Consider the following 56,189-nt stretch of genomic DNA (forward strand, 5'->3'; position numbering starts at 1 on the left):
CAGATGTCCTTCAACACCAAGGCCGTCGAAATCGACAAGAGCTGCAAGACGTTCACCGTAGAGTTGACCCACTCCGGCAGCTTGCCGAAAAACGTCATGGGCCATAACTGGGTGCTGAGTTCCACCGCCGACATGCCTGGCATCGCCAGCGACGGCATGGCTGCCGGCATCGACAAGAACTACCTGAAAGACGGCGACGCCCGCATCATCGCCCACACCAAGATCATCGGTGCCGGCGAGAAAGACTCCGTGACCTTCGACGTGTCGAAGCTGGCGGCAGGTACTGACTACTCGTTCTTCTGCTCCTTCCCAGGCCACATCTCGATGATGAAAGGCACTGTGACCCTGAAGTAATCATTCTTCAGGCAAAAAAAAGCGCCCTTCGGGGCGCTTTTTTTTGAGCTGCTTTTGCCACAATGAACTGGCGCGTCGGCTTATGGCGCAAACGGCATCACCCGCTTGTGCTCGGTCTTGCGATAGGTATCGCAGATGATCCGGAACGCTTCCTCGCGCACCGGCTCGCCGTGCAGGAACGCGTCGATCTCGGCGTAGGTCACGCCGTGGGACGCTTCATCCGGCTTGCCCGGGGACAGGTCTTCGAGGTCGGCCGTCGGGATTTTCTCCACCAGCGATTCCGGGGCACCAAAGTGCCGGGCAATCGCGCGCACCTGGTTTTTCACCAGACCGCTCAACGGGGCCAGGTCGCAGGCGCCATCCCCGAATTTGGTGAAAAAGCCCATCACGGCTTCCGCCGCGTGGTCGGTGCCGATCACCAGGCCACCGGCCGCGCCGGCGATGGTGTACTGCGCCACCATGCGCATGCGCGCCTTGGTGTTGCCCAGCACGAAGTCCCGGGAGACCGCTGCCTTGCCTTCAAACGCGGCCACTTCATTGGCCAGGGACTTGACCGCCGGGCCGATGTTCACCGTGTGACGCTCGTCGGGCTCGATAAAGTCCACGGACGCCTGGGCGTCGTGTTCGTCGAACTGGGTTTCGTAGGGCAGGCGCACCGCGATAAAGCGGTAGGCGTCGTCACCCTTGGCGGCCCGCAACTCTTCCATCGCGCGTTGGGCCAGCAGGCCGGCGGTCAGGGAGTCGACGCCGCCGCTGATGCCCAGCACCAACGTCTTGAGGCCTGAATTGAGCAGGCAGTCCTGGATAAAGGTAACGCGCCGGGCGACCTCCGCCTCAAGGGCGGCCTGGTCCTTAAAGGGCGGTTGGACCTTGAGCTGTTCAGCAATCTCGCGCTGTACGGCTTGCATGATTCACTCCTTGCTGGGTAGGGCAGGTACTTTGAAAACGTGGCGCAAATAGGCGACGAAATTCGGATCGGTGCAGTGGGTCTTGCCCGCTTCATCGGAAATCTTCGCGACGGGCTGGCCATTACAGGCGGTCATTTTAAGCACGATGCTCATCGGTTCCACACCTGGAATATCACAGGTCAGGTTGGTGCCGATGCCAAAGCTCACATTGATCCGACCCCGCAGCGCGCGGAAAATCTCCAACGCCTTGGGCAGCGACAGGCTGTCGGAGAACACCAGGGTCTTGCTCATCGGCTCGATGCCCAGCTTGTGGTAGTGGGCGATGGCCTTTTCGGCCCACTGCACCGGGTCGCCGGAGTCGTGGCGCAGGCCGTCGAACAGCTTGGCGAAGTACAGGTCGAAATCGCCGAGGAACGCATCGGTGGTGATGCAATCGGTCAGGGCGATGCCCAGCAGGCCACGGTACTCGCGCACCCAGCAGTCGAGGGCGGCGATCTGGCTGTCGATCAGCCGCGGGCCGAGTTGCTGGTGGGCCATGATCCATTCGTGGGCCATGGTGCCCAGGGGCTTCATGTCCAGCTCGCGGGCCAGGTGCACGTTGCTGGTGCCGACAAACCGCCCGGGGAAGTCGTGCTTGAGCACCGTCACCACTTCCTCCTGCACACGGTAGGAGAAGCGCCGGCGCGTGCCGAAATCCGCCACCTGCAATTCGGACAGTTCTTCGACGCTGGCGTTGGCCGTCAGCCAGTCGAACTTGCGATACAACTGCTCGCGGGCCTGTTCGAGGATGACGGTCTGGTAGCGATAGCGGTTACGCACCTCGCTGACGATCGCCAGCATCGGCACTTCAAACAGGATCACATGCAGCCACGGCCCGCGCAGGCGGATAAACAACTCGCCGTTCTCGATGCCGGTGTGCACGTAGCGCAGGTTGAAGCGGAACAGCCCGAGGAACCGCAGGAAATCCGGCTTCATGAAGCTGATGCGTTCCAGGAAGCCCAGTTGGTCGGGGCTCAGGCTCAGCTCGGCCAGGCGCTCGATCTGGTAGCGGATCTCCGCCAGGTACGGGCGCAGGTCTTCACTGTTACGGCAACGAAACTCCCATTCAACTTCCACGTTCGGGTAGTTGTGCAGCACCGCCTGCATCATGGTCAGCTTGTAGAAGTCGGTGTCGAGCAGGTTCTGCACGATGCGATCGGCAAACACACTCTCGCTCATAACGGGAATCTCCAGACGGGTCGGCGATGGGCGCCGACCTTTACGCACAATTAAGGAATGGCGCTAGTGGCGCATAGACCTGTGCTGTTTTGCCAGCAGTTTTTTCGGTGAGACCACTGACGCCATCGCAGGCAAGCCAGCTCCCACAGGTGAATGCATTCCAAAAGGTGGGAGCTGGCTTGCCTGCGATAGCGGTATTGCAGGCCAAAAAAATCAAACTGACTCGACTTGCTCCATCATCCACTTCACAAAATCCCGCACCTTGGGCACTTCCGCCGAGTGCTCGGGATACGCCAGGTAATACGCATCCTGGCTCGGCATCGCGTGCTGCCAGGGGATCACCAGTTTGCCTTCGGCCAATTCTTCTTCCACCAGGAACCGTGGCAGCAGCGCCACACCACAGCCCACTTGCGCGGCGCGGATGCACATATAAAAGGTCTCGAAGCGCGGCCCGTGGTAGCTGTGCTCGGTGTGATAGCCCTGGGCCGCGAACCAGTCGTGCCAGCCCTGGGGGCGCGAGGCGTTTTGCAGCAGCACCAGTTCACTGAGCTGCGTGGGGTCGGTAAACGGTTGTGCGGGCAGGCTGTCGGGCGAGCACACGGGCACCAGCTCTTCACTGAACAGCTTGAGGCTCTCGGTGCCGGGCCGTGAGCCCTGGCCGAAATAGAAGGCCAGGTCGGCCTTGCCTTGCAGCAGCTCGTCCGGTTCCTGTTCGTTGCACAGGTCCAGGTGAATCTGCGGATGGCGCAGCCGCCAGCCCTTGAGGCGCGGCACCAGCCAGCGAGCGCCGAAGGTGTAGGGCGTGGACACCCGCAGCACTTCAGTCTCGCCGCCGTAGGAACGCAGGTAATGGGTGGACATCTCCACCTGGGTGAGGATCTTGCGCACCTCCACCAGGTACAGATCGCCCGCCGGGGTCATCTGCAAGCGGCGGCGTACCCGGCGAAACAGCAGGTGCTGCAGCAGTTCTTCCAACTGCGCGACCTGTTTGCTGACGGCGCTCTGGGTGAGGTTCAGCTCCTCGGCGGCGCGGGTAAAACTCAGGTGGCGGGTGACCGCTTCGAAACACTGCAAGGCGGTGATCGAGGGCAAATGTCTTTTATTCAGCACGGCACGCCTCTTTTTGTTCTTAGCATGAATAAACGGAATGATATCTCGCCTAATCGTCGTTTGTTGGCAAGTCTTGGGCCAGCTACAAATAAGGTCTGGATCGCCGCGACAGCTGGCGGCGCAAATTTCTGTTTGTAGATTGAAGGAGTGACCCATGGTTGCCGCATTGCTTGATCGTCTCGGGGTAAACCCGGCGCTGTACCAGTCGGGCAAACAGCCCGTGCATTCGCCCATCGATGGCAGCCGGATTGCCAGTGTGCACTGGGAAGGTGCCGCCGAGGTGGAGCAGCAGGTCAGTCGCGCCGAGCATGCATTCGACGCCTGGCGCAAGGTGCCGGCACCCCGCCGTGGTGAGCTGGTGCGCCAGTTCGGCGACGTGTTGCGCGAGTACAAAGCCGACCTCGGTGAGCTGGTGTCGTGGGAAGCCGGCAAGATCACCCAGGAAGGCCTGGGTGAAGTGCAGGAAATGATCGACATCTGCGACTTCGCCGTCGGCCTGTCGCGCCAACTGTATGGCTTGACCATCGCCTCCGAGCGCCCGGGCCACCACATGCGTGAAACCTGGCACCCGCTGGGCGTGGTCGGCGTGATCAGTGCGTTCAACTTCCCGGTGGCGGTGTGGGCGTGGAACACCGCGCTGGCGCTGGTGTGCGGCAACGCGGTGATCTGGAAACCCTCGGAAAAAACCCCGCTCACCGCCCTGGCCTGCCAGGCGTTGTTCGAGCGAGTGCTGAAGAAATTCGACGGCGCCCCCGAGTACCTGAGCCAAGTGATCATCGGTGGTCGTGACGCCGGTGCCGCACTGGTGGATGACCCGCGTGTGGCGCTGATCAGCGCCACTGGCAGCACCCGCATGGGTCGCGAAGTGGCGCCGAAAGTCGCCGCGCGTTTTGCCCGCAGCATTCTCGAACTGGGCGGCAACAACGCCATGATCCTCGGCCCAAGCGCCGACCTGGACATGGCCGTGCGCGCCATCCTGTTCAGCGCCGTCGGCACCGCCGGCCAGCGCTGCACCAGCCTGCGCCGGTTGATCGCCCATGAGTCGGTGAAAGAGGAAATCGTCACCCGCCTCAAGGCCGCGTATGCCAAGGTGCGCATCGGCCATCCACTGGAAGGCAACCTGATCGGCCCGCTGATCGACAAACACAGTTTCGAAAACATGCAGGACGCCCTGGAACAGGCCTTGAGCGAAGGCGGCCGGGTGTTTGGCGGCAAGCGTCAGCTGGAAGACAAATTCCCCAACGCTTACTACGTGTCGCCGGCGATCGTGGAAATGCCGGAGCAGAGTGACGTGGTGTGCACCGAGACTTTCGCGCCGATTCTGTACGTGGTGGGCTACACCGATTTCGCTGAAGCGCTGCGCCTCAACAACGCCGTGCCTCAAGGCCTGTCGTCGTGCATCTTTACCACCGACGTGCGTGAAGCCGAGCAGTTCATGTCGGCCGTGGGCAGCGACTGCGGGATTGCCAACGTCAACATCGGCCCGAGTGGCGCGGAGATTGGTGGCGCGTTTGGCGGTGAGAAAGAGACCGGTGGCGGGCGTGAGTCGGGTTCGGATGCATGGCGCGGCTACATGCGCCGCCAGACCAACACCGTGAACTACTCGCTGGAATTGCCGCTGGCCCAGGGCATCACCTTCGACTGAGTCTCTGCTCGAAGTGAGGTCAAAGTGGGAGTTGGCAAGCCAGCTCCCACAGTTGATCGGGTTCGCACATCAAAATAGTGGTTTGTTAGGTCTCATCGGAGTCTGGCAATGGCATTACGCGAAGCATGTTTGTGGGAACAGCTCACCCCTGGCCGGCCGGATCGGGCTGCGCTCAAGGGCGAGGTCAACGTGGATGTCTGCGTGATCGGTGCCGGTATCACCGGTTTGTCGGCAGCCATTCACTTGCTGGAACAAGGTAAAAGCGTCGCCGTCCTCGAAGCCCATCGCACCGGCCACGGTGGTTCGGGGCGCAACGTAGGCCTGGTGAATGCCGGGATGTGGATTCCGCCGGACGAGATCGAAGCCGGTTTTGGCACGGCGGTGGGCAGCCAGCTCAACCGCATGCTCGGCGCGGCACCGTCCCTGGTGTTCAGCCTGATCGACAAATACAACATCGACTGCCAACTGCGCCGCGAGGGCACCTTGCACATGGCGCACAACGCCCGTGGCGAGGCGGATTTACGCAGTCGTGAAGAACAGTGGAAGCGTCGCGGCGCCCCGGTGGAGCTGTTGACCGGTGCGGCATGCGAGCAAGCCACCGGTACCAAAAAGATCGCCGCCGCCTTGCTGGACCGGCGTGCCGGCACCTTGAACCCGATGGCCTACACCAGCGGTTTGGCCAATGCCGCCGTCGGGCTGGGCGGGCAGTTGTTCGACCACTCCCCGGTCACTCAACTGGAACGCCAGGGCCAGCACTGGTCTGTGCAAACTGCCCAGGGCTCGGTGCAGGCCGAGCAAGTGGTGATCGCCTCCAACGCCTACACCGAAGGCGAATGGACCGAGCTGCGCCGCAATTTTTTCCCCGGTTATTACTACCAGGTGGCGTCGGCCCCGCTGACCGACGACGCCGCGCAACAAATCCTCCCAGGCGGGCAGGGCTCCTGGGACACCCGCCAGGTACTCAGCAGCATTCGCCGCGACGCCGAAGGCCGCCTGTTGCTCGGCAGCCTGGGCAATGGCAACCAGAAACCCGCGTGGTTCCTCAAGGCCTGGGCCGATCGGGTGCAACAGCACTACTTCCCGTACCTCAAACCGGTGCAGTGGGAATGCACCTGGACCGGCTGTATCGCTTTCACCCCGGACCACTTGATGCGTTTGTTCGAGCCGGCGCCCGGGCTGGTGGCGGTCACCGGTTACAACGGGCGTGGGGTGACCACCGGCAGTGTGGTGGGCAAGGCGTTTGCCGATTACCTGTGTCACCAGGATCCACAGGCGCTGCCGATCCCGTTCGCACCGATGCAGCCCCTGGCCGGCGTGGGCCTGCGCAGCTGTTTGTATGAGGCGGGCTTCTCGCTGTATCACGCGGGCCAATGCCTGAGGATCGTGATCTGATCAACGAAATACCGCTCAGAAGCCTGCATTTTCTTAGCCGGCTACTAATCTGTATTGGTGCGAGTCGTAGCAGTAACGCACTGTAAATGTGCACTTCCGTTACGCACGCTGTTACAGGTTCAAGGGTGGCCCTTTAATGGCCGGGTTGCAGTGTTGGATCCATCAGGTTGCACTTTATGGATCCAATGGTTGCACCCGATTGAGATAGACGGTTGCACGTCCAATCAAAAGGCGCCCAAAAACCTGCAATAACAATGACACCGTGTCTTTTTGAATAATAAAAACGTAATGGCACGCCGCTTGCTCTGGGCTTTCCTCGAAAGTTTTTGAAGTGAAGCTGCAGTGCCAATTCAACAAAAACCTCGGAGCACCACTCATGTCCCAGACGTTTTACAAGAAAGGTTTTCTAGCCCTCGCAGTTGCTGCTGCGCTGGGTGTTTCTGCGTTTGCTCAAGCTGATGTGAAGATTGGCGTAGCGGGGCCGATGACCGGCGCCAACGCGGCATTTGGTGAGCAGTACATGAAAGGTGCCCAGGCGGCAGCCGATGTCATCAACAAGGCCGGCGGCATCAACGGCGAGCAGATCAAACTGGTGGCCGGCGACGACGCCTGCGAACCCAAGCAAGCGGTGGCCGTGGCCAACCGTCTGGCAGACCAGGACAAAGTGATCGGCGTGGTCGGGCACTTCTGCTCGTCCAACACTATCCCGGCGTCCGAGGTGTACGACGAAGCGGGCATCATCATGATCACCCCGGGCTCCACCAACCCGCAGGTCACCGAGCGCGGCCTGTCGGCGGTGTTCCGTATGTGTGGTCGTGACGACCAGCAAGGCATCGTGGCCGGCGACTACATCGTCGACGTGCTCAAGGGCAAGAAAGTTGCCGTTATCAACGACAAGGACACCTACGGCAAAGGCCTGGCGGACGCCACTGCACAGCAGTTGACCAAGCGCGGCGTGAAGCCGGTGCTGGAAGAAGGCCTGACCCGTGGCGAGAAAGATTTCAGCGCCCTGGTCACCAAGATCCGCTCCACCGGTGCTGACGTCGTGTACTTCGGGGGCCTGCACCCGGAAGCCGGTCCACTGGTTCGCCAGATTCGTGAAGCCGGCCTGAAAGACGTGAAGTTCATGTCCGATGACGGTGTGGTCACCGATGAACTGGTGGCGACCGCCGGTGGTGCGCAGTACGTAGATGGCGTGTACATGACCTTCGGCGCCGACCCGCGCCTGCTGCCAGACAGCAAGACGGTCGTGGAACAGTTCCGCAAGGCCGGTACCGAGCCTGAAGGCTACACCCTGTACGCCTACGCTTCGATCCAGGCCCTGGCCGCCGGCTTCAATGGCGCCAAGTCCAACAAAGGCGAAGACGCGGCCAAGTGGCTCAAAGCCCACCCGGTCAAAACCGTCATGGGCGAGAAGAATTGGGACGCCAAGGGCGACCTGAAAGTCTCCGACTATGTGGTTTACCAGTGGGACAAGGACGGCAAGTATCACCAGCTGGAAAAGCAGAAGTAATAGTTAGCGCGATTGGTTAGACGCCACTTGACCCTGTAGGAGCCGGGCTTTTGTGGGAGCTGGCTTGCCTGCGATAGCGTCACCTCGGTTTGACTGACATTGCGAGGTGTCTGCATCGCGGGCAAGCCCGGCTCCCACACAAGCCAGCTCCCGCACGGGAACTTGGTTGCCAGCCCCTTTTGTGTCTGTCTTTTCCTCCTAGAAGAACCGCACACCCACAGGTGTGCAGGCTCTCACTGCGTGAGATTGCGTTATGGATGGTATATTCCTGCAGCAACTGGTCAATGGGCTGACCCTCGGGTCGGTCTATGGCTTGATCGCCATCGGCTACACAATGGTCTATGGCATCATTGGCATGATCAACTTCGCCCATGGCGAGGTTTATATGATTTCCGCTTACCTCGCGGCGATCAGTCTGGCACTGCTGGCTTACTTCGGCATCGAATCCTTCCCGCTGCTCATTCTTGGCACCCTGATCTTCACCGTCGTCGTCACTGGCGTTTACGGTTGGGTCATTGAGCGTGTCGCGTACAAACCGCTGCGCAACTCCACCCGACTGGCACCGCTGATCAGCGCCATCGGTATCTCGCTGATCCTGCAGAACTACGCGCAGATCGCCCAGGGCGCCAAGCAACAAGGCATCCCGACGCTGCTGGCCGGCGCCTGGAGAGTCGACATCGGCACCGGGTTCGTGCAGTTGACCTACACCAAGGTGTTCATCCTGGTGGCCGCGTTCGTCGGCATGGGCCTGCTGACCTACATCATCAAATACACCAAGCTCGGCCGCATGTGTCGCGCTACCCAGCAAGACCGCAAGATGGCGTCGATCCTCGGCATCAACACCGACCGGGTCATCTCCTACGTATTCGTGATTGGTGCCGCCATGGCCGCGTTGGCCGGTGTGCTGATCACCCTGAACTACGGCACGTTCGACTTCTATGCCGGCTTCATCATCGGCATCAAGGCATTTACCGCAGCGGTACTCGGCGGCATCGGTTCCCTGCCTGGGGCCATGCTCGGCGGGATCATCCTGGGTATTTCCGAGTCGCTGTTCTCGGGGTTGATCAACTCTGACTACAAAGACGTGTTCAGTTTCTCCCTGCTGGTGGTGATCCTGATTTTCCGTCCCCAGGGCCTGCTCGGTCGCCCACTCGTGGCGAAGGTATAACTATGTCTGCTGCCTACTCTATCGATATCAAGAAAAGTGTCGTCGATGCGGTACTCGCCGGGCTGATTTCGCTGATCGTGTTCGGTCCGATCGTCGGCGTGGTCCTCGACGGCTACAGCTTCAACCTGGAACCGGCGCGTGTCGGCATCCTGGTGGCCATTGTGATGGTCGGCCGATTCGCCATGAGCCTGTTCCTGCAAACCCCCAAGGGCCTGCGGATTCTGCAGGGGTTTGAGAGCACCGGTTCCGGTGTGCACGTGCTCAAGCCGGACTACAAATCGCGCCTGCGCTGGATCATCCCGGCGTTGATCGTGATTGCCATCGTCTTCCCGTTCTTCGCCAACAAATACCTGCTGACCGTGGTGATCCTCGGGCTGATCTACGTGTTGCTGGGCCTGGGCCTGAACATCGTGGTGGGCCTGGCCGGGCTGCTCGACCTGGGCTACGTGGCGTTCTATGCCATTGGTGCCTATGGGCTGGCGCTGGGTTATCAATACCTCGGTCTGGGCTTCTGGTCGGTGCTGCCGTTGGCGGCCATCTGTGCCGCGTTGGCGGGGTGCATACTCGGGTTCCCGGTGCTGCGAATGCACGGCGATTACCTGGCGATCGTGACCCTGGGCTTCGGTGAAATCATCCGCCTGGTGCTGAACAACTGGCTGTCGTTTACCGGTGGCCCGAACGGCATGCCGGTGCCGTCGCCGACGTTTTTCGGCCTGGAGTTTGTGCGCAAGGCGAAGGATGGCGGGGTGCCGTTCCACGAGTTCTTCGGCATCGACTACAACGCCAACTTCAAATTCCTGTTCATCTACATCGTGCTGTTCCTGGTGGTGCTGCTGGTGCTGTACATCAAGCACCGCCTGACTCGCATGCCGGTGGGCCGCGCCTGGGAAGCCTTGCGCGAAGATGAAATCGCTTGCCGTTCCATGGGCCTCAATCACGTGCTGGTGAAGCTCTCGGCATTCACCATTGGCGCTTCCACTGCCGGTTTGGCCGGGGTGTTTTTCGCCAGCTACCAGGGCTTCGTCAACCCGTCGTCGTTCACTTTCTTCGAGTCGGCGCTGATCCTCGCCATCGTGGTGTTGGGCGGCATGGGCTCCACCGTCGGCGTGGTGATTGCCGCGTTCGTGTTGACCGTGGCGCCCGAGTTGCTGCGCAGCTTCTCTGAATACCGTGTGCTGCTGTTCGGCGTGTTGATGGTGGTGATGATGATCTGGCGACCACGAGGCCTGATTCGCATCAGCCGTACCGGTGTCGTCCCACGTAAAGGAGTGGCGCCATGAGCAAGGAAGTCGTCCTTTCCGTTGAGCACCTGATGATGCACTTCGGTGGCATCAAGGCCTTGAGCGATGTGAGCCTCAAGGTCGAACGCAACTCGATCTTCGCCCTGATCGGCCCCAACGGTGCCGGCAAGACCACGGTGTTCAACTGCCTGACCGGTTTTTACAAAGCCTCCGGCGGCAAGATCGAACTCAATGTGCGCGGCAAGCAGACCAACGTGATCCAGTTACTCGGCGAGCGCTTCAAGGCCACCGATTTTGTCTCACCGAAAAGCTTCTTCAGCCGGGTGTTCTACAAGATGTTCGGCGGCACTCACCTGGTGAACCGTGCAGGCCTGGCGCGTACCTTCCAGAACATTCGCCTGTTCAAGGAAATGTCGGTGGTGGAGAACCTGCTGGTGGCCCAGCACATGTGGGTCAACCGCAACATGCTCGCGGGTATCCTCAACACCAAGGGCTACCGCAAGGCTGAAAGCGACGCCCTCGACCATGCGTTCTACTGGCTGGAAGTGGTGGACCTGGTGGACTGTGCCAACCGCCTGGCCGGCGAGCTGTCCTACGGCCAACAACGCCGCCTGGAAATCGCCCGCGCCATGTGCACCCGGCCGCAGATCATATGCCTCGACGAACCGGCTGCCGGCCTCAACCCCCAGGAAACCGAAGCCCTCAGCGCGATGATTCGCCTGCTGCGGGACGAACACGACCTGACGGTGGTGCTGATCGAACACGACATGGGCATGGTGATGAGTATTTCCGACCACATCGTGGTGCTGGACCACGGCAATGTCATTGCGGAAGGCGGCCCGGAAGCGATCCGTAACGACCCTAAAGTGATCGCGGCTTACCTGGGCGCTGATGAAGAGGAGCTGGTATGAGTGAACCAATCCTCGAACTGAAAGACCTGGACGTGTTCTACGGCCCGATCCAGGCCTTGAAGAAAGTCTCGCTGCACATCAACGAAGGCGAAACCGTCAGCCTGATCGGCTCCAACGGCGCGGGTAAATCCACGCTGCTGATGTCGATCTTCGGCCAGCCACGGGCCGAGTCGGGGCAGATCATCTACCGCGGCGTGGACATTACCCACAAGTCGTCCCACTACATCGCCTCCAACGGTATTGCGCAGTCGCCGGAAGGCCGGCGGGTGTTCCCCGACATGACCGTCGAGGAAAACCTGTTGATGGGCACCATCCCGATTGGCGACAAGTTCGCCACCGAGGACATGCAGCGCATGTTCGAGCTGTTCCCGCGGCTCAAGGAGCGGCGTAACCAGCGGGCGATGACCATGTCCGGTGGCGAACAGCAAATGCTCGCCATCGCCCGTGCACTGATGAGCCGGCCCAAGCTGTTGCTGCTGGACGAGCCGAGCCTGGGGCTGGCGCCGATTGTGGTGAAGCAGATCTTCGCCACGCTGCGGGAGCTGGCGTCCACCGGCATGACCATCTTCCTGGTGGAGCAGAACGCCAACCATGCGTTGCGCTTGTCGGACCGGGCATACGTGATGGTCAACGGCGAGATTCGCCTCACAGGCACCGGCAAGGAGCTGCTGGTGAATGAGGAGGTGCGTAACGCTTATCTGGGCGGGCATTGATTGCTGATCCAGCGGTAATACCTGTGTGGGAGCTTCGGCTCCCACACTTGTTTTTGGCTATCCACAGTGCTTTTCCGAAATTGTGGACAACAAATCCAGGCACCTGCCAAAGCGCGACATATAGCCGCCGCAAATCCCTGTTTTGTCACAGTTTTGACTTGTCCCCAACCACTGTGGAACCGGCTGTGGGTAACGTGGGAGTAGCTGGCTGGAGGCCTTTGTTTTCGTGGTTTGCAGCGTGGTGGTTGTTTTTTGATCAGCGGTTTTTTCGCGACTACCCGAATGGTTTGTCAACCTGTTTAAAGACACAGGTATATGACCGGAATATGTCATTCCATCCTGTGGATAAGTCTGTGACTAAACTCTGGAAAGACTGCCGCAGGGGCCGGAATGACTGGCCTGGAGCCATCGTCCTGGTTGCACCGTTTTGAACCGGGCTACATAGGGCTTGGCTCAGGTCAAGCAAAAAACTTTTTGAATCGCGCTGAAAGCCTTGTATACCGCGGCTTTCAGCTTTTGCACTTGCCCCCAAAGACTGTGGACGGGGCTGTGGATAACGTGCGCGCACATGGCTGCACGCCACGGCCCGTATGGGTTTCAAGTGATTGGTTGAATTTCGTACAACATGAGAGGCGTTCACCTCTCCCCACAGCGTGTATCAGTTGCCGCCAGCCCGGCAGCCGGGCATTCTGCTGGCTGATTTTTTACCTCGTAGCCCTGCAAGGAGAACACCATGTCCAATACGCTGTTTATTACTGGCGCGACCTCAGGTTTTGGCGAAGCCTGTGCCCGGCGTTTTGCCGAAGCCGGCTGGAAACTGGTGCTCACCGGCCGCCGCGCAGAGCGTCTGAACGCCCTGTGTGCCGAGCTTTCCAAGCAGACCGAAGTGCACGGCCTGGTGGTGGACGTACGTGACCGCAAGGCCATGGAAGAGGCGATCGCCAACCTGCCGCCGTCCTTCGCCACGCTGCGCGGGCTGATCAACAACGCCGGCCTGGCAGTGGGCACTGACCCTGCGCCCAAGTGCAGCCTCGACGATTGGGAAACCATGGTCGACACCAACATCAAGGGCCTGCTGACCACCACCAGCCTGCTGTTGCCGCGCCTGATCGCCCATGGCCGTGGCGCCGGCATCATCAACCTCGGTTCTATCGCCGGCAGCTACCCGTACCCGGGCAGCCATGTGTATGGCGGCACCAAGGCCTTCGTCAAACAGTTCTCGCTGAACCTGCGGTGCGACCTGCAAGGCACCGGCGTGCGTGTGACCAACATCGAGCCGGGCCTGTGCGAAAGCGAGTTCTCCCTGGTGCGCTTTGCCGGTGACCAGGCGCGTTATGACGCGACTTATGCCGGTGCCGAGCCGATCCAGCCGCAGGACATTGCGGACACGATCTTCTGGGTGCTGAACACCCCGGCGCACGTGAACATCAACCGCCTGGAGCTGATGCCGGTGAGCCAGACCTGGGCCGGGTTTGCGATTGAGCGTGGCGCCAAGGGCTAAGTACGGCGAGCTTTTGTGGCGAGGGAGCTTGCTCCCGCCGGGCTGTGAAGCGGCCCCAAAAAAGCCAGGGCCGCTCCGCGCCCCAGCGGGAGCAAGCTCCCTCGCCACAGGGTTTTTGTCAGCCTGGAAAATACGGCAAATCGGCCAAAACAGGACATAAGGTACACTCCACCCCTGAAAACCCCGCCGCGTTGTGCGGTTTTAAGGTTTTGACAGGAGGATATGTGAGTAACCGAGGTGAGCAGTCGCTGCTCAAACAATCGACGATTCTGATGTTCGCGGTCGCGATCGCCGGGATTGTCACGGGTGTGGTGTCGGGCGCCCAATCGATTTTATTCGACGGCTTTTTCTCGCTGATCGCCACCGCCATCAAGGTGTTGATGCTGATCACGGCCAAGCTGATCGCCAAGAAAAGCAACGAACGCTTCCAGTTCGGCTACTGGCACCTGGAACCCATGGTGCTGCTGATCGAAGGCAGCTTTTTGCTGTTGATCGCCATCTACGCGTTTCTCAACGGTGTGTTCGGCATTATCAATGGCGGTCGCGATATCGAGCTGGGCCTGGTGATCATCTACGCGGCGGTGTTTACCGTCGTCGAGTTCGCCTATTTCTTCTATGTGCGCTATCGCAACCGCACGCTCAAATCGTCGCTGATCCAGTTCGACAACATCAGTTGGCTGGTGGACGCGATGCTGTCGGTGGGGCTGCTGGTGAGCTTCCTGGCGGCGCTGTTGCTCAAGTCCCAGGGCTACGGGCAGTGGGCGGTGTATGTCGACCCGTTGATCCTGATCCTGCTGGCGTTGAGCATGCTGGCACCGGCCTTCAAGATCCTGCGCCCGGCGCTACGGGACGTGCTGGGGATTGTGCCGGACCAACTGGACGGCACAGTGCGCGAAGTGATGGACGCGGCCCAGGCCAAACATGGTTTCGACGACTATGTGTCCTACGTGCAGAAGCACGGGCGGGCGCGGTTTATCGAGATTCATGTGGTGTTGCCGGCGGATTACCCGGTGGATAACGTCGCCACCCTGGACGGGCTGCGCGAAGAGATATCCACAGGGCTTGGCAAGCCTGACGCGGCGCGCTGGCTGACGATCAGCTTTACCGGGGACCGCAAATGGATTGCGTAAGGCCCAGGTAGCACGTGGCCAAGTGGTAGGGCGTGGTTGACGGCATGTCCCGTCGGCTGACTTGCCCTTTGGCATCCAGGCATTCATTCCAGCCTTTGTCGTGCAGGAAGCGCTGTTGCAGCGCCAGCAATTGGCGTTGCAGCACGACTTCACTGTTGGGCCGCAAGGTCAGCGCCCGCAGGTATTCGGCCTGGGCCCAGATACGCTGGGTGCCGTCGCGTACGCTGCCGTCCAGGGCCAGCATGCCGCTGACCGCGCCCGTCGCGTTATCCACACCCTTCTGCTCGGCATAGGTGAACGCTTTGTTCAGAGAGGCGTGCAGCGGCGTGCCGCGCAGCAAGTCTGAAGACTCCAGCAGGAAGAACCATTCGAACTGGTGCCCCGGCTCAAACCAGTTATCCACAGCGCCCAGGGGTTTTTCCATCATCACGCCGTGCTGGCGGTCGATGAAGCGCTTCTGCATGGCGTTGGCCAGGTCCAGCAATGCGTCTTGCGTCACGGCGTCTTCACGCACGGCCAGGGTGGCGAGGAAACCTTCGGCGAGGTGCATCAGCGGGTTTTGCAGCGGGCCGGACTTGAGGGATGACCAGTTACGCTCCAGCACCGCTTCGTACAGGCCGTCGCCGGTGGCGAAGCGTTCGGCGACCACTTCCAGGGCCGCATCGAGTACCGACTCCACCAAGGACTCGCGCACCTTGGCCCAATAGTGGGCACAGGCGAAGATGATGAAGGCGTGGGTGTAGAGGTCTTTGCGTTTATCCAGCGGCTTGCCGTGGGCGTCGATGCTGTAGAACCAGCCGCCGTGTTCGGCGTCGTGGAAGTGCCGTTGCAGGGACCGGAACAGCGCGGCGGCGCGCTCCTCGGCAAAGGCTGCACCGGGCTCGCCGATCAGGCTGGCGAACAGGTACAACTGCCGGGCGCAGGCCATGGCGCGATAGCGTTGCGGCGGCAAAGGCCGGTGGTCGGCGTCCAGGGCTTCATACGGCAGCGCCAGGTCGGCATTCCAGCCCGGGCCTTGCCAGAGCGGCACGATCAGGTCGTGGAAGTGCGTCAACACAGCGGTCAATTGAGGCTTGAGGGCGGAGCTTGGAGCGATGGGCATCGGCTGGCGTCGTCACGGCAGGGGTGTTTGCGCGACATGGTATCAGGCTTGAGGGAGGTGGTGGCTGTGAGTCCGTCATCGCGGGCAAGCCCGGCTCCCACAGTTGAATGAGTACTCCTGTGGGAGCCGGGCTTGCCCGCGATGAGGCCATTGGAAACGCCGTAAATCTCAGGCAGCGAGCAACCAAACCCCAGTCGCCGCCGAAGCCGCCCCGGCCACCCGCACCAGCGGCGCTGCGGCCGCCGGCAGGAAGCGCACCACGGCATATCCCGCCGCATGCAGAACCGCCGTCGCACCGACGAACCCGACCGCATATGCCCAAGGGCTGGACATGTCCGGCAGCTCCAAACCGTGAGCGACGCCATGGAACAGCGCAAACAGCGCCGTCGCTGCAACCGCCACAAACAACGGCGGACGCACTGCCAGCGCCACCGCCAGACCCAGCGCCAGCACCGATGCGGCAATCCCGCTTTCCAGCGCCGGCAATGCCAGGCCTTCAAAACCCAGCATTCCGCCGATCAACATGGTGCCGACGAAGGTGCACGGCAGCGCCCAGCGCGCCGCGCCTTTTTGCTGGGCGGCCCACAGGCCCACGGCGACCATCGCCAGCAAGTGGTCAATGCCGCCCAGCGGGTGGCTGATACCGGCCACCAGGCCGTTGTCGCCATGGCCGGGGTGGGCGAAGGCGAGGGCGGGGGTGAGCAGCAACGCTGCGGCGGCGAGAAGTGTATTGAGGCGCATGGACAAGCTCCTTGTTGGGGGTGGTCAGGCTGCGGTCAGCAAGCCCTGGCGTTCGATGAAGGCGACGATTTCTTCCAGGCCGACGCCGGTTTTCTGATTGCTGAAGACAAAGGGTTTGCCTGCGCGCATGCGCTGGGTGTCGCTGTTCATCAGCTCCAGGGACGCGCCCACCAGTGGTGCCAGGTCGATCTTGTTGATCACCAGCAGGTCGGATTTGCAGATCCCCGGGCCGCCCTTGCGTGGCAGCTTGTCGCCAGCGGACACATCGATCACGTAGATGGTCAGGTCCGACAGTTCCGGGCTGAAGGTGGCCGACAGGTTGTCGCCGCCGGATTCCACCAGGATCAGGTCCAGGCCGGGAAAGCGCCGGTTGAGTTGGTCCACGGCTTCGAGGTTGATCGAGGCGTCTTCGCGAATTGCGGTGTGCGGGCAGCCGCCGGTTTCCACGCCGATGATGCGCTCGGGCGCCAGGGCCTGGTTGCGCACCAGGAAGTCGGCGTCTTCGCGGGTATAAATATCGTTGGTGACCACCGCCAGGTTGTAGCGGTCGCGCAGGGCCAGGCACAAGGCCAGGGTCAGCGCGGTCTTGCCGGAGCCGACCGGGCCGCCGATGCCGACGCGCAGGGGTTGTGTGTTCATATGCTTCTCCTAGGAACGGAACAGGCGGCTGTACTGGCGCTCATGGGCCATGCACGCCAGGGACAGGCCGAACGCGGCGCTGCCGTAGTGATTGGGGTCGAGTTGGCTGGCATCCTGCTGAGCCTGTTGCAGCAGCGGCAGCAGTTCACTGGTCAGGCGCTGGGCGGCTTGCTGGCCCAGGGGCAGGGTTTTCATCAGCACTGCCAGCTGGTTTTCCAGCCAGCTCCACAGCCAGGCGGCCAGGGCGTCGTCGGGGCTGATCTGCCAGGCGCGGGCGGCCAGCGCCCAGCCGAGTGCGAGATGAGGTTCGCCGCGTTGCGCCAGAAAATCCCGAGCGGCGGCGTCCAGCTCCGGCAAGCCGTTGAGCAGTTGTGCCAGGGAATAACCCATCTGCCGGCTTTCCTGATACAGCTCGCGGGTTTCGCGGCTGGCGCGGTGCTCTTCACACAACTGCGCGAGGCGCGGCCAGTCTTCTTCGGCTGCGGCCTTGCAGTGCGCGAGCAACAGCGGCGCCTCGAAGCGCGCCAAATTGAACAGCAGTTGATCGCTGATCCAGCGTCCGGCACTCGCCGGGTCGGTCACGCGCGCTTGCTCCACGGCCATTTCCAGGCCCTGGGAATAGCTGTAGCCACCAATCGGCAGCTGCGGACTGGCCAGACGCAACAGCGCCCAAGCTGGGTTCATAGACGTACGCCGAACTGGTGCAGCTTGGGCGGGTAGTTGAAGTCTTCGTCGCCATGGCGGGAATGATGATGGCCGCCGCCATAGGCGCCGTGTTCCGGCTGGAACGGCGCTTCGATGGTTTCGGTCGTCGCGCCCAACTGCTCGAGCATGGCCTTGAGCACGTAGTCATCGAGCAGGCGCAGCCAGCCGTCACCCACTTGCAGGGCCACGTGCCGGTTGCCCAGGTGATAGGCGGCACGGGTCAGTTCGAAGGCACTGCTGCAGGTGACGTGCAGCAGGTGTTCAGGGCGGGCACACACGCGTACGACACGTCCGTCTTCGGCCTGTAGGAATTCGCCATCGTGCAGCGGCGGTTGGCCGCGCTCCAGAAACAGGCCGACGTCTTCTCCGTCGGCACTGAAACAGCGCAAGCGGCTTTTGCTGCGGGCTTCGAAGTTCAGCAGCAACTCAGCGGCCCAGACGGGTTCGGGGGCGATTCGGCGGTGGATCACCAGCATCAGAAAGCTTCCAGCTATGAGCGATAAGCAAGCTAGAGCAAGGGTCTTGCCAACCACGCGGGGAGTGGGAATTCCCTGTAGGCAGGCGGCTTGTGCCACCTGATGGCGCAGGAAATTATTCCAAAATGTTTCATTTTGGTGCGTGACGGGATTTATAGCACTGGATTCGGGCGTTCGGCGTTGAAATGCAGTAAGCGGCGCGTGAAATTTCTTTCATCTTTATGGAAATCGAATTGTTTCGGATTTTTCCCACGCAGTTAAAGGATTCGGAGTTCATTGGATTACGTGCTGCTTCATTAGGATTCCGCTCCGTATTTAATCCACAGCGGTTTCCACCATGTACAAGTCATTTTTCTGTTTACTGATTGTCAGCCTGTCGTTGGCCATTTCATCCGCCTCGGCCAACCTCCAGCGCCCGATCTCACTGGAGGCATCATCTTCCATCACCAGCGTGATTGATCGCGCCCATTCTCTGTTGGGCACCCCTTACAGGATGGGCGGGACGTCAGTGGCCCAGGGTTTCGATTGCAGCAGTTTCCTGGTGTACCTGTTCAAGACCGAAGCCAATATTCATCTGCCACGCACCACCGCTGCGATGCACCGCTCAACGGCAGCCACGGTCAAGCGCGATGCACTGCAACCGGGTGATGCGGTGTTTTTCAGGGGGAATGGGCGTGGCCAGGTCAGCCATGTCGGCCTTTATATAGACGAAGGCAAGTTCATTCACTCGCCACGTACGGGCAAAAGTGTGCGCATCGATTCGCTGGCCAACCGTTACTGGAGCAGGAACTACACCACCGCCAAGCGGTTTCACGCCGTGCGCTGAGTTATTCGGTGCTGCCCAGGCCTTGCCAATGCTTGAGGCCGATAAAGATGAAGCGCAGTTGCTGGGTGATCTTGGCCTGGGGCGTGAGATGGGACGGCAGCGCTTCGGCGGGCGGGTCAATGATGTCGGGCAGGGTGGCGAACACGCTCTTGACGATCAGGTCGGCCATCACGTGCAAGCCGTCGGCATCCAGGTGCTGGAGCTTGGGCATCAAGGTCAGGTCGGCGGCGAGGTCGCTGGCGATGTCTTCGCGCAAGGCGCCGATGGCTTGGCGAACGGCAAGGCTGCCACCGTATTGCTCACGGGCCAGGAACAGGAATTGCGAACGGTTGGCGGCGACCACATCGAGGAAAATCCGCACCGAGGCATCGATGATGCCGCCCATCACGAATTCATTGTGGCGCACCAGGCGGATCGTCGCGCGGAAGGTCTGGCCGACTTCACTGACCAATACCAGGCCCAGTTGATCCATATCGGCAAAGTGACGGTAGAAACCGGTGGGCACAATGCCGGCGGTCTTGGCCACTTCACGCAGGCTCAGGCTGCCAAACCCACGGCCACACTCCATCAGATGGCGGGCTGCGTCCATCAGGGCGAGTCGGGTCTGTTGCTTCTGTTCGGCACGGGGCAGCATTGGCAGGCGGGCTTTGTGGACAAGGACAGCGACGCACTCTAGCAAATCAGCTTTGCCAGCGTCGAACTTCAAAAGGGAGAAGGGCGTTGCGGTTCACACAAAGTCAAAGCCCGATCGGGTGATCGGGCTTTTTTCCAGGGCCAGCACGGGCTTAGCTCTGTGCTTGATGCAGTTCTTGCAGACGGTCAGCACCGCCTTCCGCTACGCCGTCGGCATAAGCGCGTTTGTTGGCACGGCTCGAACCGTCTTCAACCAGACCTTTCTGTTCCAGGCGATCACGGCCACCTTCGGCAACAGCGTTGCGTTCCATCAGGCGATCAGCACCGCCTTCAACCAGGCCTTTCTGTTCCAGACGATCACGGCCGCCTTCAGCAACACCTTCGGTGTAAGCGCGTTTGTTGGCTTGTTCCGAACCGTTTTCAGTGATGCTGCCGTTGTAGTCGGTGTTGTTCTTGTCCGAAGCACCGCTGCGCGCCAGGGTTTGGCTAACGTGGGAGGCATCGGCTTTCACTTGTGGGGTGGCCTGTTCAGCCGCTGGCAGGGCAAATGCGCTGGTGGCCAGGACGGAAAGTACAAAGCTTGCGAGTAATTGGCGTTTCATGATGGGTTGCTCCTTGGGAGGGCGATAAATTGGGTACAGGGCTAATGCTACTCTTGATAAGTCGATATAAAAGTTCATAAACACAATGGTAATAATCAACAGAATTGATTGTTCTCGGCGAGGGCTCTATCTCGCAGGTCTCAAGCCCGCGCTTTTGCACCGTGGTGGGTATTTTCGACACGATCGTGGGTAACAACGGTGCGCCGTCGATGATGGAAACTGTCGAGTTGGTCAGGAAACGCGGTTTTTACGGGTAATTCTTCAATGGGGTTAAACCCCCGCGCCGTTTGTCAGTCGTAGCCATATAAGCTGTAGTCAAAACGTGCGCCGCAAGGCGCCCGCTCAGTCGTAACCTGGAGTCCTGTGCAATGACGCGCACTCGTAAAATTCTCGCCTGGAGCTGCGCCAGCTTCGTTTTGTTAATCGCCATCGTGGTGTTGGTCCTGGTGTTCTTTGACTGGAACCGGATTAAGCCGCCGCTCAATGCCAAGGTCTCCGAAGAGCTGCACCGCGCCTTTGCCATCAACGGCAACCTGGCGGTGGTGTGGCAGCGCGAGCCCGATGAAGGCGGCTGGCGCGCCTGGGTTCCGTGGCCCCATGTGATTGCCGAAGACCTGACCCTGGGTAACCCCGACTGGTCGAAAACCCCGCAGATGGTCACCCTCAAACGCGTGGAGCTGCGCATTTCGCCCCTGGCGTTGCTGGCCCAGCGCGTGGTGATCCCGCGGATCGACCTCACCGAACCGAGTGCACAGTTGCAGCGCCTGGCCGACGGCCGCGCCAACTGGACCTTCAAGTTCGACCCCAAGGACCCCGACGCCGAACCGTCCAGCTGGGTGGTGGACATCGGCGCGATCGGCTTCGACAAAGGCCACGTGACCCTCGACGATCAAACCCTCAAGACCCAACTCGACGTGGTGATCGATTTGCTCGGCAAGCCGATTCCCTTCGGCGAAATCGTCGGCGATGCCGATGCCAAGAAAGCATTGGAAAAAGGCTCGGCGCCGCAGGACTACGCGTTCGGCCTCAAGGTCAAAGGCCAATACCACGGCCAGAAACTTGATGGCACTGGCAAGATCGGTGGCCTGCTGGCATTGCAGGACGCGGCCAAGCCGTTCCCGCTGCAAGCCCAGGCCAGGATCGGCGACACCAGCATCGCGCTGGCCGGCACCCTGACCGACCCAATGAACCTCGGCGCCCTCGACCTGCGCCTCAAACTCTCGGGCAGCAGCCTGGGCAACCTGTATCCGCTCACCGGCGTGACGCTGCCGGATTCGCCGGCCTATTCCACCGACGGCCACCTGATCGCCAAGCTGCACGAAGCCAGCGGCGCGTCGTTCCAGTATGAAAACTTCAACGGCAAGATCGGCAACAGTGATATCCACGGCAACCTCGGTTACGTCGCCAGCCAGCCACGGCCCAAGCTCACGGGCGCGTTGGTCTCCAACCAACTGCTGATGACTGACCTCGCGCCATTGATTGGCGCCGATTCCAACGCCAAGCAAAAAGCCCGTGGCGGCGAAAGCAAGCAGCCGGCAACCAAAGTGCTGCCGGTGGAAGAGTTCCGCACCGAGCGCTGGCGCGACATGGATGCCGATGTTGAATTCACCGGCAAGCGCATCGTTCACAGTGCCGAGTTGCCGTTCACTGACCTTTACACCCACCTGGTGCTGAACGATGGTCAGTTGAGCCTCGAGCCCCTGCGTTTCGGCGTGGCGGGCGGCAAGCTAGACGCGCAGATCCGCCTCAACGGGCGTACCACGCCGATGGAAGGCCAGGCCAAACTCACCGCGCGCAATTTCAAGCTCAAGCAGCTGTTCCCAACCTTCGAACCGATGAAAACCAGCTTTGGTGAACTCAACGGTGACGCGGACATTTCTGGGCGCGGCAACTCCGTTGCGGCGTTGCTCGGAACGTCGAATGGCGATCTGAAGATGTTGATCAACGACGGCGCCATCAGCCGCGGGCTGATGGAAATCGCCGGGCTTAACGTCGGCAACTACGTGGTCGGCCGCCTGTTTGGCGACAAGGAAGTGAAGATCAACTGCGCGGCCGCCGACTTTGGCATCAAGTCCGGCCTGGCGACGACTCGCTTGTTTGTGTTCGATACCGAGAACGCCATCATCTACATCGATGGCACGGCGAACATGGCCAGCGAGCAGTTGGACCTGACCATCACGCCAGAGTCCAAGGGCTTCCGCCTGTTCTCCCTGCGCTCGCCGTTGTACGTCAACGGGCCGTTTATCAAGCCCAATGCCGGGGTGAAAGCCGTGCCGTTGATGTTGCGTGGCGCGGGCATGGTTGCACTGGGGGTTATTGCCGGGCCAGCGGCGGGCTTGCTGGCGCTGGTGGCGCCGAGCGGCGATGAGCCGAACCAGTGTGCGCCGTTGCTGCAACAGATGAGGGAAGGCAAGGCACCGAAGACGGTGAAAGGCTAAAAAAAGGGGAGCCATTTGGCTCCCCCTTTTTTGTGCGGCGGTTGCTTACAGGTCTTGCAGAATATCCGCCATGTCGTCGGCGTGTTCTTCTTCCTGGGCCAGGATGTCTTCGAAGATCCGGCGGGTGGTCGGGTCTTTATCGCCAATGTACTGAATGATCTCGCGATAGCTGTCTACCGCGATGCGCTCGGCGACCAGGTCTTCGTAGACCATTTCCTTCAGCGTATTGCCGGCCACGTACTGGGCGTGGGAGTTCTTCGACAGCAGGTCGGGGTTGAACTCCGGCTCGCCGCCCAGCTGCACGATGCGCTCGGCCAGCTTGTCGGCGTGTTCCGCTTCCTGGGTGGCGTGTTCGAGGAATTCCTCGGCGGCGACATGCGCCTTGACGCCATTGGCCATGAAATAGTGGCGTTTGTAGCGCAGCACGCACACCAGCTCGGTGGCCAGCGATTCGTTGAGCAAGCGCAGGATTTCCTGGCGGTCGGCGTCATAGCCTTCGGTTACGGCACCGTTTTCGACGTTCTTGCGGGCGCGCTCACGTAAGGTGGCTACGTCAGACAAATGTGAGTCAGTCATCTCATTCTCCTGGTACTAATCCGGTTTTGCGCCACGCTCTGCCGGCGTGATCGCTCCAAGTTGTGAGTCCCAGGCAACGCAAAAAGTTTTATCGGATTTTACAACGCGTGCCCCGACAGCCGTGCTTCCTCCTGCAACCACTCAAAAAACGCCCGGACCGGCGGGTGCCGTTCGCGGCCCGGTACGCACAGGGCGCTGTAGCCGGCGCCGTCGACGCGGATCTCTGGCCGGTAGGGCACCAGCAGCCCACTGGTGACGCTTTCCGAAACCAGGATATTGCTCGCCAACACCAGGCCCTGGCCGGCAATCGCCGCTTGCAGGGCATAGTGTTCTTCATCGTATTCGCGCAATGGCGAGGCGGATTGCAGCCAGTGTTCCCCGGCCTTTTCGCACCAGGCCTGCCAGCCCAGGGCGTAGAGCCTGGAGTTGTGCCAGCGCACGCTGATCAAGGTCGGGGTGCGCTGGCTGGCCAGGGCGACCTGTTCGGGAGAGCCGTACACCGCAAAACACTCGTCGAACAAACACAAGCCATGCAGGTTCGCGTAGTCGTCCAGGCTGTAGCGGATTACCAAATCGACGCTGGCATCTTGCTGCAAGTCCACGACGGCGCAGTTGGTGTCCAGGCGCAGGTTGATGTTCGGGTGAGCGGCATAGAAGCGTCCCAGTCGCGGCACCAGCCACAAGGCGGCGAACGCGGGCGTGGTGGACAAGGTGAGATGGCCGGCGCTGCGCTGCGGGCGCAGGGTGTCGACGCTTTGCGCTACGTCCAGCAGTGCGCCATGCAGGCTGATGAACAGTCGCTCGCCACACTCTGTCAGGCGTACCTGGCGTGGCAGGCGCTCGAACAATGGCACGCCGAGCCAGGTTTCCAGGGAGCGAATCTGGTGGGACACCGCTGTGGGTGTCACCGACAACTCCTGGGCGGCGGCCTTGAAGCTCAGCAGGCGCGAGGCCGATTCAAAGGCACGCAGGGCGGTCAGGGGCAGCGAGGCAAACATGTGGGGCTCCATGGATGAAATGATTTCATCCAAAGCAACTATTGCTCATTTGTGAGGCTGGCGGCCCGGCTCTAGATTTGTGCGCAAGAGAGGCCGCCATTCAGGTTGCCCGAGTCTAACGCGTGAAGGCTTACAGATGAAAAAAATGCTTGCGATCCATTCCAGCCCCCGTGGCGAACGTTCCCATTCCCGGCGCCTGGCGGAGGTGTTTCTGGCCGCCTGGCACACCGCCAACCCGGACGCGCACCTGACCCGCCGCGAAGTCGGCCGCGCGTCGATTCCCCATGTCAGCGAAGCGTTTATTGCCGCCAGCTTCCACCCCGAACCCCAGTCCATGCCCCTGGCCATGCACGCGGATTTGCAACTGAGCAATGAGCTGGTCCGCGAGTTGGTCGAGCATGAACTGCTGGTGATTTCCGTGCCGATGTACAACTTCGGGATTCCCAGCGGCCTCAAGGCCTGGATCGACCAGATCGTGCGTATGGGGCTGACGGTGGACATCACCCAGGACAGCCAGGGCATTGCCCAGTACAAGCCTTTGCTGTTGGGCAAAAAGGCATTGATCATCACCAGTCGCGGCGGCAGCGGCTTTGGCCCGGGCGGTGAAAACGAGGCGATGAATCACGCCGACCCGCACCTGCGAACCGCGTTGGGGTTTATCGGCATCGAAGACGTCATGGTGATTGCCGCTGAAGGTGAAGAGTCCGACCCCAGCGTTTTCCGCCGCTCCTGCGATGCGGTCGAAGGTCAGTTGCGGGACCTGGCAGGGAGCTTCTGACGTGTCCTGGCTCTTCCTGCTGATTGCGGCCGGGTTCGAGGTGACCTTTGCCATGAGCATGAAATACGCCGACGGTTTCACCCGGCTGTGGCCATCGCTGATCACCGTCATCGCGGCCGTGGGCGGGATCTACTTCCTGACCCTGGCCATGCGGGAGTTGCCGGTGAGCGTCGCCTACCCGATCTGGACCGCGATTGGCTCGCTGGGCACGGTGTTTCTCGGGTTTGCGTTGCTGGGGGAGAGCCTGACGCTGATCAAGCTGGTGTCGGTGGGGCTGATCGTCGCCGGCGTGGTGGGCCTCAAGTAGCGTCATGGCTTGGTCACGGAGGCTGGTCTAGGATGGGCCCATCGCCTCGCTTTCAAGGACGTTCGCTCCATGCCGCAGTCATTGGCTACACGTTATCCGCTGGTGCTGGTGCCGGGGATGTTGGGGTTTGTGCGCCTGGTGCTGTACCCGTATTGGTACGGCATCGTCCCGGCGCTGCGTGCCGGCGGGGCGCAGGTGTTTGCGGTACAGGTGGCTCCGCTCAATTCCAATGAGGTGCGGGGCGAACAGCTGCTGGCGCAGATCGAGACGATTCGCCGGGAAACCGGAGCCGACAAGGTCAACCTGATCGGCCATAGCCAGGGCTCGCTGACGGCGCGGTATGCGGCGGCCAAACGCCCGGACTGGGTGGCGTCGGTGACCTCGGTGGCCGGGCCCAACCATGGCTCGGAACTGGCGGATTACTTCCACACCCATTACCCGGCGCACAGCGCCAGGGGGCGTATCCTGAGTGTGTTGCTGCGGCTGGTCGGCGTGCTGATGGGCCTGCTGGAAACCGGCTACCGCGGCCCGCGTTTTGCGGCGGACATTCATGCGTCCCACCAGTCACTGACGAGCGAAGGCGTGGCCTTGTTCAATCGCCAGTATCCCCAGGGCATCCCGGACACCTGGGGCGGGCAGGGCGCCGGGGAGGTCAATGGCGTGCGCTATTACTCCTGGTCCGGCACCTTGCAACCGGGCAAGACGGACCGTGGCCGCAACCTGCTGGACGGGACGAATCGCAGTTGCCGGTTGTTCGCCAGAGCCTTTGTGCGGGAGAAGGGCCAGTGCGACGGCATGGTCGGCCGCTGCAGCTCGCATCTGGGCACTGTGATTGGCGATGACTACGCCCTGGACCACTTCGACATCGTCAACCAGTCCCTGGGACTGGTGGGCAAGGGCGCCGAGCCGATCCGGCTGTTTGTCGAGCATGCCCGGCGCCTGAAGGAGGCCGGGGTTTAGCCTGGCCTGACCGGTGTTGTCCAACGCTCCGACAAAATCACCCCGCCCAGCGTCAGCAGTCCACCCACCAGGTGATACATCGCCAACTGCTCCTTCAGCACCACCGCCGCAATCAGCGCCGTGATCAGCGGCAGCAGGTTGAAAAACAGCGTGGTACGGCTCGGGCCCAGGGTCTTCACCGAGTGCATCCACGCCAACGGCGCCAGCATCGAGGCCAACAGGCAGGCATACAGCACCAGCGGGATGTTCGACCAGCCAAGGCCGGCCTTGTCGGAGAACAGGAACAGCGGAAACAGCACCACGACCGCCACCAGCACCTGCAAATACAGCAATACCAGCGGCGGCAACCGCAGCTGCCATTTTTTCAGCAGGGTGCTGTAGACCGCGTAGGCAAGGGTGGCCACCAGCATCATCGCGTCACCCAGGTTCAGGCCGTGTTGCAGCAGGGCGCTGAGGCTGCCGGCCGACACGACGACCACCACACCGGCGAACGACAGCACGGCACCGGTGAGGGCGCCGAAGGTCAGGCGCTGGCCGAGGCTGATGATTGCGGCGGTGAGGGCCATCAGCGGCATCAACGAGAGGATGATGCCCATGTTGGTGGCCGAGGTCAGGTTCGCGGCGTAATACGCCAGGCTCTGATACACCGCCATGCCCAGCACGCCGAGGATGAAAATCTTGCCCAAATTAGGGCGAATCAGCGGCCAATTGGCGATGACGGGCTTGAGCATGAACGGGGTAAACAGCAGGCCGGCCAGCAGCCAGCGATAAAAGCCGATCTCGGCGGGGAAAATCGTCCCTACCGCGAGTTTGTTGACCACGGTATTGCCGGCCCAGATAAAAATGGCCAATAACGGATAAGCGTATTGCATCGAGAAGAACCAGTTGCGTCTATGAGGGGTAATTATCCTTTGTCTGGATCGACGCCTATACTTCGATCCAGCCATCCGACCTTTGTATCCAGACAACATGCTCAAGAAGTACATCAACCTACCCGATTTCGACCAGTTGCCGTCCCCGGTGTACTTCCGTTATTCGGAGTTCGAGGCTGACACCCACGCCAGCGCGCACCAGCATGCCTGGGGTTCCCTGGACTACTCGGCCCGCGGCGTGATGCGCTTTGAAGTGGCCGGGAGTCGCTTCATGTCGCCGCCGCAATACGCGGTGTGGATCCCCCCGAACACCCAACACAGTTCCTACAACGCCCAGGCGATTGTCTACCGCTCGGTGTACCTGGGGCCCGCGCTGTGCGAGCAATTGCCGCCGCAGCCGTGCACCCTGGCCATCAGCGATATCCTCAAGGCGATCCTCAGTGATTTCGCCGACCGTGATGTCAATATTCCCGAGAGTGAAGCCGATATACGGCTGGCCCAAGTGTTGGTCGACCAGCTCAGGCAGGCGCCGGTGCATGATTGTTTCCTGCCGTACGCCAGCCGCCCCGGGTTGCTCAGTGTGCTCGAGGGCATGCAAGCCGATCCCGGGGATAACCGCGCGCTGGCCCAATGGGCGGAGCAGGTGCATGTCAGCGAACGCACCCTGGCCCGGCAATTTGCGCGTGACCTGGGGATGAGCTTCGGCGAATGGCGCCAGCGCCTGCGATTCCTGGCGGCCATCGAGGCGCTGGACAGCCCCCGCAGCGTGCAGGAAGTGGCGTTTGACCTGGGCTACAGCACCGCCTCGGCGTTTATCGCGATGTTTCAGCGCCAGGCCGGCTGTACCCCGGAGCAGTACCGCCGAACGAATATACGCAGTAGGAAGGTGTAACAGGGTTTGACTACACTGCTGGGGAGGCCGTGCCCCTCGGCACGGTAACAGGGAGAAAACTCCATGAAGATGCTGCGTATTCCGCTGTTGATGATGGGCCTGCTGTTGTGTTCCCAAGGCTTTGCCGCGACTGCCGCACAGACGGCTCAGCAACAAAAAATGACCACGTGCAACGCCGAAGCCAAGACCAGTGGCAAAACCGGTGATGAGCGCAAGGCGTTCATGAGTACTTGCCTCAAGGCCGCTCCGGCCGCCAACGACGCCAAGACCCTCACGCCACAGCAGCAGAAGATGAAAGACTGCAACGCCACGGCGAAAACCCAGGCACTGACCGGCGATGCGCGTAAAACCTTTATGAGCACCTGCCTGAAGAAATAATAGCCGGGTGCCATAGAAGGCTGCGACACTCGCACACAGCCCTCTGCAGGAGCGAGCATGCTCGTTCCTGCGCATCCTTTAACGCCGTTCGTTTTGAGGCTGTATGCCAACGTTTTCTCAGCGTCACGTGTTGTTGTTGGTCAGTTGCGTGCTTATTTTTGGCGGGCTGCTGCTGGTTTTGCCGTTGAAGTTGCTGCCGAGCCTGCTGGCCGGATTGCTGGTGTATGAGCTGGTCAACATGCTCACCCCGCAGTTGCAGCGGTTGATCGAAGGCCGGCGTGCGCGCTGGTTGGCGGTGGCGTTGCTGGGGACCTTGATCGTCAGCATCCTGACCCTGATCTTTGCCGGGGCCATCAGCTTCCTGTTGCACGAAGCGGAAAACCCGGGGGCTTCCCTCGATAAATTCATGGGCGTGGTTGACCGTGCGCGCGGCCAGTTGCCGCCGTTTCTCGACGCCTACCTGCCGGCCAGCGCCGCCGAGTTCCGCGTGGCCATCGGCGAATGGCTGAGCAAACACCTCAGCGAATTGCAGCTGGTGGGCAAAGACGCCGCGCACATGTTCGTGACCTTGCTGATCGGCATGGTGCTGGGTGCGATCATCGCCCTGCAACGCGTGCCAGACCTCACCAAGCGCAAACCCCTGGCCGCCGCGCTGTTTGATCGCCTGCACTTGCTGGTTCAGGCCTTTCGCAACATCGTCTTCGCCCAGATCAAGATCGCCGCACTGAACACCGCCTTCACCGCGATCTTCCTCGCCGTGGTGCTGCCGCTGTGCGGGATCCACCTGCCGTTGACCAAGACCCTGATCGTGCTGACGTTCCTGCTGGGCCTGTTGCCGGTGATCGGCAACCTGATGTCCAACACCCTGATCACCATCGTGGCCTTGTCGCTGTCGATCTGGGTAGCGGTGGCGGCGTTGGGTTACCTGATCGTCATCCACAAGGTCGAGTACTTCCTCAACGCGCGCATCGTCGGTGGGCAGATCAGTGCCAAGTCGTGGGAATTGTTGTTGGCGATGCTGGTGTTCGAAGCCGCTTTCGGCCTGCCGGGGGTGGTGGCGGGGCCGATTTATTATGCGTACTTGAAGAGCGAGTTGAAGCTGGCGGGGATGGTTTAACAGCCAGCACCGGCACTTTGGCGGGAGGGCTGTTGTGGCGAGGGGGCTTGTCCCCTCGCCACAACAAGCTCCTTCAGCAAAAGGAGTGGGGTTTGTCACTCAGTAGCCGTAGCGCTTGCTGGCCTCAATCGCCAGACCACTGCCGATACTGCCAAAGATATTCCCTTCCACATGCTGCGCATTCGGCAGCATCGCCGAGATGCTGTGGCGCAGTGCCGGGATCCCGCTGGAACCCCCGGTAAAGAACACCGTGTCCACCTGGGCCACGTCCACCGAGGCGTCGTTGAGCAACTGGGTCACGCTGTTGCGCACGCGCTCCAGCAAGCCGTCGATGGCCGATTCGAACAGCGCCCGGCTCAACTCCACGCTCAGCCCCGGCTCCACCCGGTCCAGCAGCACATGGCGGCTGTCCTGCTGCGTCAGCTGGATCTTGGTTTCTTCCACTTCCATCGCCAGCCAGTGCCCGGCGCGCTGTTCGATCAGGTTGAACAGGCGGTCGATGCCGCCGGTGTCCTCGATGTCGTAGCGCATGCTGCCCAGCGCCAGCTTGGATTTCTGCGAGTACACCGAGTTGATGGTGTGCCATGTCGCCAGGTTCATGTGGTGGCTGGTGGGCATGTAGGCGCCGCTCTTCATGCGGCTGCCGTAGCCGAACAGCGGCATCATGCCGGCCAGCGAGAGTTGCTTGTCAAAGTCGGTACCGCCGATGTGCACGCCGCCGGTGGCGAGGATGTCGTCGTGGCGGTTGTCGATCTGGCGACGCTCGGGCGACAGGCGCACCAGGGAGAAGTCGGACGTACCACCGCCGATGTCGACGATCAGCACCAGTTCTTCTTTCTCGATGGTGGACTCATAGTCGAAGGCTGCGGCGATCGGTTCGTACTGGAACGAGATGTCCTTGAAGCCGATCTTGCGGGCCACGCCCACCAGGGTGTTTTCGGCTTCCTGGTCGGCCATCGGGTCGTCATCCACGAAGAACACCGGGCGGCCCAGCACGACTTCGTCGAACTCACGGCCGGCGGTGGTCTCGGCGCGGCTCTTGAGTTGGCCGATAAACAGCGCCAGCAGGTCGGTGAACGGCATGGCCGTGCCCAGTACGCTGGTGTCGTGCTTGATCAATTTGGAACCCAGCAGGCTCTTGAGCGAGCGCATCAGCCGGCCTTCGTAGTTTTCCAGGTACTCGTGCAGGGCCAGGCGACCGTACACCGGGCGACGCTCTTCGAAGTTGAAGAACACCACCGACGGCAGCGTGATCTTGTCGTCCTCCAGCGCGATAAGCGTTTCCATGCCGGGACGAATCCAGCCGACGGTGGAGTTGGACGTGCCGAAGTCGATACCGCAGGCACGGGCTGGGGATGGGTTTTTCATGTCAATCGGGTTCCGGTTGAAAAACGGCCGCGCAGTGTATGCCACCCGCGTGCAGATGCGTAGGCCGACTATCCGCTAAATACAACACACTTGTTACCTTGAAAGCCCGGCCTTTGCCCCCAAATCCTCCCCATACGGTTGGTGGCTGCAAGTTTCTGCCCGCAGCGCCGATAAACTTCTGACGCACCCCCGGGTCACAAGATTGAGATCGGTCAATCCAGACGCCGCAAACAGGCGCATGCTGTGACGCTGGCAGTGCGATATCGATAACGGACGGTGATACTCCCGATGGACTTCAAAGACTATTACAAGATTCTCGGCGTCGAGCCGACTGCCGACGACAAGACGATCAAGGCCGCCTATCGCAAGCTGGCGCGCAAATATCACCCGGACGTGAGCAAGGAAAAGGACGCCGAAGCCAAGTTCAAGGACGCGTCCGAAGCCTATGAAGCGCTGAAAAGCGCCGACAAGCGCGCTGAATACGACGATTTGCGCAAATACGGCCAGCACGGCCAGCCATTCCAGGGCCCGCCAGGCTGGCAGAGCCGTGGCGGCTACGGCGGCGGTGGCCAGGACACTGGTGACTTCTCGGACTTCTTCAGCTCGATCTTCGGTTCGCGCGGCAATGGTTTTGGTGGCGCCCAGGGCCGTAGTGCCGGGCGTCGAGGGCAAGATGTGGAAATGGAACTGCCGGTCTTCCTCGAAGAGACCCTGTCCAACGAGTCCAAGCCGGTCACCTTCCAGGTGCCGCAGTACAACGCCGCCGGCCAGCACGTCAGCAACACCACCAAGAGCCTGAACGTGAAGATCCCGGCCGGTGTGGCCGACGGTGAACGCATCCGGCTCAAGGGCCAGGGCGCGCCGGGGATTGGCGGCGGTGCCAACGGTGATCTGTACTTGATCATCAAGTTTGCGCCACACCCCAAGTTTGACGTGGAAGGCGAGAACCTGATCATCACCCTACCGCTGGCCCCGTGGGAGCTGGCGCTGGGTACTGAGGTAGCCGTGCCGACCCTCACCGGCAAGATCAACCTCAAGGTGCCGGCCGGCAGCCAGAACGGCCAGCGCATGCGCGCCAAGGGCCACGGGCTATTGAACAAGGCCGGGCAGCGCGGTTACCTGTTTGTGCAACTCAAGGCGGTGATGCCGAAAAACACCGACGACGAGGTCAAGGCGTTGTGGCAGGCATTGGCTGAAAAGGCCGCTTTCGATCCGAGAGAAACATGGAGTAGCTAACAATGAGCAGTCCCCGTGTGGTTCAAGTGAACATGGCAGAATTTTGTGAGGCCACCGACCTGTCGGTGGCCTACGTGATCGAAATCGTCGAGCACGGCATTCTTGAACCGGCGGGGCAAAGCCCTGAGTCCTGGCGGTTTACCGATTACGAACTGGCCCTGGCCAAGCGTGCGTCGGCGCTGCAAAAAGACCTGGAGCTGGAATGGGAAGGCGTCGCCCTGGCGCTGGACCTGCTGGAAGAAGTGCAGCAACTGCGTGCCGAGAACCAGATGCTCAAGCAGCGGCTGGGGCGTCTGGTCGTCGAATAACGGCTGCTCTACATAGTTACATCCGACCTTGGAGCCGGGCTGATTAAGGTAATCGCCCCTCTCCGATTCCAAGGTATTTGTGTATGCCAGACCCTCAAGCAGCTGACCTCCCCGCCAAGGTCTCAGCACAGCCAGGAAGCAGCAGTATCCATGGGGATTTTATAAACAACAGCCTCCCCGAATGGCTCATCAAGGCGTCAGCGCAACGGCGCATGCAACTCAAGTTGAACGACTTGGAGCACCTGCTCTGGTTCCAGGCACTGACGCTTCAACAACGCACGACCTTGAAGGCGTACACCCAGGCCAGCCTGCATCAGCGCTTTGAGTCCGGAGCGTTGACGCAGGAGGCCTACACGCAACAATCCGATGACCTGGAGGGGCAGTTGCAGATTGAGGAGGCGGGATTGATCGAGAGGTTAAGTCGACAACTGTTGGCTGAGCATCCGCTCTGAAGATCAAGGCCTGGGTGTTCAACGACCCAGGCCTTTTCGGCTGTCTAGAACAGGAAATAACGCTGGGCCATCGGCAGCACATCCGCCGGTTCGCACCACAGCAACACACCGTCGGCTTTCACCTGATAGGTCTGCGGGTCGACTTCGATGTCGGGCAGGTAATCGTTGTGGATCAGGTCGGTTTTCTGCACCGTCCGGCACCCCTTGACCACCGCAATCTGCTTCTTCAACCCCAACTGTTCGGGCAAGCCCGCCGCCAAGGCCGCCTGGCTGATAAAGGTCAGGCTGGTGGCGTGCAACGAACTGCCGAAGCTGGCGAACATCGGGCGGTAATGCACCGGCTGCGGCGTCGGGATCGAGGCGTTGGCGTCGCCCATCAGGCTTGAGGCAATCGCGCCGCCCTTGAGGATCAGGCTCGGCTTGATGCCAAAGAATGCCGGGCGCCACAGCACCAGGTCGGCCCACTTGCCCACTTCGATGGAGCCCACTTCATGGCTGATGCCGTGGGTGATCGCCGGGTTGATGGTGTACTTGGCGATGTAGCGCTTGGCGCGGAAGTTGTCGTTGCCTTCGCCGTCACCCGGCAATGGGCCGCGCTGCTTTTTCATCTTGTCGGCGGTCTGCCAGGTGCGCGTGATCACTTCACCGACCCGGCCCATGGCCTGGCTGTCGGAGCTGATCATCGAGAACGCGCCGAGGTCGTGCAGGATGTCTTCGGCGGCAATCGTCTCGCGACGGATGCGGCTTTCGGCGAAGGCCACGTCTTCGGCAATACTCGGGTCCAGGTGATGGCAGACCATCAACATGTCCAGGTGTTCGTCGATGGTGTTGCGGGTAAACGGCCGGGTCGGGTTGGTGGAGCTGGGCAGCACGTTGGGGAAACCACAGGCCTTGATGATGTCCGGCGCATGACCGCCACCGGCACCTTCGGTGTGGTAGGTGTGGATGGTGCGGCCCTTGAACGCGGCGAGGGTGGTTTCGACGAAGCCGGATTCGTTGAGGGTGTCACTGTGGATCGCCACCTGCACGTCGTACTCGTCGGCGACGCTCAGGCAGTTGTCGATGCTTGCCGGCGTGGTGCCCCAGTCTTCGTGCAGCTTGAGGCCAATGGCGCCGGCCTTGACCTGTTCGATCAGCGGCTCCGGCAGGCTGGCGTTGCCTTTGCCAGTGAAGCCGATGTTCATCGGGAACGAGTCGGAGGCCTGGAGCATGCGTGCCAGATGCCACGGGCCGGAGGTGCAGGTGGTGGCGTTGGTGCCGGTGGCCGGTCCCGTGCCGCCGCCGATCATGGTGGTGACACCGCTGGTCAGCGCCTCTTCGATTTGCTGTGGGCAAATGAAGTGGATGTGGGTGTCGATGCCGCCGGCGGTGAGGATCATGCCCTCACCGGCAATCACTTCGGTGCTGGCGCCGACGCAGATGGTCACGCCGGGCTGGATGTCCGGGTTGCCGGCTTTGCCGATGGCGGCGATGCGGCCGTTTTTCAGGCCGACGTCGGCCTTCACAATGCCCCAGTGATCGATGATCAGCGCGTTGGTGATCAGGGTGTCGACCACCTCATGGGCGAGCAGTTGGCTCTGGCCCTGGCCGTCGCGGATCACCTTGCCGCCGCCGAATTTCACTTCTTCGCCGTAGACGGTGAAGTCCTGCTCGACTTCGACGAACAGCTCGGTGTCGGCCAGGCGGACCTTGTCACCGACGGTGGGGCCGTACATGTCGGCGTAGGCTTGTCTGGAAATCTTCATGTGCATGCCTTGAGATTCAGGAAAGTTTGAAATCGTTCGCTTCGCTCTCTATCGCGGGCAAGCCCGCTCCCACATTTGGAACGCATTCCCCTGTGGGAGCTGGCTTGCCTGCGATGAGGCCCGAGCAGACACCAGAAAAACTACAGGTCGCCCATGATGCGTCCGGCAAACCCGAACACCCGGCGCTTGCCGCTCAATTCCACCAGTTCCACGTCGCGACTCTGCCCCGGCTCAAAGCGCACGGCCGTGCCCGCCGGGATGTTCAGGCGCATGCCACGGCTGGCGGCGCGGTCGAACGTCAGCGCGTCGTTGGTTTCGAAAAAATGGTAATGGGAGCCGACCTGAATCGGCCGGTCGCCGCTGTTGGCGACGCTCAGGGTGGCGGTGCGCCGGCCCACGTTGAGTTCGATGTCGCCAGGCTGGATCTGAAATTCGCCAGGAATCATGCAGGTTGTCCCAGGGTCTTGAAGTAGATGGCGGTCGGGGTGTAGCGCCCGTCCGGGCTTTGGCAGTAGTTGGGCAGTTCACCGATCTTGGTATAGCGCAGCGACTGGTAGAAGGCTTCGGCGCCAGAGCCGGCTTCGGTGTCCAGGTACAACAGCCCGCGTTTGTACTGGCGGGCGCTCAGCTCCAGGGCGGCCATCAGCTGTTGGCCGAGACCCCGGCGCCGGGCCTCGCTGTGCACCAGCAGCTTTTGCACTTCGGCACGGTTCAGGCCGTTGGCTTTCAGGCACAGCGCCAATTGCACACTGGCCACCACGACTTCATCGCGCACCACCACCCACAGCAGCAGGCTGCCGTCTTCGATACTCGCCTGCACGCCGCTGAGGTAGCTGCGGGCCTGGGTTTCGTCGAAGTCGGCCATGAAGCCTACCGAAGCGCCGTGCTTTACGGCGTCCAGCAGCAGCTCAACCAAACCCTGGCGGTAATGGGCAAAACTCTCGGCATTGACTCGACGCAGTTGGGCGTTCATCGGTGTCACTCCTTGGGCGGTTCGGCGCCAGGGTTGAGTGTCAGTTGCATGAAGGTCAGGTCCAGCCAGCGACCGAACTTGGTGCCGACCTGGGGCATCTGCCCGGTGGTGACAAAACCCAGGCGCTCATGCAGGCGGATCGAGGCCTGGTTGCCGCTCTCGATGGCGGCGACCATCACGTGTTTGTTGCAGGCTTTCGCCCGCTCCACCAGCGCGGTCATCAGATGGGGGCCGAGGCCTTTGCCGCGTTGGTCGCTGCGCACGTACACCGAATGTTCGACGGTGTGGCGAAAGCCCTCAAAGGGCCGCCAGTCGCCGAACGAGGCATAGCCTGTGACCTGCTCGTCTTCGACGGACACCAGGATGGGGTAGAACTGCGACTGACGGGCGCTGAACCAGGCCTGGCGGTTGCCCAGGTCCACGGGTTGTTCGTTCCAGATCGCCGTGGTGTTCAGCACGGCGTCGTTGTAGATATCGCGAATGGCCGGCAAATCGGCATGCACCGCATCACGTATCAAAAAGGACATGGCAGGCCTCAGGCGATGGGTTGGTGGACGGTGACCAGCTTGGTGCCGTCGGGAAAGGTCGCTTCCACCTGGATGTCGGGGATCATTTCCGGAATGCCTTCCATCACCTGTTCGCGGGTGAGCAGGGTGGTGCCGAAGTGCATCAGCTCGGCGACGGTGCGGCCATCACGGGCGCCTTCCATCAGCGCGGCAGAGATGTAGGCGATGGTTTCCGGGTAGTTGAGCTTCACACCGCGCGCCAACCGCCGCTCGGCCACCAGGCCGGCGGTGAAGATCAGCAGTTTGTCTTTTTCCCGTGGGGTCAGGTCCATCGTTCAAGGTCCACTATGAAATACATTCGTAAAAAACACCGGAGATCCAATGTGAAAGCTGCTTTCTGTGGGAGCTGGCTTGCCTGCGATGCTGGCGACTCGGTAGGGCTGATGCACCGAGGTGATGCCATCGCGGGCAAGCCCGGCTCCCACAGGGAACAGGGTCAACGTTTGATCTTCATGTGCTCCAGATTCTCGGTGATACCGCTTCTCGGCCCAGCACGGCCGGGCGCAGCAGGCGCCACAGCGCGATCAGCCAGCCGCGGGCCAGCAGCGCTTCACTGGCCAGGCAGCGGGCCACCAGCAGGCCGGGCAGTTGGGTCAGGTCGCCGCGCACCGCGTGGGGCAGCGAGCGGCAGTGTTCGAGTAATTCACTGTCGATTTCACCGGTCACCAGCAAGGTCGCGAACACCGGTTGCCCGTCCAGCCCGATGGGCGATTCGAGCAAACCGTCGGCGCCCACAATGCGCTGGCGTTCATGCCAAATCAACTGGCCGTCGCGGCGGATATCCAGGTGCGACTGGAAGTGCCCAAGGTCGAAACGCTCGCCGCTGGCAGGGCGCCCGAGGGCGACCACGTCCCAGTAAAACAGCCGGGCATCGCCTTGCAGGTCGATGCGGGTGGTGAGTTCGGCCTGGGCCGCGCTGAACACGATGGTCTCCTGCGGCAGCCATTCCAGGGTGGCGCCGGCCTCAACCGTCAGCTCCAGCTTCTGGTAGGCCGGGCCGCCGGCGCGGTACCACTTGGCCGCGCCGGGGCTGGTCAATTGCGCCCAGGCACCTTCGGCCACATGCGCTGTGATATCGAGGCGATCACCGCCGGCAATCCCGCCCGGCGGGTGCACGATGATGTGCTGGCACACCTCGGGGCCCTCGGCGTACAGGTGCTTTTGCACCCGCAGCGGGCCGAGGTGGCGGCGCATCACCGGGCGTGTGGTGTCGCCGAAACGCGCGTAGCCGAGTTCCAGCTCGGCGTGCCAGCTGGGGGTGAACAGCGCGGTGGGGGCTGGTAGGGTCATGGTCAGTGCTTATCGTTAGGACGCTACAGATTAGATCGTAACGAGCCCGCGCACACCCTCGCTTTCCATATTTTCTCCACGCCCCTGCTGGACGATTTCGCCCCGGGACATCACCAGGTACTGGTCGGCCAGTTCAGCAGCAAAATCGTAGAACTGCTCCACCAGCAGAATTGCCATGTCACCGCGTGCCGCGAGTTTTTTGATCACCGCGCCGATCTCCTTGATCACCGACGGCTGGATGCCTTCGGTGGGCTCGTCGAGGATCAACAGGCGCGGGCGGCTGGCCAGGGCCCGGCCGATCGCCAGCTGCTGTTGTTGGCCACCGGACAAATCACCGCCACGGCGCTGCTTCATTTGCAGCAGCACCGGGAACAGCTCGTAGATGAACGCCGGCACTTCCCTGGCCTCGGCGCCGGGGAAACGGGACAGGCCCATCAGCAGGTTTTCTTCCACCGTCAGCCGGCCAAAAATCTCCCGGCCCTGAGGCACATAGGCGATCCCGGCGTGTACGCGCTGGTGCGGTTTGAAACCGGTAATGGCCTTGCCTTCCCAGTTCACCGCACCTTCCTTGGCGGGCAGCAAACCCATCAGGCACTTGAGCAAGGTGGTCTTGCCCACGCCGTTGCGGCCCAGCAGGCAGGTGACTTCGCCGACTTTCACCTCAAAGGAAAGCCCGCGCAGGATGTGGCTACCGCCGTAGTACTGGTGCAGCTTGTCGACTTGCAGCATGTTCAAAACCTCCTCAATTCCTTGTGGGAGCTGGCTTGCCTGCGATGCAGGCGACTCGGTGTATCAGTTGCACCGTGTCGATGCCATCGCAGGCAAGCCAGCTCCCACATAAAGCATCAGCGACCGAGGTAAACCTCGATCACCCGCTCATTTTCCTGCACCTGTTCCAGCGACCCTTCCGCCAGCACGCTGCCCTGGTGCAACACGGTCACGTGGTCGGCAATCGAACCGACAAACCCCATGTCGTGCTCCACCACCATCAGCGAATGCTTGCCTGCCAGGCGCTTGAACAGCTCGGCGGTGAATTCGGTTTCGGCGTCGGTCATGCCCGCCACCGGTTCGTCCAGCAGCAACAGTTGCGGGTCTTGCATCAGCAGCATGCCGATTTCCAGGAACTGCTTCTGGCCGTGGGACAGCAAGCCGGCGGGGCGATTGACCGAAGCGGTGAGGCGGATGGTGTCGAGCACTTCGCTGATGCGGTCTTTCTGTTCACCGCTCAGGCGCGCCCGCAGGCTGGCCCATACGGACTTGTCGGTCTTCTGCGCCAGTTCGAGGTTTTCGAACACGCTGAGGGCTTCGAACACCGTGGGTTTCTGGAACTTGCGCCCGATGCCGGCCTGGGCGATCTGCACTTCGCTCATGCTGGTCAGGTCAAGGGTTTCGCCGAACCAGGCCTTGCCGTGGCTGGGCCGGGTCTTGCCGGTGATCACGTCCATCAGCGTGGTCTTGCCCGCGCCGTTGGGGCCGATGATGCAGCGCAATTCGCCGACACCGATGTACAGGTTCAGGTCGTTCAACGCCTTGAAGCCGTCGAAGCTGACGCTGATGTCTTCCAGGGTCAGGATCGTGCCGTGGCGGGTGTTCAGGCCTTTGCCTGCCGCCTGGCCGAGGCCGATGGCATCGCGGGCACTGCCCTGGTCTTTGTTCGGTTCGAGGATGGGTTCGAGCATGAATTCGGCCGTCGCTGTGATTCTCATTGGTCGCCCCTTTTCTTCAGCAGGCCGATCACGCCCTTGGGCAAATACAGGGTGACGATGATGAACAGCGCCCCGAGGAAGAACAGCCAGTACTCAGGAAAGGCCACGGTGAACCAGCTCTTCATGCCGTTGACCACACCGGCGCCCAGCAACGGGCCGATCAATGTTCCGCGACCACCGAGGGCCACCCACACAGCGGCTTCGATGGAGTTGGTTGGCGACATCTCGCTGGGGTTGATGATGCCCACTTGCGGCACATACAACGCCCCCGCCAAACCGCACAACACCGCGCTCAACACCCACACAAACAGCTTGAAGCCGCGTGGGTCGTAACCGCAGAACATCAGGCGGTTTTCCGCATCCCGCAGCGCGGTCAGCACCCGGCCGAACTTGCTCTGGGCCAGGCGCCAGCCGATGTACAGGCTCGCCACCAACAGCGCCACGGTGGCCACAAACAACGCCGCCCGGGTGCCCGGTTCGGTGATGCCAAACCCGAGGATGCTGCGGAAATTGGTAAAGCCGTTATTGCCGCCAAACCCGGTCTCGTTGCGGAAGAACAACAGCATCCCGGCAAACGTCAGGGCCTGGGTCATGATCGAGAAATACACGCCCTTGATCCGCGAGCGAAAGGCGAAGAAGCCAAACACCAGCGCCAGCAATCCCGGCGCCAACACCACCAGGCACATGGCCCAGAGGAAGTGGCTGGTGCCGGTCCAGTACCACGGCAGCTCGGTCCACGACAAAAACGTCATGAACGCCGGCAGTTCATCACCGGAGGCCTGGCGCATCAGGTACATGCCCATCGCATAGCCGCCCAGCGCAAAGAACAGGCCATGGCCGAGGGACAACATCCCGGCATAACCCCACACCAAATCCAGCGCGAGGGCGACGATGGCGTAGCACAGAATCTTGCCCACCAGCGTCAGGGTGTAGGCGGAAACGTGCAGCGGATTTTCCGGTGACAGCAGCGAGAACAATGGCAACGCCAGCAGCAGGCTCAGCACCACTGCGCCGACCGCGACGGTCAACTTGGGGCCGGCCTTTTGCGCGGCTGTGAGCATCAATGGCTGGTTCATCAGTCGATCACCCGTCCTTTCAGTGCGAAGAGTCCTTGCGGGCGTTTCTGGATAAACAGAATGATCAGCGCGAGGATCAGGATCTTGCCGAGCACGGCACCGATCTGCGGTTCGAGAATCTTGTTGGCGATACCTAAGCCGAAGGCGGCCATGACGCTGCCAGCTAGTTGGCCGACACCGCCGAGCACCACCACCAGGAACGAGTCGATGATGTAGCTCTGGCCGAGGTCCGGGCCGACGTTGCCGATCTGGCTCAGGGCTACGCCGCCCAAGCCTGCGATGCCGGAGCCGAGGCCAAAGGCGAGCATGTCCACGCGCCCGGTGGGCACGCCGCAGCAGGCCGCCATGTTCCGGTTCTGGGTCACGGCCCGTACGTTCAGGCCCAGGCGTGTCTTGTTCAGCAGCAGCCAGGTCAGCACCACCACGAACAGCGCGAAGGCGATGATCACGATGCGGTTGTACGGCAGCACCAGGTTGGGCAACACCTGAATCCCGCCGGAGAGCCACTCCGGGTTGGCCACTTCAACGTTCTGCGCACCGAACACCAGGCGCACCAGCTGGATCAGCATCAGGCTGATGCCCCAGGTGGCGAGCAGGGTTTCCAGAGGGCGACCGTAGAGGTGACGAATCACCGTGCGCTCCAGGGCCATGCCGATGGCGGCGGTGACAAAAAACGCCACCGGCAGCGCGATCAGCGGGTAGAACTCGATGGCTTGGGGCACGTAGCGCTGCATCAGCAACTGCACCACGTAGGTGGAGTAGGCGCCGAGCATCAGCATTTCGCCGTGGGCCATGTTGATCACCCCGAGCAGGCCGAACGTGATCGCCAGGCCGAGCGCGGCCAGCAGCAGGATCGAACCCAGGGACATGCCGCTGAAGGCCTGGCCGAGGATCTCGCCCACCATCAGCTTGCGCTTGACCTGGGCCAGGCTGGTTTCGGCGGCGGTGTGCACGGCGGCGTCGGCTTCGACACCGGGGGCGAGCAAGGCTTCCAGGCGGGTACGGGCCAGCGGGTCGCCGGTACCGCCGAGCAAGCGCACAGCGGCGAGGCGCACGGCCGGGTCGGCGTCCACCAATTGCAGGTTGGCCAGGGCGAGGCTCAGGGCCACGTGCACGTCGTCGTTGGTTTCGCCGGCGAGTTGCTGGTCGAGGAATTTCAGCTGCGCAGGTGTAGCGCTTTTTTGCAGGGTTTGCGCGGCGGCGAGGCGCACCTTGGGGTCGGCGGCGAGCAGTGCCTGGCTCGCTTGTACGTTGTCGATGAGGCCGCGCAGGCGGTTGTTCAGGCGTACGGTTTTGGCTTCACCGTTGACGGTGATCTGGCCTTGTTGCAGGGCGTCCACCAGCTCGATGCGTGCCGGGTCGGGCTGGGCGGCCCAGTCCTGGAGCAGCTTGGCTTGTTGCATCGGGTTGGCGGCGAGGAAGTCTTCGGCGTCGCTGGCGTGTGCGGCGAAGGGCAGCAACAGCAGGACGGCGAGGATGAAGCGGTGGAGGGCAGTGGGCATATTCTTGGGCCTTGCTCGAACAAATGTGGGAGCTGGCTTGCCTGCGATAGCGGTGCATCAGACATACCGAGGTGTCCGCATCGCAGGCAAGCCAGCTCCCACAGGGTTTGTGTCAGCTCTCAGGTGCCGACACCCCTTGGTTCAGTTGCTCTTGACGGCGTAATCCGGCTTCTTGTCATTCCCCGGAATGTACGGGCTCCACGGCTGGGCACGGATCGGCTCCTGGGTCTGCCACACCACCGAGAACTGCCCGTCGGACTGGATCTCACCGATCATCACCGGCTTGTGCAGGTGGTGGTTGGTCTTGTCCATGGTCAGGGTGAAACCGGACGGCGCGGCAAAGGTCTGCCCGGCCATGGCTTCACGCACTTTGTCGACGTCGGTGGACTTGGCTTTCTCCACCGCCTGCGCCCACATATGGATGCCCACGTAGGTGGCTTCCATCGGGTCGTTGGTCACGGCTTTGTCCGCGCCCGGCAAGTTGTGGGCCTTGGCGTAGGCTTTCCAGTCGGCCACGAATTTCTTGTTCACCGGGTTCTCCACCGACTGGAAGTAGTTCCAGGCCGCGAGGTTGCCCACCAATGGCTTGGTGTCGATGCCGCGCAGTTCTTCTTCGCCCACGGAGAAGGCGACGACCGGCACGTCGGTGGCTTTCAGGCCCTGGTTGGCCAGTTCTTTATAGAACGGTACGTTGGAGTCGCCGTTCACGGTGGAGATCACCGCGGTCTTGCCGCCGGCCGAGAATTTTTTGATGTTGGCCACGATGGTCTGGTAATCGCTGTGGCCGAACGGGGTGTAGACCTCTTCGATGTCTTTATCCGCTACGCCTTTGGAGTGCAGGAACGAACGCAAAATCTTGTTGGTGGTGCGCGGGTACACGTAGTCGGTGCCCAGCAGGAAGAAACGCTTGGCGCCGCCGCCTTCTTCGCTCATCAGGTATTCCACCGCCGGGATCGCCTGCTGGTTTGGCGCCGCACCGGTATAGAACACGTTGGGCGACATCTCTTCGCCTTCGTATTGCACCGGGTAGAACAGCAAGCCGTTGAGCTCTTCGAACACCGGCAGTACCGATTTGCGCGACACCGAGGTCCAGCAACCGAACACCACGGCGACCTTGTCCTGGGTCAGCAACTGCCGGCCTTTTTCAGCGAACAGCGGCCAGTTCGACGCGGGGTCGACTACTACCGGTTCGAGCATCTTGCCGTTCACACCACCCTTGGCGTTGATTTCGTCGATGGTCATCAGCGCCATGTCTTTCAGCGAGGTCTCGGAGATCGCCATGGTCCCGGACAGCGAGTGCAGGATGCCGACCTTGATGGTCTCGGCGGCCTGTACGGTCCAGGTCATGCCCATCGCGGCGATGGATGCGGACAGTGTGAAAGCCTTGATCAAGCTGCGACGCTTCATTGTGCGATCTCCAGGAACTCAATGTTGTTATGAGGGCGTTGCACAGGCTTTTGCAAAGGCTGTGCCGAGGGGGGAGATCGCCTGTTTATGAGGGTTTCGGGCGCCACTTTGTGGGGCGGCGCACCAAGTCGAAGCGTTGGGCGGCGGTCGTGCACGGCGGCGCACCCTAACGGTGCTGCACGCTAATTACCTACCGCTTGGGCACAGGCGGGTGTGGCGAGAATGCTAGCCAACTGAAAAGACACATCCGCCTGACAAGGAGTTTTTCATGGCTATCAGACTATCGCGGCAACAACGTGCGGCCGCTTCAAACCGGGGCGTCACACGCCTGCCTCCAGTGAGTCCGGCATTTTTAAAGGAAGAGGACGCGGCTTACTGGGCTCACCTGCAAATCGGCACGCGCCGGGAGCGCGAGTACGGCGGTGTGATCCTGCGGGATGCGACGGGTAAGTACTTTGCCACCGAACCGCTGCCCGGCGCCGACATGCAGTTCGATTTGCTCAAGGTCCTGGCGCTCAGCGCCGAAGGTTACTACCAGCAGCCCAAGGGCTACACCTGTGTGGCCAGCTACCATTCGCACCCGGCGCAACATGCCCTCATCCAGGCGCGGAATCCTTCATTTGATGCACGGATGGTGAAAGCTTTCCTGGGGTTTTTCTCGGGCTCGGATTTTACTCATGACGTTGATGATAGGGAGTTCTTCCCGGCCGCGTATCTCTCCGGCCCCGATGGCTCGCTGATTCGCTACGCGCCCAGCGGTTCGTATCAAGAGCACCGCTTCGCCCTGTGGATCCGGAGCGGAAAAAGACCGGGTAATCCCGTCGGGGTATACGGCTCATTCGATCAACTGGTGAAAAAAATCTCTACGCTGGGCGAACTCAGCCTGATCGTGCCGACCGCCTTGTGGGGCGGCGACGCAGGCAAAGTACCGGCGGACTGGGTGGTGTTCGAGCCCTTCACCTCCAAGGCGCTGACGCCACCGCTCTGCACCTCGATATTCACCCGTGCTGAAGACGCGGTGAAGGCCGCACAGGTTGAATCGGCGGTTAACTCATTTGGTTTTGTCCTCAAGCAGGCAGGTGAGGAGCGCTACGTCGCGACCTTTCCCAGCGCACAGAGCCAGCCGTTGTTCTCACCCACTGGGGTTTTTCCGAAGAAGGCCGACAACGAGTGGGCGTTACCCGCCAACCATGGCATTGAGGCCATCTACGTTCGTGCCTCCCCTTCGGAAACCGAAGTCAGTGCCAGGGAAGGCTGGTTGTATTCCACCTTTGTGACCCCGGCGCAGATGATGTCTGCCATCAACCAGGCGCGTGCGACCCGGATCAATCAGGAGCCGGGCCTTGGGCTGGGGCTTTACGCGCAGGTCGCAGATGGCGCACTGCTCAAGATCAAGGTGCCACATGCCAGTGCGGCGGGCGATCTGGTCAACCAGAGCCCTGACGGCGTACTCGACGACAATGGCGCCCAGGCGGCGCTGGCGGACGGTACCCTGAGCCCGAGGGACTATGTGCGTCGAGTAATTGCCGTCACCGAGTTGTCAGTGGTGCAGCCAGGCGCACTGTGGCGCGATGTGGGGCCGGTGGATACACGCTCCGCGTTGCTGACCTCGTTGCACGCCATGAGTTGGAACGGCTCATTTCTCTCTGCCACCGATGCGGCGGTGTACGCCCATGAACAGATCGGTAATCGTCGGGACCGTTACTACGGCGGTTATATCCTCAAGGGTGACGACGGGCGTTTTATCGCCACCCGGCCAGTGGAAAGCCCGACCAATCCGTTTGACGGCACACTGTTTTTCCCGGTGGATGCCCAGGGCCCGCTGATTCCTCCGCCGAACTATGAGTTGCACGGGCGTTACGGCTCCCATCCAGCACTGTCGATGGTAGACCCTGCCTGGGTCGAGCAGCGTCGCTGGTCGCGAGAAGAGGCGTTGATCAATCTGCAGGTGTTTTCCCCCGAGGAAGCGCGCTCGGTCATCGCATCGCAGCAAACGGCTTATCTGTCGGGCGGGCAAGACGTGTTGTTGTCCTATACACCCGGCAGCACCTCCAGAATTGAGCCGTTCGCCATCGACGCGGTCAAGCCAGCCCAGTGGGTTGCCCGGCTGGCTGAAAGCGGCGATTTGAGAGTGATCGACGGCAATCCTTTATGGGGGCCACGCGCGAAGGTTCAGCGCAATTGGCTGCCACATTTCAACTACGCCCGCCGACTCGGCCCGCCCGACTACACCACTTACGGGGCGGTATTTACCACGGCCGATCTGGCTGCGCGAAATCTGCATGCGCGGGTGCATGGGCGCAACCTGGCGTCACAGGACTGTTTTGCGTTTGTGCTCAAACACCAGGACAAGCAGCAGTTCATTGCCACTGAGGTGGTGTGTATTGATGGGGTTAACACCCTGTTCAAACTCAATAGTCTGTTTGCCGCGACCGGCGGCGGTGACTACCGGTTTCCCAATGGCTTTGTGCTGCACAGCCTGTTTCGCTCGCAACAATGGAAGCCTACGGGCTTGAACGCGGCAATCGACTGGCTGACGGCTTATTTCGTGAGGCCGAATGTGCTGTACGTCGCGCTCTACGACTCGGTGCGCAGGGGCCGCAAATACAACAACGGCAGCAACCTGCCGGTGTACTTTTCCAACCTTGAGGGCGCGCTGCTGCGGTACGTACCGTCACCCATTACCATCGGCAGGGGTGGGCCGGTGGACGCCGAATTTGAAGAGAGCGAGGCATTGCTGGCGTCTGGTCAGACACCGGTACTGGACTTTGTCAGGACCTGGGCGCAACGCGGGCAGCTTCATGTGGTGCGCACCAGCCCATGTTGGGACAAATTGGGGGCGGTGAGTGGTGCCTGGTCGGGCTACGAGAACATCATGCGACGGCGCTTGAGCCCGGCGTTTGCCAGCCCCGATGATGCTGTGCGCCATGTCGCGGCGCTGGTCGGTGAGGGCCGTCGTCGTATCTATGGCGGGGTGGTCCTCAGGTTGCGCAATGGTTTGTTTGCGGCGACCGAGCCGTTGGCGGTGCCTCCACGGGGCTTCACCATCGACTGGATTTACCCTGGGCAAATCGTTACCAAGGGCCTTTATCCGACGGGCAGTACGATCGTCGCGCGATACTCATCGCTGGTGGAGCAGGAGGTGCCGATCCTGTTGTCAGCCACCGAAAAAGCCATCTACACCGGCATGATCCCCACGGCGGTGTTGTCGACCTTGTTGCACCGCGAGGCGCACATCAAGCGTGAATATGTCTTGGGTTTTCACGGTTCTATCCTCAGTTACCAGCTGTCGAATTCCGCCCTTGAAGAGGCCCTCAAAAACAGGCTGGCGGCGCGCAACCTGGTCCGGGGGGACTACGCAGACAACCAGGTCGAACAGCAGATTCGTGAAGGCACACTGCGGCCGTTGGACTTTGTGACTCAGGTCGCGAAGGCGGGCAGCTTGCGCGTGATTGAGGGCAGTGTGTTGTGGGGGCCTGCACGTCCGGTCAGGGAGGCGTTCATTGCCAATATCTTTCCCACGCCGCCGCTGTTGATCCGTGCAACCCAGGCCGACCCGCCCTGCAGCCCGATATTTACCCGTGCCTTCGATGCGGTGCGTCATGTTCAACTGCTGTACAAACCGACTGCCCAACTGGCGTTTGGTTACGTACTCAAGGCAATCAAGCAGCCGCTGTACATGGCCACCTTGCCACTGGTGAGGGACAGTTACGCCCGGCTTGCACAAGTGTTTGTCGGCGGCCAGTTGCCCCAGGGGTACCGCATCGAGGGTTTGTACTTGTGCGCCCACAACGAGGCGATCAGCGAACCTGGTGATGACATGGTCTACAGCTTCTTCGGGCCGCAGGAGATCGCCAATGCGCTGAACTTCGTCAAGAACTCGGCCAACGGGCGTGTGCCCCCGCTGTATCTGCTCTGTGCCGACGGTGCATTGCTCAGCTATCAGCTGACGGCAACGGATGCGGTATACGGTTTGGTCAATGAGGCACACAGCGTCAGTACGCGGCTGCTCGAAGGTTCCATGCGCGTGCAGGACTACGTTCTGGACCTGGCCACCAAGGGCGACCTGTATATCCGGTTGACGAGCCGGATTTGGGGTCGCCAGGAACCGGTCTCCGCGCAATGGCATTCCGAGAGGAAACCACACAGCTTCAGCGACAATCCGCATCTCCATTCATTTTGCGGCCCGCTGTTTACCCATGCCGATGATGCGGCCCGGTCTGCCCGGGATCGCGTGGGACCTTTCTCGGGAAAAGACTATCTGGGCGCCGTTCTGGTGCCTCCCCTGACACCCGGCTATGTCGCGCTCGACCCGGTGCAAGACGTGAATGTAGTCGACGAGAACCGCACGACCCTTGACCTGTTGTTCTGGAGCGATCACGCAGGGCTGTACCTGCCCCCCTCGCATTCGCTTCATCCGTACGTGATCGCCGCAGTGCAGGCGTTCTACAAAGTCATCCCGTCGACATCAAGCAAAGCGGAAATCGACCAGAGCCTGCTGGACAATTTCGTCGCCGTTCAGGATTTGCGACGCTATGTAGCAGTGCTGCAGCGTAATTCGCCGGGGGGTGAAAGTTGCTATCTGACATGCCGGGGAGGCGCGTTGCTCAAATACATCCCGAGCTTTTCGACCCAGGAGATTGCGCTGCTGCAACCCAGCTTGCCGCCGTCTCCCAGTGAGTTGGTCGGGCGCCTGAGGGTGTTCGGCAACCTCTCCGTGCTCGACACCGACGCGTTCTGGACCCACCGTGGCGCGGTGGGTGAGGAGTGGCAAGCCGACGAGCTGCAAGGGTCGGGCGAAGATGACATGGAGTTTGGGCGGGATCGAGATGAGCTTTGAAGGCTGCGCCGGTGTTTAACGCTTGCGCATCAAGCCGATAAAAAACAGCCCGCCGATGGCCGCCGTGGCCACGCCGATGGGCAGGTCTTCGGGGGCGATCATCGTGCGGGCGGCCACATCGACCCACACCAGGAACACGCTGCCCAACAGCACGCACACCGGCAATAGCCGGCGATGCTCGGCGCCCACAAGACGCCGGGCAATGTGCGGCACCATCAGCCCGACAAAGCCGATGGAGCCGCTGATGGACACCAGCACGCCAGTCATCAGCGAGGCGATCAAAAACACCTTGAGCCGCACGTTGCGCGCGTTCAGGCCCAGGGTCACGGCAGTCTGTTCACCGGCCATCAGCGCGTTCAACGGACGCGCCATGCCCAGCAGCAGCACCAGCCCCAGCAACACCGTGGCGAAGGGAATTGCCAGCAACTCCCAGCGCGCCAGGCCGAGGCCGCCGAGCATCCAGAACATCACCGCCGACGCCGCGCGATGGTCACCCATGAACAGCAGCAGGTTGGCCACCGCCATCATCACGAACGACACCGCCACACCGCACAGCAGCAACCGGTCGCTCTCCAGCCGACCGTTGCGACTGGCCACCGCCAGCACCACGATCATGCTCAACAAGGCACCGATAAACGCCGCGATAGGCAGGGTGAGCAAACCGATCACTTCGCCCACATGCAGCACCACAATCACCGCGCCCAGGGTGGCGCCGGAGGTCACGCCCAGCAGGTGCGGGTCCGCCAGCGGGTTGCGTGTGACGGCCTGCAACACCGCACCAATCAACGCCAGCCCGGCGCCCACCAACGCCCCGAGCAACATGCGCGGCACGCGGATCAGCCACACGATGTGTTCCTGCCCTGCGCTCCAGTCCACCTCGCCAAGGCCGAAGGCTTTGTGCAGCAAAATTCGCCACACCACGTCCACCGGCACCCGCGCCGAGCCGAACCCCAGCGAGACCACGCACGAGATCAGCAACAACGCGCCAAGGGCACTCAGCAGCAGGGCGTAGCGACGGGTGATCATTCGCCGTGGAACCCCTTGGCCAGGGTTTCAACCGCCAGCACGTTGTCGATGCCCGGCGTGGCCTGCACGTAGGGAATCACGATAAAGCGCTGGTTCTTGATCGCGTCCACCGATTGCAGGGCCGGGTTGTTCAGCAGGAACTGCTCTTTTTGGTCTGCGGTGATTTCGCTGTAGTCGACGATCACGATGACCTGCGGGTTGCGCTCCACCACGGTTTCCCAGTTGACGCGGGTCCAGCTGGCGTCCACGTCGTCGAGAATGTTGCGCCCACCGGCGGCGTCGATCAGCGCCTGGGGCATGCCCAGGCGGCCGGAGGTCATGGCGCGGTCTTCACCGCTGTCGTAGAGGAATACCCGAGGCTTTTCGGCAGGCAGGGTTTTCTGCACGTCGGCGACCTGCGCCTGCATCTGCGCGATCAGTGCGTTGGCGCGGTCCTGTACGTCGAAGATCTTGCCCAGGTTGCGCAGGTCGTTGTAGGTGTCTTCCAGGGTGGCGGCCGGGCGCTTCATCACGAAGGCGCAGGACTCGGTCAGCTCATAGACGTTGATGCCCAGCGGCTGCAGGGTTTGCGGGGTGAGGTCGCCACCGACGCGCATGCCGTAGTCCCAGCCGGCGAAGAAGAAGTCGACGTTGGCATTCAGCAGGGTTTCCACCGACGGGTATTTGCTCGCCAGTTCCGGCAGCCCGTCGAGGATCTGCGCCATTTCCGGGGTCACCGACTTCCAGCCGGTGACCCCGCTGTAGCCGGCCATGTGCGACTTGAGGCCCAGGGCGAGCATCATCTGGGTCATGTTGATGTCGTGGCTGACCGCGTGTTTCGGCGCCTCGGCGAAGCTCACTTCGCGGTTGCAACTCTGGATTTTCAGCGGGTAACGGGTCGCTTCGGCGAACGCCTGGGAAGTGCCGAGCAGCAAAGCGAGAGACAGCAGGGAGCGCAGGATCATGGTTGGGTTATCCAGGTAATTCGGGGGTAGCCGGACAAGGGGTGGGTGTCGATCAATGCTTCAACGCCGAACACCTCGCGCAGCAGTTCGGCGGTCAGCACTGCGTGAGGCGTGCCGCTGGCGACGATGCGCCCGTGGTTGATCACGTACAGGCGATCACAGAACGCGGCGGCCAGGTTCAGGTCGTGGATGCTGGCGAGGGTGCCGATGTTCAGGCGCTTGACCAGTTGCAGCAGTTGCAGCTGGTAGCGCGGGTCGAGGTGGTTGGTCGGTTCGTCGAGGATCAGCAGTTGCGGTTGCTGGGCCAGGGCGCGGGCGAGGATCACCCGCTGCTTTTCACCGCCCGAGAGGGTGGCGAAGGCGTGGTCTTCAAAGCCCAGCAGGCCGACGTTATCCAGGGCCTGGCGGATCAGGTTGCGGTCTTCAACCGTGTCGCTGTCGAACAGGCCCTTGTGAGGTGTGCGGCCCATGGCGACCACTTCATCCACCCGCAGGCCGAACGCGTCGGGAAACTCCTGGAGCACCACAGCGATACGCTGTGCGCACCACTTCGAAGATTGCTTCCACACGTTCTGGTGTTCCAGCAGCACCTCACCCTCGGCCGGTTTGCTGAACCGATAGGCGCAACGCAGCAGGCTGGTCTTGCCGCTGCCGTTGGGGCCGATCAGCCCGACAAATTCACCGGCGCTCACGTGCAGGCTGGCGTCACGCAGTTGGAACTGGTGATGACAGTGCTCGTGGCCTGGTGGGGTCCAGGCGAGGTCGGTGAGATTGAGTGAGGTCATGCCGTTCTCATTAGAAGGTGTAGTCCGCCGTCACAAAGAACGACCTGGGCTCGCCAAGAATCCATTGCTGGCCGTCATTGTATTGGCTGACGGCGTAGGTGCGGTCGAACAGGTTATTCAATTGCAGGCCCAATGTCGTGTTGCGCATGGCTTTCCATGACACGGTGGCGTCCACCACGGTGTAGCTCGGCACTTCGCTGGTGTTGGCGGTGTTGGCGAAACGCGCGTCGACATAACGCACGCCGGCACCCGCGCGGATGTCGTCGGTCACCGCTTTGCTCAGCCACAGGTTGGCGGTGCGGCGCGGCACGTCGGTGGGGCGGTTGCCGTCGCGGGACACGGCCTGGCCGTTGACCACTTCGGAGAAGTCGTCGTACTGCGCCCGCACGATGGCGGCGTTGGCTTGCAACTGCCAGGCGTTTGGCAGTTGCAGGTCGAGGCTGGCTTCCAGGCCGTTGGAGGATTGCTGGCCCACTTGTTCTTTCAAGTCGGTGCCGGGAATGCTGACCAACAGTTTCTTTTTGACGATGTGGTAGGCCGCCAGGGTCCATTCGCCGCGCGAGTCCCAGAACGCTTGCTTGAGGCCGATCTCGGTCTGTTTGGCGGTGGACAGGCCGAAATTCTGCTGGCTCGGGCTCAGGGTGATCAGGCTGCCGACGCCGTCGGTGCTGGTGGCGTACTGGCCGTACACCGAGGTGTCCGGGGTGATGGCGTAGACCAGGCCGGCTTTCCAGTTGTTGCCGGTGAGGGTCTTGTTAGAGTCGTTGTGGTCCTGTGTCAGGTCTTCACGATCAATGTGCAGGTAATCGCGGCGCACACCGGTGATCAGCGACAGCTTGTCGGTCAGTTGCAGGCGGTTTTCGGCGAAGGCCGCCAGCTGCCTGGTGGTGCTCACTGACTGCGGAATGAACGGGTCGGCACTTTCAAACGGCTGCGGCACCGGGTGCAGGATGTCCACTGGCTGGCCGGCATTCGTGACGTCATCGAACGGCGAGTTGCTGGCCAGGCGGAAGCGAATGCGGTTGTACTCGACACCTGTCACGGTCTGGCTGTCGAGGCCGAACAGGGTGTGTTTGAAGGTGAAGGTCTGGCGGTCGCCGACCTGTTCCTGATTGTGCTTGATGCCCAGGTAGCTCTGGCGTACCAGGCCGCCGTCGACAGCGTTGTAGCTCTCGGCGTTCTGCCAGCGGCGCTGGTTTTTCAGGTACGACAGTTCGTTGGTGGCCGTGACGTTATCGTTGATCTGCCACTCGCTGGTCAGGCGCGTCCACTGGTCGTTGTAGTGCTGGATATCGTTGCTGACGTTGTAGTTCTTGTCCCGCAGGCCCTTGTGCAACTGGCCGTTGATCAATGGCGTGCCGTAGTCGTTTTGCGGGGTCTGGTCGCCGTAGTCAGTGGCCAGGGTGAAGCTCAGGTTGTCGGCCGCCTGCCAGCGCAGGGCTCCGCTGACGAAGTCGCTGCCGGAGTCGCCACGGTCGATGAAACCGTTGCTGCGCAGGCGGTTGATGTTCAGGCGGTAGCTCAGGGTGTCGGTCAGCGAGCCGCCGCTGTCCAGGGCTTGCTGCTGGCGATCATAAGAACCGTAGCCCAGGCGGATATGGTTTTCGATCTCGCCTTCGAAGGGCTTCTTCGGGATCGTGTTGATCACCGCCCCGGTGGCGCCCTGGCCATACATCACCGAGGCCGGGCCGCGCAGCACGTCCACACGCTCCACGGACCAGGTGTCGACCGGGAAGGTAGACGTGCCCGCGCCATCGAACATGCGGGCGCCGTCGTACAGTTGCAGCACCGAACTCTGGCCGGTAAAACCGCGCGCCGACAATGAGGTGCCGCCGTCGCCCGGGGTGCCGGTGCGGCTGATGCCGGTGGCGCGGGAAATAGCGTCCTGCACTGTGGCATCGCCCCGTGCGCGAATCTGCTCGCCGGTCTGGCTTTCAACGCTGCCAGGGGTTTGCAGGGCTGTAAGGTTCAGGCGCGAACCTGCGGTGGTCGGGGTGTTCAGGTCGACGCGCTCGTCATCGACCGCCGGCGCGGAGACGGCACTGGCGGGAAGAGTCAGGGCCTGGGCGCTGTTTTGCAGGGCGAGCAGGCACAGGCCGGACGCAAGGTACTTGTTCATCGGACGATAAATCGCTTCTTCGAGGCGGTACTCGCCGCAGGGCGCGGCGAGTCGGGAAATACACTAAGTGTTATAATGTAACACTTCGCATGGCGTGGGCGAAAGCCCGCGCAAGACTACATAACGCCTCTAAGCAGGGCATCTCGCCTGCTTCATGCTGAACCTGAGGCAGATTCACGTTGGCCAAACACGCGTGAAAGCACTAGCCGGTCCAACGCCCAGACCACGATCAACGAGGCGCCCACCAGCGGAAAGACAATCGCCAGCCCGAGCATGATCACCATCGCGGTTTTCCATTTCGGCAGGTCGTGACGCAACGGCGGAACGCCCAGCCCGCCCTGTGGACGACGCTTCCACCAGATCACCACACCGCTGACGGCGCTGAGCAGGATCATCAGGCAAATCAGCAGCACGATGATCTGGTTGACCGGCCCGAACATCTTGCCTTCATGCAGCATCACGCCCATTTCGGTGGCGCGGGCCACACCGTTGTACTGCTCCCAGCGCACATCGGCGAGGACCTTGCCGGTGTATTGATCCACATGCAGGGTGGCGTCGTTGCGCGGGTCGTTGGCGAACACCGCGACAGTGAATACGCCTTCGGCGGTGGTGGGGAAGGTGATGCTGTAGCCGGGCTCGACCTTGCGCGACTGAGCGAGGTCTACCACCTGTTGCAGGCGGATGCCCGGGGCCGCGGGGCCGTGGCTCATGCCGGCGTGGTTCATGTGCTCGGCGTGGTCGCCGGACATCGGCATCGGCGTGTTTTCCATGGCCCAGGGCACGGTCTGTTGGCTCGCCGTGTTGAGGCTGCGGGCCTGTTGGTCGGACTGGGGAACGTTGTTCCACATCGCCGCCGGAAATTTATTCCACAGCTCGGCGTATTGCTTGCCCCAGAAGCCGGTCCAGGTCATGCCGCTGAGCAGCATCACCAGCAGAAAGGCCGCACCCCAGAAGCCCGCGACCGCGTGCAAATCGCGCCAGAACAAACGGCCGCGACTGCCCAGCCGGGGCCACAGAATGCCCGCCGCCGACGTGCCTCGCGGCCACCACAGATACAGCCCCGAAATCACCAGCATCACGCCCCAGCCGGCGGCGAGTTCCACCAGGCGATCGCCGACGGTGCCGATCATCAATTCGCCATGCAGCGCACGGGCGATGGCTTGCAGATTGTTCTTCGCGTCTTGCTCACCGAGTACGGTGCCGCGATACGGGTCGACGAATACGGTCACTTCGTGCCCGTCGTTGCGCATCACGAATTGCGCACTGCTGGTGGCGTCGGCAGGCGGCAGGTATTTGCTGATCTTGCCTTGTGGGTAGGCGGCCTGGGCGCGTTGCAGTTGCTCGTCCGCACTCAATGCGTGCTCGGCGCTTTGCACGGTCAGCAGGTGGCCGTACATCAGCGGGTCGAGCTGGGGTTTGAACAGGTAGATGATGCCGGTCAGGGCCAGCAGCACCATGAACGGCGCGACAAACAGCCCGGCGTAGAAATGCCAGCGCCAGGCCAGGTTGTAGAAGGAAATCTTTGGTGGGTTCATCAGGGTGTGCTCCGCAAAGGCTTGGAATTTTGTGTTATCGAGGCCGCCATCGCGGGCAAGCCCGCTCCCACAGGGGAATGCATTTCAACTGTGGGAGCCGGCTTGCCTGCGACGCTCTTAGAAACTCATGTCCACCTTGGTCCAGAGCGTGCGCCCCGGTTCCTTGATGGCTTGCGGGTCATTGGCCGGGTAGCCGAACCCGGCATTGCCGGCCAGGTTCAAGTGCTCGGCGTACGCCTTGCCGAACAGGTTGTCGACGCCCGTGCTGACCTTGAAGTTTTTGTTGATGCGATACGCCGCGTTCAGCGAGAACACGCCAAACCCCGAGCTCTTGTCGAAGTCCTTGCCGACCACGTTGCCCTTGTTCTGGTCGATGCGGTTTTGCGCCGCGACCACCCGCCACAAGGCACCGGCGCTCCAGTCGTCCTGGCTGTAGGTGAGCCCGAAGCGTGCATCCAGTGGCGGGATTTGCGGCAGCGGTTTGCCGTCGCTGGTGTTCTTGCCCCAGGCGTAGGCGAAGGTGGCGTCGGCTTTCCAGTGTGAGGTCAGCTTGTACGCCGCACCCAATTCACCGCCCATGATTCGCGCATCCACATTGCGCGCCTGGGAGGTGGTGCCCATCATTCCCGGCTGGTAGTCGAACAGGATGAAGTCCCGCACCTGGCCGACGTAGCCCGAAGCCCAGGCGTCGAGGTCGGCGGACTTGTATTGCAGGCCGAAATCCAGCTGGGTGGTTTTCTCGGGCTTCACGCCGTCGAAGGCATTCACCGCTCCGGCTGCCCCGGTGTCGGGGGAAAACAGTTCCCAGTAATCCGGAAAACGCTCCGAGTGCCCAAGCCCTGCGTACAGGGTAGTGGGGCTGTCGGCCAGGTCGTGCTCATAGCGCACAAAGCCCGATGGCAGCGTATCGGCGCGGGTGTTGCCGGCGGTGGGGTTGGGGCTGCTCATCATCCCGGAGCTGAGGGTTTGCCGGAAATCCTTGGCCGAGGCGCGGTCGACGCGGGCGCCGGTGATCAGGCGGTCGCGGTCGGCGGCGTACCAGGTCAGTTCGCCGAACACGCCGTAGTTGTGGAAGTTGGCGTCCTTGCTGCGGGGCAGGTCCTTGTAGGTGTCGACGCCCATGGCGCTGCGTTCGCGGTGCTCGTTGGTTTGCGCATCAATGCCACTGATCAACTGCACATCGGCCCAGCGCCAGGTGGCCTTGATGCGGGCGCCGAGGGTGCGGCGGTCGACGTTGGCCGCCATGGGCCCGGCCATCATCCCGGTGCCCGACGGGACGCGCAGGGTGTAGTTGTCCATCACGTGGTCGGCGTAGTTGTAGTAGACCTGCGCCTCGACCTTGTCCAGCACCTCGCCGATGTTGGATTTCTCGAAGCGCAGCCCGAGGCTTTCGCGCAAGAACTGCGAACCGTCCATGCCGCGCCCGGCGTAACGGGCCTCGCCATCGCCACGGCCGGCGGTGAGTTC

General features: G+C 61.8%; 53 protein-coding genes (2 of these 53 cut by a window edge). 22 read left to right on the top strand and 31 right to left on the bottom strand.

What is annotated here, in order from left to right; translation table 11 throughout:
- Positions 1-354: the 3' portion of an azurin gene (gene azu, locus MUM_RS0121350; RefSeq protein WP_010173890.1), read on the top strand. Its footprint begins 93 nt before the window's first position; only the last 354 of its 447 coding nucleotides appear in the window; its start codon lies beyond the left edge, outside the window; the stop codon is at positions 352-354.
- An 80-nt stretch (positions 355-434) separates the two neighbouring features.
- On the opposite strand, the gene nadE is transcribed toward azu, so the two are convergent.
- The 3 genes from nadE to MUM_RS0121365 form a co-directional block, all read right to left on the bottom strand.
- Positions 435-1,262, bottom strand: coding sequence for an ammonia-dependent NAD(+) synthetase (nadE, locus tag MUM_RS0121355; protein ID WP_010173893.1), 828 nt, complete (start codon positions 1,260-1,262; stop codon positions 435-437).
- A gap of 3 nt (positions 1,263-1,265) precedes the next feature.
- Entirely contained in the window at positions 1,266-2,480 is a 1,215-nt protein-coding gene (pncB, locus tag MUM_RS0121360) for a nicotinate phosphoribosyltransferase (protein ID WP_010173896.1), read from the bottom strand.
- Positions 2,481-2,693: 213 nt separating this feature from the next.
- Positions 2,694-3,590: a LysR family transcriptional regulator gene (locus MUM_RS0121365; RefSeq protein ID WP_010173898.1), complete on the bottom strand. Its 897-nt coding sequence runs from the start codon at positions 3,588-3,590 to the stop codon at positions 2,694-2,696.
- 154 nt (positions 3,591-3,744) lie between these two features.
- Here MUM_RS0121365 and amaB point away from each other — a divergent pair, with 154 nt between their 5' ends.
- The 9 genes from amaB to MUM_RS0121410 all read left to right on the top strand — a co-directional run bounded on the left by amaB (position 3,745) and on the right by MUM_RS0121410 (position 14,804).
- Positions 3,745-5,235: an L-piperidine-6-carboxylate dehydrogenase gene (gene amaB / locus MUM_RS0121370; protein ID WP_010173900.1), complete on the top strand. Its 1,491-nt coding sequence runs from the start codon at positions 3,745-3,747 to the stop codon at positions 5,233-5,235.
- A gap of 108 nt (positions 5,236-5,343) precedes the next feature.
- A complete protein-coding gene (gene amaA / locus MUM_RS0121375; RefSeq protein ID WP_010173902.1) occupies positions 5,344-6,627 on the top strand; it encodes an L-pipecolate oxidase in 1,284 nt (427 codons plus the stop codon).
- Positions 6,628-7,003: 376 nt separating this feature from the next.
- Positions 7,004-8,140: a branched-chain amino acid ABC transporter substrate-binding protein gene (locus MUM_RS0121380; protein ID WP_010173904.1), complete on the top strand. Its 1,137-nt coding sequence runs from the start codon at positions 7,004-7,006 to the stop codon at positions 8,138-8,140.
- A 253-nt stretch (positions 8,141-8,393) separates the two neighbouring features.
- A complete protein-coding gene (locus MUM_RS0121385; RefSeq protein WP_003217447.1) occupies positions 8,394-9,308 on the top strand; it encodes an ABC transporter permease subunit in 915 nt (304 codons plus the stop codon).
- A 2-nt stretch (positions 9,309-9,310) separates the two neighbouring features.
- A complete protein-coding gene (gene livM, locus MUM_RS0121390; RefSeq protein ID WP_010173907.1) occupies positions 9,311-10,588 on the top strand; it encodes a high-affinity branched-chain amino acid ABC transporter permease LivM in 1,278 nt (425 codons plus the stop codon).
- Positions 10,585-11,460, top strand: coding sequence for an ABC transporter ATP-binding protein (locus MUM_RS0121395; protein WP_010173909.1), 876 nt, complete (start codon positions 10,585-10,587; stop codon positions 11,458-11,460). The genes livM and MUM_RS0121395 overlap by 4 nt, the downstream gene beginning before the upstream one ends.
- The gene (locus MUM_RS0121400) at positions 11,457-12,173 is read left to right on the top strand and encodes an ABC transporter ATP-binding protein (RefSeq protein ID WP_010173912.1); all 717 of its coding nucleotides are present in this window, start codon (positions 11,457-11,459) and stop codon (positions 12,171-12,173) included. The genes MUM_RS0121395 and MUM_RS0121400 overlap by 4 nt, the downstream gene beginning before the upstream one ends.
- 733 nt (positions 12,174-12,906) lie before the next feature.
- On the top strand, positions 12,907-13,674 hold the full coding sequence (locus tag MUM_RS0121405; protein WP_010173913.1) for an SDR family oxidoreductase: 768 nt from the start codon (positions 12,907-12,909) through the stop codon (positions 13,672-13,674).
- Positions 13,675-13,898: 224 nt separating this feature from the next.
- Positions 13,899-14,804 (top strand): cation diffusion facilitator family transporter, encoded by a 906-nt coding sequence (locus tag MUM_RS0121410; protein ID WP_010173916.1) that lies wholly within the window; start codon positions 13,899-13,901, stop codon positions 14,802-14,804.
- Here MUM_RS0121410 and MUM_RS0121415 read toward each other — a convergent pair.
- The 5 genes from MUM_RS0121415 to ureE form a co-directional block, all read right to left on the bottom strand.
- Positions 14,776-15,906, bottom strand: a complete 1,131-nt coding sequence (locus tag MUM_RS0121415) for an AGE family epimerase/isomerase (RefSeq protein ID WP_010173918.1) — start codon at positions 15,904-15,906, stop codon at positions 14,776-14,778. The genes MUM_RS0121410 and MUM_RS0121415 overlap by 29 nt on opposite strands.
- Positions 15,907-16,074: 168 nt before the next feature.
- Entirely contained in the window at positions 16,075-16,647 is a 573-nt protein-coding gene (locus MUM_RS0121420) for a HupE/UreJ family protein (protein ID WP_010173921.1), read from the bottom strand.
- Positions 16,648-16,671: 24 nt separating this feature from the next.
- A complete protein-coding gene (ureG, locus tag MUM_RS0121425) occupies positions 16,672-17,286 on the bottom strand; it encodes an urease accessory protein UreG (RefSeq protein WP_010173923.1) in 615 nt (204 codons plus the stop codon).
- Between the two features lie 9 nt (positions 17,287-17,295).
- A complete protein-coding gene (locus MUM_RS0121430; RefSeq protein ID WP_010173925.1) occupies positions 17,296-17,970 on the bottom strand; it encodes an urease accessory protein UreF in 675 nt (224 codons plus the stop codon).
- Complete coding sequence (gene ureE, locus MUM_RS0121435) at positions 17,967-18,467, bottom strand: urease accessory protein UreE (protein ID WP_010173926.1); 501 nt, start codon at positions 18,465-18,467, stop codon at positions 17,967-17,969. Before ureE ends, MUM_RS0121430 begins: the two co-directional genes overlap by 4 nt.
- A 337-nt stretch (positions 18,468-18,804) precedes the next feature.
- Between ureE and MUM_RS0121440 the strand changes: the two genes are divergently transcribed.
- On the top strand, positions 18,805-19,293 hold the full coding sequence (locus tag MUM_RS0121440; RefSeq protein ID WP_010173928.1) for a C40 family peptidase: 489 nt from the start codon (positions 18,805-18,807) through the stop codon (positions 19,291-19,293).
- Between the two features lies 1 nt (position 19,294).
- Here MUM_RS0121440 and MUM_RS0121445 read toward each other — a convergent pair whose 3' ends face one another.
- Together MUM_RS0121445 and MUM_RS0121450 are read right to left on the bottom strand one after the other, a co-directional pair.
- Positions 19,295-19,927: a TetR family transcriptional regulator gene (locus MUM_RS0121445; RefSeq protein ID WP_010173930.1), complete on the bottom strand. Its 633-nt coding sequence runs from the start codon at positions 19,925-19,927 to the stop codon at positions 19,295-19,297.
- A 151-nt stretch (positions 19,928-20,078) separates the two neighbouring features.
- On the bottom strand, positions 20,079-20,528 hold the full coding sequence (locus MUM_RS0121450) for a hypothetical protein (RefSeq protein WP_010173932.1): 450 nt from the start codon (positions 20,526-20,528) through the stop codon (positions 20,079-20,081).
- Between the two features lie 368 nt (positions 20,529-20,896).
- On the opposite strand from MUM_RS0121450, the gene MUM_RS0121455 reads away from it, so the two are divergent.
- Positions 20,897-22,966, top strand: a complete 2,070-nt coding sequence (locus MUM_RS0121455) for an AsmA family protein (RefSeq protein ID WP_010173933.1) — start codon at positions 20,897-20,899, stop codon at positions 22,964-22,966.
- Positions 22,967-23,011: 45 nt separating this feature from the next.
- Here MUM_RS0121455 and MUM_RS0121460 read toward each other — a convergent pair whose 3' ends face one another.
- Both MUM_RS0121460 and MUM_RS0121465 read right to left on the bottom strand, forming a co-directional pair.
- The gene (locus tag MUM_RS0121460) at positions 23,012-23,542 is read right to left on the bottom strand and encodes a ferritin-like domain-containing protein (protein ID WP_010173935.1); all 531 of its coding nucleotides are present in this window, start codon (positions 23,540-23,542) and stop codon (positions 23,012-23,014) included.
- 98 nt (positions 23,543-23,640) lie between these two features.
- Positions 23,641-24,552, bottom strand: a complete 912-nt coding sequence (locus MUM_RS0121465; RefSeq protein ID WP_177325009.1) for a LysR substrate-binding domain-containing protein — start codon at positions 24,550-24,552, stop codon at positions 23,641-23,643.
- A gap of 124 nt (positions 24,553-24,676) precedes the next feature.
- Here MUM_RS0121465 and MUM_RS0121470 point away from each other — a divergent pair, with 124 nt between their 5' ends.
- From MUM_RS0121470 to MUM_RS0121480, 3 genes are all read left to right on the top strand, one after another.
- Positions 24,677-25,318 (top strand): FMN-dependent NADH-azoreductase, encoded by a 642-nt coding sequence (locus MUM_RS0121470; protein WP_010173938.1) that lies wholly within the window; start codon positions 24,677-24,679, stop codon positions 25,316-25,318.
- 1 nt (position 25,319) lies between these two features.
- Positions 25,320-25,625: a DMT family transporter gene (locus tag MUM_RS0121475; RefSeq protein WP_010173940.1), complete on the top strand. Its 306-nt coding sequence runs from the start codon at positions 25,320-25,322 to the stop codon at positions 25,623-25,625.
- 69 nt (positions 25,626-25,694) lie between these two features.
- A complete protein-coding gene (locus MUM_RS0121480) occupies positions 25,695-26,585 on the top strand; it encodes an esterase/lipase family protein (RefSeq protein ID WP_010173943.1) in 891 nt (296 codons plus the stop codon).
- Here MUM_RS0121480 and MUM_RS0121485 read toward each other — a convergent pair.
- Positions 26,582-27,457 (bottom strand): DMT family transporter, encoded by an 876-nt coding sequence (locus tag MUM_RS0121485; protein WP_010173945.1) that lies wholly within the window; start codon positions 27,455-27,457, stop codon positions 26,582-26,584. The genes MUM_RS0121480 and MUM_RS0121485 overlap by 4 nt on opposite strands.
- 97 nt (positions 27,458-27,554) lie before the next feature.
- Between MUM_RS0121485 and MUM_RS0121490 the strand changes: the two genes are divergently transcribed.
- The 3 genes from MUM_RS0121490 to MUM_RS0121500 all read left to right on the top strand — a co-directional run bounded on the left by MUM_RS0121490 (position 27,555) and on the right by MUM_RS0121500 (position 29,844).
- Entirely contained in the window at positions 27,555-28,349 is a 795-nt protein-coding gene (locus MUM_RS0121490) for an AraC family transcriptional regulator (protein WP_010173947.1), read from the top strand.
- A 63-nt stretch (positions 28,350-28,412) separates the two neighbouring features.
- Entirely contained in the window at positions 28,413-28,727 is a 315-nt protein-coding gene (locus MUM_RS0121495; RefSeq protein WP_010173948.1) for a PsiF family protein, read from the top strand.
- A 103-nt stretch (positions 28,728-28,830) separates the two neighbouring features.
- On the top strand, positions 28,831-29,844 hold the full coding sequence (locus MUM_RS0121500; protein ID WP_003217402.1) for an AI-2E family transporter: 1,014 nt from the start codon (positions 28,831-28,833) through the stop codon (positions 29,842-29,844).
- 99 nt (positions 29,845-29,943) lie between these two features.
- On the opposite strand, the gene MUM_RS0121505 is transcribed toward MUM_RS0121500, so the two are convergent.
- On the bottom strand, positions 29,944-31,212 hold the full coding sequence (locus MUM_RS0121505; RefSeq protein ID WP_010173949.1) for an Hsp70 family protein: 1,269 nt from the start codon (positions 31,210-31,212) through the stop codon (positions 29,944-29,946).
- A gap of 288 nt (positions 31,213-31,500) precedes the next feature.
- On the opposite strand from MUM_RS0121505, the gene MUM_RS0121510 reads away from it, so the two are divergent.
- The 3 genes from MUM_RS0121510 to MUM_RS0121520 all read left to right on the top strand — a co-directional run bounded on the left by MUM_RS0121510 (position 31,501) and on the right by MUM_RS0121520 (position 33,208).
- A complete protein-coding gene (locus MUM_RS0121510; RefSeq protein ID WP_010173950.1) occupies positions 31,501-32,448 on the top strand; it encodes a DnaJ C-terminal domain-containing protein in 948 nt (315 codons plus the stop codon).
- Positions 32,449-32,450: 2 nt separating this feature from the next.
- Positions 32,451-32,756: a chaperone modulator CbpM gene (locus MUM_RS0121515; RefSeq protein WP_010173951.1), complete on the top strand. Its 306-nt coding sequence runs from the start codon at positions 32,451-32,453 to the stop codon at positions 32,754-32,756.
- Positions 32,757-32,839: 83 nt separating this feature from the next.
- On the top strand, positions 32,840-33,208 hold the full coding sequence (locus tag MUM_RS0121520) for a hypothetical protein (RefSeq protein WP_010173952.1): 369 nt from the start codon (positions 32,840-32,842) through the stop codon (positions 33,206-33,208).
- 44 nt (positions 33,209-33,252) lie between these two features.
- Here the strand turns inward: MUM_RS0121520 and ureC are convergent, their stop codons facing one another.
- From ureC to urtA, 11 genes are all read right to left on the bottom strand, one after another.
- Positions 33,253-34,953 (bottom strand): urease subunit alpha, encoded by a 1,701-nt coding sequence (gene ureC / locus MUM_RS0121525; protein WP_029616039.1) that lies wholly within the window; start codon positions 34,951-34,953, stop codon positions 33,253-33,255.
- A 140-nt stretch (positions 34,954-35,093) separates the two neighbouring features.
- The gene (locus MUM_RS0121530) at positions 35,094-35,399 is read right to left on the bottom strand and encodes an urease subunit beta (RefSeq protein WP_010173954.1); all 306 of its coding nucleotides are present in this window, start codon (positions 35,397-35,399) and stop codon (positions 35,094-35,096) included.
- A complete protein-coding gene (locus MUM_RS0121535; RefSeq protein WP_010173956.1) occupies positions 35,396-35,926 on the bottom strand; it encodes a GNAT family N-acetyltransferase in 531 nt (176 codons plus the stop codon). Before MUM_RS0121535 ends, MUM_RS0121530 begins: the two co-directional genes overlap by 4 nt.
- 5 nt (positions 35,927-35,931) lie before the next feature.
- Complete coding sequence (locus MUM_RS0121540; protein ID WP_010173958.1) at positions 35,932-36,453, bottom strand: GNAT family N-acetyltransferase; 522 nt, start codon at positions 36,451-36,453, stop codon at positions 35,932-35,934.
- 8 nt (positions 36,454-36,461) lie between these two features.
- A complete protein-coding gene (ureA, locus tag MUM_RS0121545) occupies positions 36,462-36,764 on the bottom strand; it encodes an urease subunit gamma (protein WP_003217383.1) in 303 nt (100 codons plus the stop codon).
- A 178-nt stretch (positions 36,765-36,942) separates the two neighbouring features.
- Complete coding sequence (locus MUM_RS0121550; RefSeq protein ID WP_010173961.1) at positions 36,943-37,782, bottom strand: urease accessory protein UreD; 840 nt, start codon at positions 37,780-37,782, stop codon at positions 36,943-36,945.
- Between the two features lie 30 nt (positions 37,783-37,812).
- On the bottom strand, positions 37,813-38,511 hold the full coding sequence (gene urtE / locus MUM_RS0121555; RefSeq protein ID WP_010173963.1) for an urea ABC transporter ATP-binding subunit UrtE: 699 nt from the start codon (positions 38,509-38,511) through the stop codon (positions 37,813-37,815).
- A gap of 116 nt (positions 38,512-38,627) precedes the next feature.
- A complete protein-coding gene (gene urtD, locus MUM_RS0121560) occupies positions 38,628-39,488 on the bottom strand; it encodes an urea ABC transporter ATP-binding protein UrtD (protein ID WP_003217378.1) in 861 nt (286 codons plus the stop codon).
- Positions 39,485-40,564 (bottom strand): urea ABC transporter permease subunit UrtC, encoded by a 1,080-nt coding sequence (gene urtC, locus MUM_RS0121565; protein ID WP_010173965.1) that lies wholly within the window; start codon positions 40,562-40,564, stop codon positions 39,485-39,487. Before urtC ends, urtD begins: the two co-directional genes overlap by 4 nt.
- Positions 40,564-42,066, bottom strand: coding sequence for an urea ABC transporter permease subunit UrtB (gene urtB, locus MUM_RS0121570; RefSeq protein WP_010173967.1), 1,503 nt, complete (start codon positions 42,064-42,066; stop codon positions 40,564-40,566). Before urtB ends, urtC begins: the two co-directional genes overlap by 1 nt.
- A gap of 141 nt (positions 42,067-42,207) precedes the next feature.
- Positions 42,208-43,473, bottom strand: a complete 1,266-nt coding sequence (urtA, locus tag MUM_RS0121575; RefSeq protein WP_003217372.1) for an urea ABC transporter substrate-binding protein — start codon at positions 43,471-43,473, stop codon at positions 42,208-42,210.
- A 268-nt stretch (positions 43,474-43,741) separates the two neighbouring features.
- Here urtA and MUM_RS0121580 point away from each other — a divergent pair, with 268 nt between their 5' ends.
- Complete coding sequence (locus MUM_RS0121580; protein WP_029616040.1) at positions 43,742-48,313, top strand: DUF4329 domain-containing protein; 4,572 nt, start codon at positions 43,742-43,744, stop codon at positions 48,311-48,313.
- Positions 48,314-48,328: 15 nt separating this feature from the next.
- Here the strand turns inward: MUM_RS0121580 and MUM_RS0121585 are convergent, their stop codons facing one another.
- From MUM_RS0121585 to MUM_RS0121610, 6 genes are all read right to left on the bottom strand, one after another.
- Positions 48,329-49,339, bottom strand: coding sequence for a FecCD family ABC transporter permease (locus MUM_RS0121585; RefSeq protein ID WP_010173972.1), 1,011 nt, complete (start codon positions 49,337-49,339; stop codon positions 48,329-48,331).
- Entirely contained in the window at positions 49,336-50,283 is a 948-nt protein-coding gene (locus MUM_RS0121590) for an ABC transporter substrate-binding protein (RefSeq protein ID WP_010173975.1), read from the bottom strand. Before MUM_RS0121590 ends, MUM_RS0121585 begins: the two co-directional genes overlap by 4 nt.
- The gene (locus MUM_RS0121595; protein ID WP_010173977.1) at positions 50,280-51,068 is read right to left on the bottom strand and encodes an ABC transporter ATP-binding protein; all 789 of its coding nucleotides are present in this window, start codon (positions 51,066-51,068) and stop codon (positions 50,280-50,282) included. Before MUM_RS0121595 ends, MUM_RS0121590 begins: the two co-directional genes overlap by 4 nt.
- Positions 51,069-51,078: 10 nt before the next feature.
- Complete coding sequence (locus tag MUM_RS0121600; protein WP_010173979.1) at positions 51,079-53,187, bottom strand: TonB-dependent receptor; 2,109 nt, start codon at positions 53,185-53,187, stop codon at positions 51,079-51,081.
- 152 nt (positions 53,188-53,339) lie between these two features.
- Positions 53,340-54,722, bottom strand: coding sequence for a PepSY-associated TM helix domain-containing protein (locus MUM_RS0121605; RefSeq protein WP_010173981.1), 1,383 nt, complete (start codon positions 54,720-54,722; stop codon positions 53,340-53,342).
- A 117-nt stretch (positions 54,723-54,839) separates the two neighbouring features.
- Positions 54,840-56,189 carry the 3' portion of a TonB-dependent copper receptor gene (locus MUM_RS0121610; protein WP_029616041.1) on the bottom strand. 738 nt of this gene lie beyond the right edge of the window, so only the last 1,350 of its 2,088 coding nucleotides appear in the window; the start codon falls outside the window, past its right edge; it ends in the stop codon at positions 54,840-54,842.

The organism is Pseudomonas sp. PAMC 25886, from assembly GCF_000242655.1.
Lineage (GTDB): Bacteria > Pseudomonadota > Gammaproteobacteria > Pseudomonadales > Pseudomonadaceae > Aquipseudomonas.

Bases quoted from the DNA above. Each gene is read 5' to 3' on its own strand.
- nadE (WP_010173893.1), bottom strand. From the start codon at position 1,262: ATGCAAGCCGTACAGCGCGAGATTGCTGAACAGCTCAAGGTCCAACCG.
- pncB (WP_010173896.1), bottom strand. From the start codon at position 2,480: ATGAGCGAGAGTGTGTTTGCCGATCGCATCGTGCAGAACCTGCTCGAC.
- amaB (WP_010173900.1), top strand. From the start codon at position 3,745: ATGGTTGCCGCATTGCTTGATCGTCTCGGGGTAAACCCGGCGCTGTAC.
- amaA (WP_010173902.1), top strand. From the start codon at position 5,344: ATGGCATTACGCGAAGCATGTTTGTGGGAACAGCTCACCCCTGGCCGG.
- MUM_RS0121380 (WP_010173904.1), top strand. From the start codon at position 7,004: ATGTCCCAGACGTTTTACAAGAAAGGTTTTCTAGCCCTCGCAGTTGCT.
- MUM_RS0121385 (WP_003217447.1), top strand. From the start codon at position 8,394: ATGGATGGTATATTCCTGCAGCAACTGGTCAATGGGCTGACCCTCGGG.
- livM (WP_010173907.1), top strand. From the start codon at position 9,311: ATGTCTGCTGCCTACTCTATCGATATCAAGAAAAGTGTCGTCGATGCG.
- MUM_RS0121395 (WP_010173909.1), top strand. From the start codon at position 10,585: ATGAGCAAGGAAGTCGTCCTTTCCGTTGAGCACCTGATGATGCACTTC.
- MUM_RS0121400 (WP_010173912.1), top strand. From the start codon at position 11,457: ATGAGTGAACCAATCCTCGAACTGAAAGACCTGGACGTGTTCTACGGC.
- MUM_RS0121405 (WP_010173913.1), top strand. From the start codon at position 12,907: ATGTCCAATACGCTGTTTATTACTGGCGCGACCTCAGGTTTTGGCGAA.
- MUM_RS0121415 (WP_010173918.1), bottom strand. From the start codon at position 15,906: ATGCCCATCGCTCCAAGCTCCGCCCTCAAGCCTCAATTGACCGCTGTG.
- MUM_RS0121420 (WP_010173921.1), bottom strand. From the start codon at position 16,647: ATGCGCCTCAATACACTTCTCGCCGCCGCAGCGTTGCTGCTCACCCCC.
- ureG (WP_010173923.1), bottom strand. From the start codon at position 17,286: ATGAACACACAACCCCTGCGCGTCGGCATCGGCGGCCCGGTCGGCTCC.
- MUM_RS0121430 (WP_010173925.1), bottom strand. From the start codon at position 17,970: ATGAACCCAGCTTGGGCGCTGTTGCGTCTGGCCAGTCCGCAGCTGCCG.
- ureE (WP_010173926.1), bottom strand. From the start codon at position 18,467: ATGCTGGTGATCCACCGCCGAATCGCCCCCGAACCCGTCTGGGCCGCT.
- MUM_RS0121440 (WP_010173928.1), top strand. From the start codon at position 18,805: ATGTACAAGTCATTTTTCTGTTTACTGATTGTCAGCCTGTCGTTGGCC.
- MUM_RS0121445 (WP_010173930.1), bottom strand. From the start codon at position 19,927: ATGCTGCCCCGTGCCGAACAGAAGCAACAGACCCGACTCGCCCTGATG.
- MUM_RS0121450 (WP_010173932.1), bottom strand. From the start codon at position 20,528: ATGAAACGCCAATTACTCGCAAGCTTTGTACTTTCCGTCCTGGCCACC.
- MUM_RS0121455 (WP_010173933.1), top strand. From the start codon at position 20,897: ATGACGCGCACTCGTAAAATTCTCGCCTGGAGCTGCGCCAGCTTCGTT.
- MUM_RS0121460 (WP_010173935.1), bottom strand. From the start codon at position 23,542: ATGACTGACTCACATTTGTCTGACGTAGCCACCTTACGTGAGCGCGCC.
- MUM_RS0121465 (WP_177325009.1), bottom strand. From the start codon at position 24,552: ATGGAGCCCCACATGTTTGCCTCGCTGCCCCTGACCGCCCTGCGTGCC.
- MUM_RS0121470 (WP_010173938.1), top strand. From the start codon at position 24,677: ATGAAAAAAATGCTTGCGATCCATTCCAGCCCCCGTGGCGAACGTTCC.
- MUM_RS0121480 (WP_010173943.1), top strand. From the start codon at position 25,695: ATGCCGCAGTCATTGGCTACACGTTATCCGCTGGTGCTGGTGCCGGGG.
- MUM_RS0121485 (WP_010173945.1), bottom strand. From the start codon at position 27,457: ATGCAATACGCTTATCCGTTATTGGCCATTTTTATCTGGGCCGGCAAT.
- MUM_RS0121490 (WP_010173947.1), top strand. From the start codon at position 27,555: ATGCTCAAGAAGTACATCAACCTACCCGATTTCGACCAGTTGCCGTCC.
- MUM_RS0121495 (WP_010173948.1), top strand. From the start codon at position 28,413: ATGAAGATGCTGCGTATTCCGCTGTTGATGATGGGCCTGCTGTTGTGT.
- MUM_RS0121500 (WP_003217402.1), top strand. From the start codon at position 28,831: ATGCCAACGTTTTCTCAGCGTCACGTGTTGTTGTTGGTCAGTTGCGTG.
- MUM_RS0121505 (WP_010173949.1), bottom strand. From the start codon at position 31,212: ATGAAAAACCCATCCCCAGCCCGTGCCTGCGGTATCGACTTCGGCACG.
- MUM_RS0121510 (WP_010173950.1), top strand. From the start codon at position 31,501: ATGGACTTCAAAGACTATTACAAGATTCTCGGCGTCGAGCCGACTGCC.
- MUM_RS0121515 (WP_010173951.1), top strand. From the start codon at position 32,451: ATGAGCAGTCCCCGTGTGGTTCAAGTGAACATGGCAGAATTTTGTGAG.
- MUM_RS0121520 (WP_010173952.1), top strand. From the start codon at position 32,840: ATGCCAGACCCTCAAGCAGCTGACCTCCCCGCCAAGGTCTCAGCACAG.
- ureC (WP_029616039.1), bottom strand. From the start codon at position 34,953: ATGAAGATTTCCAGACAAGCCTACGCCGACATGTACGGCCCCACCGTC.
- MUM_RS0121530 (WP_010173954.1), bottom strand. From the start codon at position 35,399: ATGATTCCTGGCGAATTTCAGATCCAGCCTGGCGACATCGAACTCAAC.
- MUM_RS0121535 (WP_010173956.1), bottom strand. From the start codon at position 35,926: ATGAACGCCCAACTGCGTCGAGTCAATGCCGAGAGTTTTGCCCATTAC.
- MUM_RS0121540 (WP_010173958.1), bottom strand. From the start codon at position 36,453: ATGTCCTTTTTGATACGTGATGCGGTGCATGCCGATTTGCCGGCCATT.
- ureA (WP_003217383.1), bottom strand. From the start codon at position 36,764: ATGGACCTGACCCCACGGGAAAAAGACAAACTGCTGATCTTCACCGCC.
- MUM_RS0121550 (WP_010173961.1), bottom strand. From the start codon at position 37,782: ATGACCCTACCAGCCCCCACCGCGCTGTTCACCCCCAGCTGGCACGCC.
- urtE (WP_010173963.1), bottom strand. From the start codon at position 38,511: ATGCTGCAAGTCGACAAGCTGCACCAGTACTACGGCGGTAGCCACATC.
- urtD (WP_003217378.1), bottom strand. From the start codon at position 39,488: ATGAGAATCACAGCGACGGCCGAATTCATGCTCGAACCCATCCTCGAA.
- urtC (WP_010173965.1), bottom strand. From the start codon at position 40,564: ATGAACCAGCCATTGATGCTCACAGCCGCGCAAAAGGCCGGCCCCAAG.
- urtB (WP_010173967.1), bottom strand. From the start codon at position 42,066: ATGCCCACTGCCCTCCACCGCTTCATCCTCGCCGTCCTGCTGTTGCTG.
- urtA (WP_003217372.1), bottom strand. From the start codon at position 43,473: ATGAAGCGTCGCAGCTTGATCAAGGCTTTCACACTGTCCGCATCCATC.
- MUM_RS0121580 (WP_029616040.1), top strand. From the start codon at position 43,742: ATGGCTATCAGACTATCGCGGCAACAACGTGCGGCCGCTTCAAACCGG.
- MUM_RS0121585 (WP_010173972.1), bottom strand. From the start codon at position 49,339: ATGATCACCCGTCGCTACGCCCTGCTGCTGAGTGCCCTTGGCGCGTTG.
- MUM_RS0121590 (WP_010173975.1), bottom strand. From the start codon at position 50,283: ATGATCCTGCGCTCCCTGCTGTCTCTCGCTTTGCTGCTCGGCACTTCC.
- MUM_RS0121595 (WP_010173977.1), bottom strand. From the start codon at position 51,068: ATGACCTCACTCAATCTCACCGACCTCGCCTGGACCCCACCAGGCCAC.
- MUM_RS0121600 (WP_010173979.1), bottom strand. From the start codon at position 53,187: ATGAACAAGTACCTTGCGTCCGGCCTGTGCCTGCTCGCCCTGCAAAAC.
- MUM_RS0121605 (WP_010173981.1), bottom strand. From the start codon at position 54,722: ATGAACCCACCAAAGATTTCCTTCTACAACCTGGCCTGGCGCTGGCAT.